This window comes from Giesbergeria giesbergeri, assembly GCF_054779375.1.
Window position 1 is genome coordinate 115,344 of record NZ_BAAGYJ010000004.1, and the last position, 56,980, is coordinate 172,323.

Sequence of the window (56,980 nt, forward strand, 5' to 3'; positions counted from 1 at the left end):
TGGCCTGTAGGGCGGCCACCTTGTCACTGACCATCGCGGTGGACACATCGGGGTGCTTGAGCGAGAAGGTACCACCAAAACCACAACATTCAGACTCGTGGTCGTGGTGGGCCAAGGTCACATTGCCCAGCCGTGCCAACAGTTCACGGCCAGCCAGATGGGTGCCCATCTCACGGCGGGCAGAGCACGAGGTATGCAGGGTGACGGTGGTGGCCGGGCCTTGATCGGGACGATTGAACCCCACCACATGGAGCAGGAACTCGGCCAGCTCATAAGTGCGTGCGGCAATGGCCTGCGCCTTGGCTTGGAGGACTGGATCATCGGCCACCACCTTTTCCCAGTGCCAGCGGATCATGCCCCCGCAAGAGCCTGATGGCACCACGATGGGATAGTCATCTGGAAACAAATCCAACTGCGATGCCACTACCTGCCGCGCCTCGCCCGGAAAGCCACTGGTAAACGCCGGTTGGCCGCAGCAGGTCTGATTCTCCGGAAAAATCACCCGGATGCCCTCCTGCTCCAGCAGGGCAATGGCGTCCAGCCCAGCCTCGGGCACAAACATGTCGACCAGACAGGTGCCATAAAAATACACCGCCTGCGGGCGGGATGGATAACTGCGCGCAGACGCGCCGGTTGCGGGATGACTCATCTGTGCTCCTGTCCGGGTGGCCCCCCGGTGTGTATCGCGTCACGCAGATACTGTGTCTCTTGCTTGGTAAATTGGCAAGACCAATTGACTGTGTGCAGCAAAATTTACCTAGGAACGCTAGCGAAGTCAATCCATTGCGCCTGCAATCCCTGTAATTTATGGAAAAAATAAGGGTAAACCTGTAGTGAAAGCCAGTTTTTTGCTACATACTCCCGAAAGAGAACATTAAAATTTTGGTCAGACCAATTTCTTCATACTCTTTATGGCTACTGGCAAGCTTGTCGTGCAGCGACTCTCGGACACCATCGTTCACGAACTAGAACGCCGCATCTTGGACGGTGCCTTGAAGCCCGGTGACCGCCTTCCACCAGAGCGTGAGTTGGCGGTGGAGTTGGGCGTCTCCCGCCCCTCATTGCGCGAGGCGATTCAAAAACTGGTGTCTAAAGGGATGCTGTTCAGCCGCCAAGGCGGTGGCACCTATGTCACCGACCAACCCGAGGCTGGTTTTACCGACCCTTGGCACAACATGCTGGCCCAGCACCCCAAGCTCCAAGACGATTTGCTGGAGTTTCGAGGTATGTTGGAAAAAGAAGCTGCACGTTTGGCCGCACGTCGGGCTACCGATGCCGACCGGCAACGCATTGGCGAAGCCTATGCCCGCGTCGATGCCCTGTTTGCCCAAGGCACCTCTACCGCCGTGTTGGCACAACAGGTCAAGGCCGACCTGGCCTTCCACCAAGCTGTGGCCGAAGCGGCCCACAATGTGATGATTGGTCACCTCACGGCCAGCCTGCTCAAAGTGATTAACGACCACATTGACCGCAACCTGCGCCACCTGCGCCGCAATGAAGAAGACTGGTGCCGCCTGCGTGAACAGCACCGTGCTGTGTGGGAAGCCATCCGCGATGCCGACCCCACTGCTGCCGTGCAAGCGGTAGAAGGCCATATCGCCTTTGTCCATGAAAGCATGAAAGCCCGTGCGCTGCATGAAGAGCGCGAACACCGGGCGCGGGTGCGTGGGTTAGGCGGAGATACCGAAGGGTAAAAGCACACCCACCCAGCCCCCTGCCATCAGCTAACCTCGCGCCCCTTACCACCTTGTTTATCTTTGGCCTTGGAGCACCTTTTGAGCCTTACCTTTGACGCCATCATCCTTGGGGCCGGTGCCGCCGGTCTGTTTTGTGCGGCCCAAGCAGGCCAGCGCGGCCTCAAGGTGCTGCTGATTGACCACGCCGAGCGCGTGGGCGAGAAAATCCGCATCTCTGGCGGTGGGCGCTGCAACTTTACCAACCGCGATTTGGATGTGCGTGCGCCGCACAAGCATTTTGTCGGGCAAAACCCACAGTTTTGCCGCTCGGCGCTGTCACGCTATACGCCGCAAGACTTTATCGCGCTGCTGCAAAAACACGGCATTCCCTTCCATGAGAAGCACAAAGGCCAATTGTTTTGCGACCGCTCGGCGGAAGACATCATCCAGATGCTGCTGGCCGAGTGCGCTGCTGGGCAGGTGCAACGCTGGCAACCCTGCAAGGTGCAAAAAATCGGTTTTGTCGCGACAGAATCTGGCGGCAGCTACCAGCTCGACACCAGCCAAGGCGTGGTGCAAGCCCCCAGCTTGGTGGTGGCTACGGGCGGACTGTCCATTCCCAAAATTGGCGCGACCGATCTGGGCTACCGGCTGGCACAGCAATTCAACATTCCGCTGGTCGAGCGCCACCCCGGCTTGGTGCCGCTGACCTTTGATGGCACGGATTGGGCACCCTACGCCCAATTGTCTGGGTTGGCCTTGCCGGTGAGCATCAGCACCGGCAGCAAAAAGAACCTGATGGCATTTGACGAAGATTTGCTCTTTACCCACCGGGGCTTGTCTGGCCCGGCGGTGTTGCAAATTTCCAGCTATTGGCAACAGGGCACGCCGCTATCACTCAATTTAGCCCCCACGGTCGATTTGCCCACTGCATTGGCACAGGCCAAGCTGCGCTCTCGCAAGCTGATTGCCAATGAGTTGGCGACGCTGGTGCCCAGCCGTTTGGCCGATGCTTGGGCCAGCCAAGAGGCCGATTGGCAGCGCCCCATCGCCGAAGCCTCTGATAAGGCCTTGGCCCGGCTGGCCGAGCGCCTGAGCCGCTGGCAACTCACCCCCACCGGCACCGAAGGCTACAAGAAGGCCGAAGTCACGCTGGGTGGCATCGACACCAAAGCCCTATCGCAACAAACCATGGAGGCCAAAGCGCAACCGGGGCTGTATTTTGTGGGCGAGGTGGTGGACATTACCGGCTGGTTGGGGGGCTACAACTTTCAATGGGCTTGGGCCAGCGCCTTTGCTTGCGCGCAAGGGCTGGCCGAGCGGGCGCAAGCCTTGGCCGCTACAGCCTGAGTTACACCCCAGAGCGTGCCAACACCGGGGCCAGTGCCTTCCCGGTGTGCGTACCGGCCCGCACCAGTGCTTCTGGCGTACCGGCTGCCACAATGCAGCCCCCCGCAGCGCCACCTTCTGGCCCCAAGTCCAGCACCCAATCGGCCTCGGCAATCACATCCAAGTCGTGTTCAATCACCAACACGCTGTGGCCACCGTCCACCAGCCGATGCAACACCCGAATCAGCCGATCCACATCGGCCATGTGCAGGCCCACGGTAGGTTCATCCAACACATACAAGGTGTGCGCGGCTTTTTGCCCGCGGCGTGTGATGTCATCGCGCACCTTGGTCAGCTCAGTCACCAGTTTGATGCGCTGGGCCTCACCACCGCTCAGGGTGGGGCTGGGCTGGCCCAAGGTCAGGTAGCCTAAGCCCACGTCTTGCAACAGTTGCAACGGGTGGGCAATCACTGGCATGGAGGCAAAAAAGCCCACGGCTTCGTCCACTTCCATGTTCAGCACCTCGCCGATGTGTTTGCCGCGCCAAGTCACTGCCAAGGTTTCGGGGTTGAAGCGCGCGCCGTGGCAAACCTCGCAGGGCACTTTCACATCGGGCAGAAAGCTCATGGCAATAGTACGGATGCCCGCCCCTTCGCAATGCGGGCAGCGGCCCGCGCCGGTATTAAAGCTAAAGCGCCCTGCACTGTAGCCACGCGCTTGGGCCTCTAGCGTTTGGGCAAACAGTTGCCGGATGTTGTCCCAAAAACCGATATAGGTGGCTGGACAGGAACGCGGGGTTTTGCCAATCGGGGTTTGATCGACTTCTAACACCCGCGCAATGCTCTCAAAGCCTTGCAGGCCGGTGCAACCGTGCAAGGGCGGGGCTTGGCCTGCGTCCATCGCTTGCCGTCCGGCCTGCGTGCTGCGCTGTTGCACCCATGCAGCCACATTGGTCAACAAGACATCACGCGCCAAGGTGGATTTGCCCGAGCCACTCACCCCCGTGACGGCCACCAGCCGGTGCAAGGGTACACGGGCCGTGACTTGCTGCAAGTTGTGCAACTGTGCCCCCTGCACCGTGAGCCAAGCCGTGTCTGCCGCATCGGTGGCCCGCCGGGCTTGCAAGGGGTGCTGCATGGCGTGCAACAGATAGCGGCCAGTTTGCGAATGGGGGGCTGCCGTCAGGTCGGCCACACTGCCTTGGGCTACCAACTGCCCACCACGCTGGCCCGCACCGGGGCCAATGTCGATCAGGTGTTCGGCCCGGCGGATGGTGTCTTCATCGTGTTCTACGACGACCAAGGTGTTGCCTTGGTCGCCCAATTTTTGCAGGGCGTTGAGCAGGATATGGTTGTCGCGTGGGTGCAAGCCAATGGTGGGCTCGTCCAACACATAGCACACCCCTTGCAGGTTGCTGCCCAATTGCGCTGCCAGCCGAATGCGTTGCGCCTCGCCGCCCGACAGCGTGGGCGCGCCCCGGTCGAGCGTCAGGTAGCCCAAGCCCACTTCTTGCAGAAATTGCAAACGGCTGCGGATTTCGGGAATCAAATCGCGTGCAATGCCTGCTTCGCGCTCACTCAAAGCCAGCTGGTTGAGCCAGTGCTGGATTTGCCCTATCGGCCAGCGAGCCACTTCGGTGATGCTGTGGCCGCCAAAGCGCACTGCGCGGGCCGTGGCGTTCAAGCGCGTGCCCTCGCAATGCGGGCAGGGGGTATCGGCGACTTCGTCGATGTCTGGCTCGGCAAAGGTTTGCTCGCGGCCTTTGTCTTTGTCGTCGCGCACCGAGTCGTCCAAGGCCTTGCGCTGCGCGGCAGTCAAGGCCACGCCCGTGCCGACGCAATGCGGACACCAACCATGCTTGCTGTTGTAGCTGAACAATGCGGGCTGCAATTCGGCATAGCTGGTGGCACAGACCGGGCAAGCCCGCAGGGTCGAATAGACCTGCAAGCGCCCAATGCCCGCGGTGCTACTGCCGGTTTGCATGGCCTCGCGCAATCCGTGTAAATTGCTCAAAACCTGCACCACGCCTTTGCCATGCTCTAGCGCCTTCGCCAAACCGGCGCGTAACAGGGCTTCTTGTTCTGGCAACACCTCCAAACTGAGGATAGGCAATTCAATCGAGTGCTCTTTGAAGCGGTCCAAACGTGGAAAGCCCGTGGTGGGCAAGAACTCGCCATCCACGCGCAGATGGGTGTGGCCGCGCTGGCGTGCCCAGTCGGCCAGTTCGGTATAAACGCCCTTGCGGTTCACCACCAGCGGGGCCAAGAGGCCAATCTGCTGGCCGCGAAACTCCGTCAGCCACTGGGCGGCAATGCGGTCAATGCTTTGTGGTTGCACTGGCGCATCGTCGTGGATGCAATGCTGCACCCCCAGCTTCACATACAGCAGGCGCAGAAAATGCCACACTTCGGTGGCCGTGCCCACGGTGGATTTGCGCCCGCCGCGTGACAGGCGCTGCTCAATCGCTACCGTGGGGGCAATGCCATACACCGCATCCACTTCGGGCCGCCCTGCCGGTTGCACCATGCTGCGGGCGTAGGCATTGAGCGATTCCAAATAACGGCGCTGGCCCTCGTTGAACAAAATATCAAACGCCAATGTGGATTTGCCCGAGCCGCTCACGCCCGTAATCACATTGAAGCGCCCGCGTGGAATCTCCACCGACAAGCCTTTCAAATTGTGTTCTTTGGCATTGACGATTTGGATGCACTCGGACATGGCGGGCGCATTGCTGGCGCTGGCCGGTGTGTCCCAATGGGCCCGTGGCTCTTGCACATTCAAAGGCGACACGCCCAACGCCTGCGCGTAGTCGCGCAAGGCTGCGCCGGTGTGGGACGTGGGGTGTTGGCGCAAGTCGTGCGGAGTGCCTTCTGCCACCATGCAGCCGCCACCCTCGCCGCCTTCGGGGCCAAGGTCTATCAGCCAGTCGCTGGCGCGAATCACATCCAAATTGTGTTCAATCACCACCAGCGAATGCCCCGCATCGACCAACTGGCGCAGCGCGCGCATCAGCTTGGCAATATCGTCAAAATGCAGGCCGGTGGTCGGTTCATCCAATAAGAACAAAGTGCCCTTGCGCGCCAGCGGTTGGCGCGACTTGCTGGCCGTGCGCCCCGCTTCGGCCAAATGGCCTGCCAGTTTGAGTCGTTGCGCCTCCCCACCCGATAGCGTAGGCACGGGCTGGCCCAAACGGATGTATTCCAGCCCCACATCCAACAGCGGGCGCAGGCCAGCCATTACGGCATGGTCTTGGGCAAACAGCACGGCGGCTTCGCTCACGGTCAGTTCCAACACCTGCGCTACGTTCAGGGTGCGCGTTTCCCACGCGTCAGCATCCGAGTCGGAAGTTTGCGGCTGGGTGCGTTCGATACACACTTCCAGAATTTCGGGCCGATAACGCTGGCCGTGGCAATCCGGGCAGCGCAAATAGACATCGCTCAAGAACTGCATTTCCACATGCTCAAAGCCCGAGCCACCACAGGTAGGGCAGCGCCCATCGCCACTGTTAAAACTGAACTTGGCGGCGGTGTAGCCACGCTGGCGTGCTACCGGCGTGCAGGCAAACAATTCACGGATGGCATCCCAAGCACCCACATAGCTGACCGGATTGGAGCGTGCCGTTTTGCCAATGGGTGATTGATCGACAAACACCACGGCGCTCAGATGTTCGGCCCCCAACAGCCGGTCGTGGATTCCGGGGGCTTCGGTGGCGAGCCCAAAATGGCGCATCAAGGCTGGGGCCAGCACATTTTGAATCAAGGTGGATTTGCCGGAGCCACTCACCCCCGTGACCGTGACCAAGCGTTGCAGTGGAAAGCCCACCGTCAAATTTTGCAAATTGTGCGCGCGCACCCCTTCCAGCAGCAGGCGCGGTGTGGCCTCGCTTACGGGGCGCTGAAAGCCCATGCCAATGTGCTTGCGCCCGCCCAAATAGTGGCCGGTCAGGGTATCGGCATGGCGCAGGGCATCGGTGCTGCCATCAAACACAATCTGGCCGCCCCGTTCACCTGGGCCTGGCCCCATATCGATGATGCGGTCGGCAGCCAGCATGGCGGCGGGGTCATGCTCTACCACCACCAGCGTGTTGCCCGCATCGCGCAGCCGCAACATGGCTTGGGTGATGCGGTGCATATCACGCGGGTGCAGGCCAATGCTAGGCTCATCCAACACAAACAAGGTGTTCACCAAGGACGTGCCCAGCGCCGTGGTCAGGTTGATGCGTTGTACTTCGCCGCCGCTCAAGGTGCGGCTTTGCCGGTCTAGTGTCAGGTAGCCAATGCCAACATCGCATAGGTATTGGAGCCGGGTGCTAATCTCGGTGTGCAATAAGCGCAAGGCTTGGGCATCGCTGCCTTGGCCGCTGCTGTCTAACCCGGCAAAAAATTGGCGCAAGCGGGCAATGGGCAGCCGCATCAAATCGTGCAGGCACAGGCCGGGCAGGGCTTCGAGTTGGGCGCGGCTCCACGCTACGCCCACCGGCATAAAGCGTTGCGCTGGCGGCAACACCGCATCGGCCTCTGCTTGGCTGCCGATGCGCCAGAGCAGGCTTTCGGTTTTCAGGCGCGCGCCAGCGCAGTGTGGGCATTCGGTGTAGCTGCGGTATTTGGACAGCAGCACCCGGATGTGCATTTTGTAGGCTTTGCTCTCTAAATAATCAAAAAAGCGTTGAATGCCATACCACTGCTGGTTCCATTGGCCGTTCCAACGGGGCGAGCCTTGCAGCACCCACTGCTGCTGCTCTGGCGTGAGCAAATTCCACGGTGTGTCGCGTGGGATGCCTTCGGCCTCGGCATGGCGCATCAGGTCGTCTTGGGCTTCTTTCCACGCCGGGGTTTGAATCACCTTGATACAGCCTTCGCGCAGCGTGCGCTTGCCATCGGGAATCACCAATCCCCAATCGACCCCAATCACGCGGCCAAAGCCCCGGCAGGTTTCGCACGCCCCCACCGCCGAGTTGAAGGAGAATGCCGATGGCAGTGGCTCGCTGTAGCGCAGGTCGCTGTCTGGGCAATGCAGGCCGGTAGAAAAACGCCAAGTTTCGGGGGCCGCTTCTGGCCCTTCGTGCAGCACCAACACCTGCAAGCGCCCGCTGCCGCGTTGCAAGGCCAGTTCAATCGCTTCGATGGCGCGGGCTTTTTCTACCTTGCCAATACGAAAGCGGTCGGCCACCACGTCCAGCACTTGGCGCGGCCCGCTGGGGGTATCGATGCTGCGCTGTGCCTGCACTTTGGTAAAGCCGCTGGCCAACAGCCATTGTTGGAGCTGCTCCGGGCTGGTATCGGCAGGCAGCTCTACGGCAAAGGTCAGTACCAACCGGGGGTCGGTGGTGGCACAGCGGTGCTGCAATTCGGCATAGATGCTTTCGGGGCTGTCGTGGCGCACCGGCTGCGCGGTTTGGCGGTCAAACAATCGACCACAACGCGCCAGCAGCAGCTTGAGGTGGTCGTTCAGCTCAGTCATGGTGCCCACGGTGGAGCGCGAACTGCGTACCGGATTGGTCTGGTCGATGGCAATGGCCGGTGGCACGCCCTCTATCGCATCCACAGCCGGTTTGTCCATGCGCTCCAAAAACTGGCGGGCATAGGCGCTAAAGGTTTCCACATAGCGGCGTTGGCCCTCGGCATACAGGGTATCAAACACCAAACTGGACTTGCCCGAACCGCTGGGGCCAGTGACCACGGTCAGCTCCCCGGTACGAATATCCAAATCAAGGTTTTGCAGATTGTGCTGACGGGCGCCACGAATGCGAATCAGGCCATCGCTCATCGAGAATCTTTCGGAAAAAGGAAAAGCCAAAAAATCCTAGGATGGTGCCCTAAGCCAGCAAAAGCAGCAGCCAAAGGTGTGTTGACAGGGTAGAACCTAGGGTAATTACCAACGGGTTTTCCCCAAGCAAATCAAATACTTAAATGACAGTTTTGAGCGATTTTCGTAAGGAGTTGGTCAGACGGCATTTGCAGAATGGGCCGATGCCTTAAAGCCCCTAGGGTTTTATTGCTTTCATCCATTTCTGAGGAGACGACGCAATGAGCGATTCGGTGGTAGACAAGATACAGCGCCATCCCAAATACTTAGAGTTGCAAGCCAAGCGCAACGGCCTAGGTGTCACCCTGACCATTATGATGATGATCGTGTACTACGGCTTCATCGCTTTGGTCGCCTTCAACAAGCCCTTCTTGGCCCAACCTATCGGTGCGGGTGTTACCTCGATTGGTATTCCTATCGGCATGGGCGTGATCGTTTTCACTATTGCCATCACTGGCTACTATGTCAATCGCGCCAACGGTGAGTTTGACCGCCTGACCCAAGAAATCCTGAAGGACGCTGCCAAATGAAGTCTCGTGTGCAATTGTTGGGCGCTCTGATGGCGCTATTGGCTGCCGGGGGCGCTTACGCCGCTGGCGGTGATGTGGGCCAAGCGGCCAAACAGGCCACCAACTGGACGGCCATCATCATGTTCGGCATCTTTGTGGCCGGCACCTTGTATATCACCAAATGGGCTGCTGCCAAGACCAAATCGGCGGCTGACTTCTATACCGGCGGTGGTGGCATCACGGGCTTCCAAAACGGTTTGGCCATTGCGGGCGACTACACGTCTGCCGCTTCCTTCTTGGGTATTTCGGCTGCGGTGATGGCTTCGGGCTTTGACGGCCTGATTTACTCGCTGGGCTTCTTGGTGGGCTGGCCCATCATCACCTTCCTGATGGCCGAGCGCCTGCGTAACTTGGGCAAGTTCACCTTTGCCGACGTGGCCGGTTATCGCTTCCAACAAACCCCCATCCGCGCCTTTGCTGCTTCTGGCACGCTGGTGGTGGTGGCCTTCTACCTGATCGCCCAAATGGTGGGTGCAGGTCAGCTGATCAAACTGCTGTTCGGTCTGGAATACTGGATGGCTGTGGTCATCGTGGGTGTGCTGATGATGGTGTACGTGCTGTTTGGCGGCATGACAGCCACCACTTGGGTGCAGATCATCAAGGCCGTGCTGCTGCTGTCGGGCGTGACCTTCATGGCCTTCATGGTGCTGGCCCAGTTTGGTTTCAGCCCCGAAGCACTGTTTGCCAAGGGTGTGGAAGTGCGTGCTGGTATTGCTGCCAACTCAGGCAAAACCCCTGAAGAGGCTGCCAAGGCTGGTTTGGCCATCATGGGCCCCGGTGGCTTCATCAAAGACCCCATCTCTGCCATTTCCTTCGGTATGGCCCTGATGTTCGGTACCGCTGGTCTGCCCCACATCCTGATGCGCTTCTTTACCGTGCCTGATGCCAAAGAAGCCCGTAAATCCGTGCTGTGGGCCACCACTTGGATTGGCTACTTCTACGTCCTGATCTTCATCATCGGTTTCGGCGCTATCACTTTGGTGCTGACCAACCCCGAGTACGCCGATACCGCCAAGGGCGTGATCCACGGCGGTGCAGGTACGGCCAACATGGCTGCGGTGCTGGTGGCCAAGTCGGTCGGTGGCAACGTGTTCTTCGGCTTTATCTCGGCTGTGGCCTTCGCTACCATTCTGGCTGTGGTGGCTGGCTTGACCTTGTCGGGCGCTTCTGCTGTGTCGCACGACCTGTACGCTACCGTCATCAAGAAGGGCAATGCCGACAGCGCATCCGAGCTGAAGGTTTCCCGCATGACCACCTTGGCTCTGGGCGTGATTGCTGTGGTGCTGGGTATTGCGTTTGAAAAGCAAAACATCGCCTTCATGGTGTCGCTGGCTTTCGCGATTGCTGCTTCGGCCAACTTCCCCGTGTTGTTCATGTCGGTGCTGTGGAAAGACTGCACCACCAAGGGTGCTGTGATCGGTGGCTTCTTGGGCCTGATCTCCTCTGTGGCCCTGACTGTGGTGTCGCCCTCGGTGTGGGAAGCCACGCTGGGCAATCCTAAGGGTTCGGCTCTGTTCCCCTACAGCTCGCCTGCTCTGTTCTCCATGACCATCGGCTTCTTGGGTGTTTGGTTGTTCTCTGTCATGGACAAGAGCGCCAATGCCGCCCGTGAACGTGCTGCCTTCCCCGCACAAAAAGTGCGTTCGGAAACCGGCCTGGGTGCCTCGGGTGCTTCTGGCCACTGAGCGTTGGGCCTGATAAGGGCGCTGTTGTTCTACAGTGGCGCCTTCCCCTGACAAAAACCGGGCCATCAGGCCCGGTTTTTTTATTGTCCCGCGGCACACTGCCCCCTGCATCAAGGAGACTCGATTGAAAGTGCTTGCGTGTATTCCTGCCGCTTTGCTTTGCACGGCTTGGTTGGTCACTATTCCGTCCAGCCAAGCTGGCACAACAGCCACCACTGTGCCGTATGCAGGCACCTGGAAAGGGAGCATTGGCCCACACAACGTCATGGTGTGCCTGTCTCCCCAAACGGCCCAGTATTACTCCCTTCAACAGCGGCGCGGTCTATGGCTAGAAGCCAAGGCCACCGGCCAAAGCAGCGAAGATGCGCTGGCCCAAGCCTTGCAAACAGGGCAACTGACCCTGACAGAACAAGTACGTGATGCAGGCAGCATTGAACTACGGCCCTTGGCCCATTGGCAACTGGAGCCCAATGCCCAAGGGGGGCTGCATGGCATCTGGCGTGACCTGACAGGACAGAAAAAACCGCCCATCCAGCTCACGCGCCTGCCCGCAGTGGCGGGGCGCCAGCAGGAAGACAGCGCCGCCTGTGGTGCCCAGTTTTATGCCCCCATTCAGGCCGCCCACACAGTGCAATCACACCCCCGGCAATACCAAGGGCGCAGCTATCAAGAATTGCGCACGCCCATTGCCCGTGCCTTGCAACTCCCCGGCAACAGCTCTGGCGTTGCGGCTTTCAATGCCTATGCGCGCCAATGGCTGGGTGAACAAGCCATACAAGATTACGAATGCACACGCATGGGCGGCAGCACTTGGGAGAGCACCCTAGAGCTGGTGTTCTGGACAGATACCACTTTGGTGTTGCGTGACTTTACGCCAGAGCTGTATTGCGGTGGTGCCCACGGCTTTTCCTCCGTCTCTCATCTGACATGGAATTTAGAGACCGGCCTGCCCACGGTGGTTTGGGATTGGCTCCAAGGGGGTGCCAAGGCGGCAGCTCCCCAACACACCCCCTCAGGAGAAGCCATACGCACCCCTCTGCGGGCGCTGCTGGAAAAGCATGACCCCCGCAACACCCCCGGAGACGATTGTGCCGAAGACTCCGAACACATGGAGATTGCCCAGCCCTATCCAACCCCGCAAGGACTGGTGTTTGAGACCCTGCATCCACATGCCATGCGGGCTTGCAACGACAGCATCACCCTGGCTTGGCGCCAATTGCAGCCCCTGCTAACACCCACAGGCAAGACGGCCATGCAACATTGGCGCAAAACCAACCGCTAGCACAGCGGGCCAGCACCAAGCCCATTTATGCGCTGGCCCCTAACTGGCGCAACTTGATAAAAGCCAGCGCAGCCATCACAGCATCATTGAGCGCATCGTGCGCATCGCGCCGGGGCAGCTGCAAATCGGTCATCAGGGTATCAAAGCGCAAATCAATATCGGCGTTCTCTTGCTGCCGATAGGGTGGAAGCTGGCGGAACTTGTAGTCGTAGTAAAGCGCAGACACCTCTACCTGGGGTTGTGGCAGACCTGTCCCCAACAACGGCCGCACCGCCCGATTGAGCATGGCTACATCAAACTCCAAAAAATAACCCACCAACGGACGACTGCCAATAAAGTGCAACAGCTCATGCATGGCTTGGGCCAAGGGCAGTCCTTGGGCCACATCGCGTTCACGCAGGCGGTGAATACGCACACTCTCCGCAGACACCCCTTTATCGGGGCGCACCAACAACTCTAGGCGCTGGCTGCTCAAGATGCGCTGGCCTGCAATGCGCACCGCCCCAATAGAGATGATCTCATCGCTGCGCACGTTCAGTCCGGTGGTTTCACAGTCGAGCGAGACCCACTCATCGGCAGGAGGGGCGTCCCAAAGAAAACGGTACTGTGGATCGCTGAGTTGGCGCAACTGCCATTGGCGTTGCCATTGCTGCAACCAGCGCCGGGGAGCCGGGGCCATGCTCATAGGGCATCCAATCGAAAACGCTGGTGCAACAGTGCCTTGAAGCGTTTGACCACCGACAGGGTGTCTTTGAGCAAATCGCGCTCCAGGCTGCTCAAATGCTCGGGCGTCACATCGCCACTGACGCAATGGCCGGTGTCCAACTCGGCCAACCCCGCCTTGAGGCGCAACCCCATCAAAAAGAACAGACTTTCGCTCAACTCGGCCCCTTGACTGGCACTGAGCGTGCCATCGGCCACCAAGGCCGAGATGCGCTCAGCGGTACTGGTGTGGACAATGCGCCGGGCCAAGGCCAAGCTGCGTACCCCATGCACAATAGGAAAGATGCCTTCCTTTTTCAGGTTCAGGCCACGCGCGCTGTGGCCGTTGCCCAACAGACGCGCCCACCAACTGGCATGGTGACCAAAAGACTCCACCACTGCGGCAAAACGGCCCAGCAGGGCATCGTTGTCAATGGCCAACTCCATCAGCCGAGCACGCACCTCGTCCAACAAACGGGCGTCACCAGCCACGGCATGGGCATCCATGAAGATAGCCAAATGCATCGGGCTATCGGCATCGGGCAACAAGAGCCATTGGCGCACCTTTTGCGCCCACATACTCACCGAATCACGCCAAGCAGAATTGCTCACCATGATGTAGCCTGGGCATTCTGGATAACCAAAACGAATCAATGCCTGAGAAAACCGCTGGCAAATGGCGTCTAACTCTGCTGGCGGGGTGTAGCCATCGCGCAAGATCAAGCCGTTGTCTTGGTCGGTCTTGAGCAGTTGTTCGCCCCGGCCCTCACTGCCCATCACAAACAGACAACTGTTGCTCACCAAATCTGGCGGTGCGAGCATCTGCCATGCACGCTCAAACAGCCGGGCATTGAGTTGCTGCACCAAGGTAGCCATTAAACGAATACGGGTGCCCCCCCGGTAGAGCAAGGCCACCAACCGTGTGATCTGTGCAGCAGCCTGCTCCAGTGCTGCCAAATCGGGGGCTTGTTCAATCTGCACCGTAATCAGGTGCGAGTGGTTAGCCAAGAAGCTGAACATGTCCAGCGCCTCGAGAATGCCATGGATTTTTCCCTGTTCATCCACCACCACCAGTCTATGGACACGGCTGCGCAACAACAAGGCCATGGCATCGCCCAACTGATCGCCAGGGCGTATCGTGACGACTGGACTGCTAGCAAACTCACCCACAGTCAGTTCGTGGAGCGGGCGGCCATCCAACACGGCCCGCTGCAAGGTGGTGTTGCTGAAAATGCCCAACTGCCCACCGGGCAAGTCTGTGACCAACACACTGTTGGTGCGCTGTGCCTGAAACAAATGCACCACAGAGATGATGTCGGTCTGCGCATCTACCGTGTGGGCTGGGCGCAGATAGGTCGCATCCACCCGTGCCAAGGTGAGCGACTGCAACTCGTGCTCATCGCCCCGTTGTGCCAAGGTGTTGAGCTTGTGCCCAATATCGGAAAACAACAAGGCACCAAAGGTGGCGTTGCGGGCAATCAGTTCATTCACGGCCTCATGGGTGAGCTGGTAAGCCACCACCTCTTCGGCAGCCACAAACCGGCTGCTAACACGCCCAGCCACCAAGCCCCGACCATCAAAAGTATCATCGGGGCCGTAAGTTGCCAACACCTCCTCGCTTTCACTCTGCGTGACATAGCCCTTGATGATGATGAACAGGTGCGTGGGTACGGCCCCCACATCCAGCACCACTGCACCCTCCGGGAAATAGGCAATATCCACACTCTTGCGTACCAGCCCCTGCTCTTCGGGGTTCAGGCAGTCAAACGGTGAAGCGGAAAAATTGAAGGCATTGGGCATAGAGCCCATTCAACCCGGTGGGCCTTGCAAAAGGCTTGCACCTGGCATCAGGGTTTTCCAGTGCGCTCGCCCATTGCATCAACCACCTGTGCCTGCCTTGGCACTGGGGCTGTGCTGCCTTGCGGCCCCCATGTCCGACCCGTAGACCATACGCTGTCTGATGCTCCCGTGTACACACGCTGCGCCGTGCTTTTTGCCATACTGCCCAATACGACAGCACCGACCAAGGCCGTGATATCCACACCAAGGCTGGCAATGGAGTGGTGCGCCCAAAGCCCTGAAGCGGGCATGCACCATGCCAACAGGGTCGTCAGGGGGATAGCCAGTGTCAGTAGCGAGGCCAGCCAAAGCAAATGCACAGCGGCCCGGCCTGCGCCCTGCCAACATGCCCAAGCAATGCAGCCCCCAAAGGCGGTGTAATACATGCCAGCCAGCCACGGATTGGCATCTCCTAGCAGCACATGCAGCCATTTGCTGCCCACCATTGCCAATGAAACACCACTGACACACCCCAAAGACACCCCGACCGTCACGGCAGCCATCAGTCGCGTATCGAGCCGCTGCATGGGCACACTGGGGCTCTGGCGTCCTTGCCTCTTGCGTCGGCTTTCCACCCACAGAAGGTTGCCACTGTAAAAAAGCCAAGCCCCTGCCAACCCCAGTAAAAAATACAACCACTGCACTGCTACGCCACCAAATGCGGCCATGTGCAGCGCAAAGAAGCTGCTGATAAAAAGGTTGGCTGTATTTTGGGCACCCGGCAGAAAATCGGTGTTCAGAATCTTGCCACTGTAGGGGTCTATCGCCAAAAACCCCCCTCGGGCTCGGGGTGACACAGCCGAAGGATCTTTGCCCCAAACACGCACCACGGCCCGTGCCCCCGTTACCTGCTGGTATTGCAGCAAAGATGGCTCAAACCCTGGGGCCGATTGGCGTGCGGTATAGAGCAAATCCTCGGGTGACAGCATCAGGGCTGGGTTTTTGCCTGGCACAGGATGCGGCGGTGCCGTGGAAGGTCGCTGAAATGCTGTAGCCCATCGGCCATCGTGCAACAGCTTGTCTTGAACAAAGTAAATACCGTCGTGGTAGGCAAACACGATGGCCGTCAGCACCATGACCAAATGAAAGGGCAAACTCACAATGCCCACCACATTGTGGGCATCAAGCCACATGCGTTTGAGGTTCTTGCCTATCCGCAAAGCAAAGAAATCCTTGACCAAGGATGGCATCAAAACCACCACCCCAGACACCAGCGCCAGCGCATACAGAACAGCCACCCCACCCATCAACCAACGGTTGGGATCACTATCCACGGGCAATCCCACAACCCGGTGGAGCACATCTATCAAAGAGGCCAATTGCGAAGGCTGCGAGGCCGCCACCTGCACCTGGCCCTGCGCATCCAGCGTGGCAACATAGTGCCGCGCTTGGGTGTCATCATGGTCGTCTGCCTGCGGATCGCGCACCTGCCAGCCCATGCGTGCCGGGACATGCTCGGCATCTTGGAGGTAAATACTAAAGTCCTTGGCCACTTCAGGGTGGGCCTCCAAGGTCTGGAGGATCAATGACTGGGTTTGGGCCAACGGCACCCAGCGCACCTGCTGGGGTGGAGTCGCCCAGCGGGTCAAGGGCTCTTTGAAAATGGTGAGGGCACCGGCATAGAAGGCAATGAACAAAGCCAACCCAGACAGAATGCCTGTCCAAGTATGAACCGATTTGTAAATGCGGACAAAATCGCTTCTCATGGTGATGGGATACAGAGCTTCAAAACAGACGCCATAGAGCTAACGTGCCCGATGCCAGCAATGCCACACTGCCCAGCCAACACCAAGCGCGGATGCCGCTAGAAAAGAAATACACGCCAGCCAATACCCCCAAGGCAATCGGCGCAAACATCCACATCGCCAACTGCCCACGGACAGCCAACGGCATGTCTGGATGGAGGTAAGAAAACCAGCCGCTGCCAGCCAATCCCAGCACCACGCCCCACACGATGCCCGCCAATGTTTTGGACAGCCAGTCCCGCTGAATGGGGAGATCTTTCTGCTTGTGCGTCATGTCATCACTTACGGCCAAGGTGGGCCAATGCACCCACATACGGCAGTGCAACAAAGACCCACATCAAGGTGGTACACAGCACAAAAAAGGCCGTTAACCCGTGCATGGCTTGCAGCAAACTACTCCAACCTAACAACAGCAAAAAAACACCCACACTGTGGGCTGGAAGCCTAGGCCATGACACCGCACACCAACTCTGGTGGGGAGATGCCAGATAAATGCCAACGCAACCGGATGCAATGGCCAGCAAGCCTATGACAATAAAAAAGGTCATGGTGTGGCTGCTACCGAGTGGGACGGAGCTTGCTCCATGAAAAACTGCATGCCACGCGTCATGGCGGGCAACCATGCGGGGCCGTGGTTTTCGCCAGCCAATTCGTAATAGACCGTGTTGGCATCACTCCAGCCCGGCAACTCGCGCAATTGGTGCGCCAAATGGCGCGCTGGCATCACCATAGGCCGTTGGGCCCACAAGGCCCGCACCTCTGGTGGATAGTTTCCTTTGGGTGGATCGTCCTCCAAGGTACCCACACTGATCTGCACCCGTGGCCTTGCGGCGCTGCGCACCAGATTCGGCCACCCAGCCAAAACCCGTTTGTCTTGCCACCAAATAGATGGGCTAGACAACAAATAGGTGCTGAAACTGGTGGGGCGGGTCAACAACGCGTGCAATGCCAACAATCCCCCAAAAGAATGACCAAACAATGCCTGCCGCTGGCTGTCGATGGGGTAGCGGGCGGCCACCATAGGTTTGACTTCTCGGTCGATGAAATCCAGAAAATGGTCAGCTCCCCCTTCGGTGGCTGGGGGGTGTGGGCTCTGGGCACCGGGGGTGTAGTCTCGTTGGCGTGCAGCCACATCAAAATCACGATCGCCAGGGTAGCCAATGCCCACCACCAAAGGGGGCTGGTGGCCAGTCACATCACGGCGGCTAGCCACACTGCGTGCCAAAAAGGCTGCCACCGGAAAGGCGGCATTGCCATCCAACACATAGAGCACCGGATAGCCTTGCTTGGGTGCTGGCGCATCTGGCACCGACATCAAAATACGGTAGGGGTATCCGGTAGTGCGCGCCCGAATGTCCAGCTGCTGTGCCGCAGTCAATGCCACCGTGGCCCAACCACTGTCCACGGCTTGCGCATGGGCAGGCAAAGACATCAGGATGCCCCACACCAGGCTGCTGCACAGCAGCCCTAAATTGTGCAATCGGCGCATCGGCGTCAGAAATCAACCGTGGCAGACACCGACACCGTGCGAGGTGCCCCCAAAGTAGCCATAGCGTAACTGTCGCTAAAGCTGCCAGACCAATAGCGCCGATCCAACAGGTTGTTGACGTTCAGACGCAGCACCGTTTTGCGTCCCTGCCAATCCATAGCGTAGCGCACCCCGGCATCCAATGTGGCCCAGCCAGGAATGCGCTGTTGGTTGGCCGCATCCAAATATTGGCCACTGGTGGCCGTCATGCGGCCACTGAGGGTCAGGCCTGGCACCGCAGATGCATCCCACTCTAGCCCCAGATTGGCCTGCCAGCGTGGTACGCCAATAGCGGTGTTGCCATCGTAGCGACCATAGGCCGTTTTTGTCTGCACACCTTGGTTATAGGATGCTCCCCCCAACAAACGCACATTGCGCACCAACGCACCCCAGGTGTTCCACTCTAGGCCACGCACCTGTTTTTCTCCATCATCGGTATAGGTGGGATGGTCACTGCTACCCAGGGCCACCATCGTGGGCTTGGTGATTTGAAACAAACCCAAGGTGTGGGCAAAACGGCCCGCATCCCATTTAACCCCAATTTCTTTTTGCTGGGTTTGGTAGGGTTCAAAGACAAAGTTTCTATTGGTGGCCTGTGCATCGCTGACGGTATCGCCCTTGCTTAAACCCTCGGTGTAGTTGGCGTACAGGGCGACCGTTGGCCCCCAAGGCTTGACCACCAGAGCCAAGGCTGGTGACACCGTACTTTTGTCGTATTGCGCCGTCACAGCCCCCGTGCTGGCATGGTAATTGTTAGTTTGGATGCGCTGGTGGCGCAGACCCCATGTCATGCGGATGCGGTCTTCCATGAACGAGAGCGTATCGATCAGCGCCAAACTCGACAGCGAGGTGTCACTGGTCTTGGGCGCTACACCGGGCGGCGCTGGCATGACCAGATTTTTTTCTGGCTGATAGATATTGGAAGTGGCCGTGGCCGAAACCGTGGCCGAGCCGCTTTTCTGCTCCAGACGGGTGGCGTGCAGGGTCAACTCATGGTCTACCGATGCAGTGCTAAAGCGCGCACGCAGGCCAGCTTCTAATGCCACGTTGTCTGTGAATGAGCGCGTGCCGTTGGTGGCCGCAGTGAAGTTGCCATTGGCTGCAATGTTGCGGGCATGGGTGCCGTTGATAAATCCGGTCTGCTCAAACCCCATCACCCCCACCCCAGCAAAAGCCGATAGGTGCCGGTTGAACGCATACTCTGCCCGGCCCATCACTGCTTTGCTTTCCAACGCACCACTGGCCCCAGGAAAGACCGTCTTGTGCGGATCTACCGCAGCAGGTATGGGGGTGGTGCTCTGAAACCAATACATAGCGGGTATGCCACCTGCAAAGGATTCATGGCTGTAATAGGCATCCAATGAGGCCGTCAATGCCTGACCACGGTAATCCCAAGCCCCAGACAGGAACTCGCGCTTTTTAGACTGACCATCGAGCTCCGTGTCTCCATCGCCCAAAGCGCCATTGATCCGGACACCCCATTCCTTGTTTTCGCCAAAGCGGCGCCCCAAGTCCAGCCCAGTCGTCCACTGCCCTGCCGATTGGTAGCCCAACGCAACCTGCGACAACGGATCATCGCCTGCCCGCTTGGGCACCAGATTGATCACTCCACCCACCCCACCCCCCGGAGGCATACCACTGAACAAGGCAGAGGGGCCCTTGAGCACTTCGACCCGTTCTATCGATTCCAGTGGTGCATGGCCCATAGGGGCCAAGCCAAACATGCCGTGGATAGCCAATTCTGACGAACTGACATCAAAGCCCCGAATACGATAGTTTTCGTAGGCATGCCCACTGGACGTGGTAAAGCGTACAGAAGCATCATTGACCATCACGTCCGCCAAATTGCGGGCCTGTTGATTGACAATCAACTCAGAGGTATAGCTGCTGATGCTGAAGGGCGTATCCCACACGCTCTGATTACCCAAAGCCCCCAGGCGCGCCCCTTGGGCCACTTGACCACCGGCATACGGTGCAGGGGTATCGGATGGGCGCTCAGCACTGGCTGAAACACGAACGGCAGGCAAGGTCAAGGCGTCTGCGGCTGCGCTGTGGGGGGCAGATTGAGACCAGCTCCATGAAGGAGCACTGAGGATGCTGACCGCAAGGGCAACAGGGGTCATTCGCAGCATGGTGTATTCCTATTCAGAGATGCACTGGCTGGCAAACGCTGGCTGTTGTGCTTGAGTTATGGGGTTGGCACGGGGGCATCTTGGGCACTCAGCGTGCCCCAAACTAAATTGTAATCAATAATCATTATCAATAAAAGATACCACAACCCAGCATGCAAGGCGCTGCACGCGGTCATCACCGCCAAATTAGCAAATGACAATTTGAACACAAACACCAATAGTATTAAACTAATTACAAATAAGAACTATTCTCAAATAGAATTGGGCTGCAATCACTGAATGACCTTCTTCCTACATACAGGAGCGATGCGATGGACTCACACCCCGCAGATCAAGAGTACGAGCTGTCTGGCGCAGAGGCCGTATTGGCTGCCACTTTGGCACTGATGACTGGCCACGCACAGAGTGCCTGTGCCAGCCAACAAACATGGATGGCACACAAGATTCGTACCCATCTGGATTTGCTGTGTCGGCATCCAGGACTGTCGCTGGAGTTGCGCCGCATGATCCATAGCCTGTACCACCATTGGCAAGTGCTGGCTGGGCCGAGCCATTCCTGCCCATCCAGCATCACGTGGTCACACACGCCATACCGTTACCCGATGGCTTCATGGATTCAATAAACCACATGGCTGATCCACTGCATTCCTCGGTTCATCCCCCGGTTGAAGATGTGGCCCTGATCGGCCCAGCAGGGCGCTTACAGCCACGGGTGGGCCCGTGGGCTAGCACCACCTACGGCAAGGTGGTGGCCCAAGAAACCGACATACTCCGATTGCGTGTTCAGTTGCTGCTGGCACGAACGGCTTCTTTATGGGGCGCATTGCCAAGTCTGACACGCAATACCTGAACCCTTGTTGGTTGGGATTGCCCCTGTCACTTGGCTGGTGCAGAAGGCAGGCCATTGGGCACCTGGGCCACTTGTTGCCAGTGGCTATCAAACCAAGTGTCGCCCTCTAGGTAGGCGCGCAGCATAGGCAGGCTGTCCAGCCCCCAAAAAATCTTGCCATCCACTTCAAAGGCCGGCACGCCAAACACCCCTCGATCGGCAGCCGCTTCGGTATTGGCCCAAAGCAAGTTCTTGGGATCATCACCGCCGGGTTGGTGCTGCTCGACCAAGGCCGGGCTGAGGGCTTCGAGTCGGGCGGGGTCTAAAGCATCGTGACCGCCTTGCCACACATGGCGCAACAACGTGCCCGCCGTAAAGCGGTTAATGCTGCCATCCATGCTGCAAGCCAGTGCCAAGCGCAACAATGGCAGGGGCGGGAAAGGATGGCGGGCGGGCATCTGCACTGGGATGCCCAAGCTGTGGCCCAACCAAGTGACGTGGCGATAAGTCCAATCGCGCTTGGACGGAATGCCCGCCGGGCCAGGATTGCCCTGTGCTTGCAAGAGTGCCCCCAGCAAGATGGGGCGGTACTCGACACTGTAGCTCAGCCCCTCCAGCACCTGTGGCAATTTTTCAAAGGCCAGCCAAGCATAGGGCGAGACGAAATCCAAGTAAAAAGTAATGTGCTTCATGGTTGCGCTGGCTGTGTAGTGGCAGTAGGGGGAAAGGCAAAGCCCGCACGCTGTGCCAGCCGGCTCCAGATACCTAGGCGTTCGGCGCTGTCGGCCCCAGCCCAAGCGCGGATTTCTGGGATCGTGCGGAAACAGCCTTCGCAATGGCTCTGATCAGCACTCATGCGGCACACGGCAATGCAGGGCGAGGGCACGCCCTCGTCACTGTCGGGAGCAAAATAACCCGCCTCGGCTAGCAATTGGGCACGGGCGGCAATAGGTGGGGAAGAGGTGGCTTCCATATTCTTTCTGGAAAAATGGCTGCCATCATCCCACTATTTGGTAGCTTTTTGCGCTCTATCCCGCTCGGCGATTCAGCAGCGCCACCGCCACGCGCGAATGCGACTTGCGCCCCAAAAATTCGCTGATATAGCTGCCAGCGTCAATCAGCTTGTCCAAGTCAATACCTGTGTCGATGCCCATGCCGTGCAGCATATAAACCACATCTTCGGTCGCCACGTTGCCCGTAGCCCCCTTGGCGTAAGGGCAGCCACCCAAACCAGCCACCGAGGATTGGAAGTTCCACACCCCCATTTCGAGCGCCGCCAGCGTATTGGACAGGGCTTGGCCGTAGGTGTCGTGGAAATGGCCCGAGATGTTGTCGATGCTGTAGTGGCGCAGGGTGGCCTCGATGGCCGCTTGCACCTTGCGCGGTGTCCCAGCACCAATGGTGTCGGCCACATCGACCCGTTGCACGCCGATTTGCTTGAGCAAGCCCGCCAGATAGCCCACGCGCTCGGGGGCAATCTCGCCCTCGTAGGGGCAACCCACGGTGCAACTCATGGCAGCGCGCACACCAATGCCCGCCGCCAAAGCGGCTTGCACGACCGGCGCAAAGCGTTCGATGCTTTCAGCAATGCTGCAATTGATGTTTTTCTGGCTAAAGGCTTCGCTGGCCGCGCCAAACACGACGATTTCGTTCGACTGCGAGGCCAGCGCCGCCTCGTAACCCTGCATATTGGGCGTGAGGACGGAATAACGCACCCCCGGTTGGCGCTGGATGCCCGCCATGACCTGCGCGTTGTCGGCCATTTGCGGCACCCATTTGGGGCTGACAAAGCTGGTGACTTCAATCTCTTGCAGGCCCGCGTCTTGCAGACGTTGCACCAAGCCGATTTTGACGTCGGCGGGCACGGGGGTTTTTTCGTTTTGCAGGCCATCGCGTGGCCCGACATCGATCAGCCGCACGCGGCTGGGGAGTTGGTTCAGGCTCATGCGGCGGCCTCGGCAACTTGCAGTTGCAACAGTTCTGCGCCTTCGCTCACTTGGTCGCCGGGTGCATAGAGCAGTTCTAGCACCACGCCATCGGCGGGGGCGGCAATGGTGTGTTCCATTTTCATGGCTTCCATCACGGCCAGAGGTTGGCCCTTGCTCACCTTGTCACCTGCTTGCACAGCAAACGAGACCACCTTGCCCGGCATCGGGGCCGTGAGGCGGCCACCTTCAGCCTGGGTTTCGCCCGCGTGCGCCAGCAGGTCGATTTCGACAATCTGTGTGGCCCCGCGTGCGGCAAACACTTGCAGGGTTTCGCCTTGGGCATACACGTTGACCAAGGCACGTTCTTCGGCAAATTGCAATTCAATCTGGCCGTTGCCCAGAGCTTGGAAGCTCAAAGCACCGCTGGCGGCACTGGCGCTGCTGCCTTGGCCGGGTTGCACCGCCAATTGCAGCGCCCCCCCCCCCAAATAGGTGAGTTGGGCGCTGGCTGGTGCGCCGCCAAACTCAAAAGCAAAGCTGCGCTGGGTGCGGCCATGCGAGCGCCAACCATCGCGGCGGCTAAACGGGTCTACGCCTTCCAAGGTTTGCTCGGCCAGCAGGGTTTGGGCCACGGCAGCGGCAGCGGCGAGCGGCAGGCCGACGGTTTCTTGACCAAACAGCACCGCGGCTTCGCGCGGGATCAAAGCCGTATCGAGTTGCGCTTGGGCAAAGGACGGGCTGCGGGCCACTAAGCGCAAAAACTGCACGTTGTTCGCCAGCCCAACGATATGGGTTTGGGCCAAGGCTTCATCCAGACGGGCCAAGGCTTGCTCGCGTGTGTCGCCATGCACGATGAGTTTGGCAATCATCGGGTCATAGAACGGGCTGATGGTGTCGCCTTCGCGCACGCCATCGTCAAAGCGCACCTCGCCCCGGCTAAAGCTGGTGCAAGCTGGCTTGCGGTACACGGCCAGCGTGCCGGTGGCGGGCAAGAATTGGTTTTCGGGGTTTTCGGCGCAAATACGCGCCTCAATGGCATGGCCGGTGATTTGCAATTGCTCTTGGCGCAGTGGCAGCGGCTCGCCGGCGGCCACGCGCAATTGCCATTCCACCAAATCTTGGCCGGTGATAGCTTCGGTCACGGGGTGCTCTACCTGCAAGCGGGTGTTCATCTCCATGAAGAAGAAGGCCATGCTGCCATCGGGGCGTTGCTCGACGATGAACTCGACCGTGCCAGCACCGACATAGTTCACTGCACGGGCTGCCGACACCGCAGCCAGCCCCATTTGGGCACGCATTTCGGCGCTCATGCCGGGGGCCGGGGCTTCTTCCAGCACCTTTTGGTGGCGGCGCTGCACCGAGCAATCGCGCTCAAACAGATAGACGTAGTTGCCCTGCGTGTCGCCAAACACTTGGATTTCAATGTGGCGGGGGCGCTGCACGTATTTTTCAATCAGCACGGCATCATCGCCAAAGCTGTTGATGGCTTCGCGCTGGCACGAGGCCAGGGCTGCGGCAAAGTCTTCGCTTTTCTCCACCACGCGCATCCCTTTGCCACCACCACCGGCACTGGCTTTGATCAGCGCCGGGTAGCCAATGCGGTCGGCTTCGGCTTGCAGCAGGACTGGGTCTTGGTTAGCACCGTGGTAGCCGGGCACCAAAGGCACGCCCGCTTTTTCCATCAGTTGCTTGGATTCGGCCTTCAGGCCCATCGCTTGGATGGCCGAGGCGGGCGGGCCAATGAAGACCAAACCGGCATTAGCGCAGGCTTGGGCAAATTCTTCGTTCTCGCTCAAGAAGCCGTAACCGGGGTGGATGGCCTGTGCGCCCGTGGCTTTGGCCGCTTCGATGATGCGTTCCCAGCGCAGGTAGCTTTCTTTGGGGGCGCTGCCACCAATATGCACGGCTTCGTCGCAAGCGGCGACATGCTTGGCATGGGCATCGGCATCGGAATACACGGCCACGGTTTTCACGCCCAAACGGTGGGCAGTGGCAGCCACGCGGCAGGCGATTTCACCGCGGTTGGCAATCAGGATTTTTTAAACATGGTAGTTCTTTCCAATGTTCTTTGAAGGGGTCAGGCCAACCAGCGGGGTTTGCGTTTTTGCAAGAAGGATTGCACGCCCTCTTTGCCTTCGCTGCTGGCGCGGATGTCGGCAATGCTTTCTACGGTGGCGGCAATCAGTTCAGTGTTGATGTCACGCTCGGCCACGTCTTGCAGCAGTTTTTTGCAGGCCCGCACGGCATTGGGGCTGGCTACGGTGATGGCCTTGGCCAATTCATCCACTTTGGCATCCAGTGCTTCTGCGGCTACCACAGCATGGACAAAACCGATACGCAGCGCCTCGGCCGCATCAAAACGCTCGGCGGTCAGGAAGTAGCGGTGCGCCGCGCGTGGCCCCATAGAGCGAATCACATAGGGGCTGATAGTGGCTGGAATCAGGCCGAGCTTGACTTCGCTCAGGCAAAAACCGGCACTGTCTACGCTCACCGCCATATCGCAGGCGGCTACCAAGCCCATGCCACCGGCATAGACATCGCCCTGCACGCGCGCAATGGTCGGTTTGGGGCATTCGTAAATCACACGCAGCATCTCGGCCAGCTTGCCTGCGTCTTGCAGGTTCTCGCCGCGTGTGTAGTCGGCCATACGGCGCATCCAATTGAGGTTGGCCCCGGCACAAAAGGCCGGGCCTTGCGCGGCCAACACCACCACGCGTACCTCGTCGCGGCTACCCACCTCGGCAAAGGCGGCGGTGATGTCGGCAATCACCTCATCGCTGAAGGCGTTGCGCACTTCGGGCTGGGTCAGGGTGATGGTGGCACGGGGGCCGTCGTAGGTGATAGAGAGGGCGCTCATATTCAATCCCCTCTATCACATACGGAAGATGCCAAACTTGGTGTCTTCTATCGGCGCGTTGCGCGTGGCCGATAGGCCCAGCGCCAGCACGCGGCGGGTGTCGGCGGGGTCAATCACGCCATCGTCCCACAGGCGGGCGCTGGCATAGTAGGGGTGGCCTTGGTCTTCGTATTGGCGGCGAATCGGGGCTTTGAAGGCTTCTTCTTCTTCCATGCTCCACGTGCCGCCCTTGGCTTCGATGCCATCGCGCTTAACGGTCGCCAGCACGCCTGCGGCCTGTTCGCCCCCCATGACGGAAATACGCGCATTGGGCCACATCCACAAAAAGCGTGGGCTGTAAGCGCGGCCACACATGCCGTAGTTGCCCGCACCAAAGCTGCCACCGATGATGATGGTGAACTTGGGCACGCTGGCCGTGGCTACCGCCGTCACCATCTTGGCACCATTGCGCGCGATGCCCTCGTTTTCGTACTTGCGCCCCACCATAAAGCCGGTGATGTTTTGCAAGAACACTAGCGGAATTTTGCGCTGACAGCACAGCTCGATAAAGTGCGCCCCCTTGAGGGCCGACTCAGAAAACAAGATGCCATTGTTGGCAATGATGCCCACTTGCATACCTTCAATGCGGGCAAAGCCCGTGACCAAGGTAGTGCCGTAGCGGGCTTTGAACTCGTCAAACTCGCTGCCATCGACAATGCGGGCGATGATTTCGCGCACATCAAACGGCTTGCGCGTATCGGCAGGAATCACGCCATACAACTCTTCAGCCTGAAACAAAGGCGGCACCGGGGCGGTATCGGCTGGGTTGGGGGTTTTGCTACGGTTGAGGTTGCGTACCGCATTGCGGGCCAAGGCCAGTGCGTGCATATCGTTTTGTGCCAGATGGTCGGCCACCCCCGATAGGCGGGTATGCACATCGCCACCGCCCAAGTCTTCGGCACTGACCACTTCGCCCGTGGCTGCTTTCACCAACGGTGGGCCACCCAAAAAGATGGTGCCTTGGTTTTTCACGATGATGGATTCATCGCTCATGGCGGGCACATAAGCACCACCGGCGGTACAACTGCCCATGACCACGGCAATCTGCGCGATGCCATCGGCACTCATGGTGGCTTGGTTGTAGAAGATGCGGCCAAAGTGGTCGCGGTCGGGGAACACCTCGTCTTGGTTGGGCAAATTAGCACCACCCGAATCGACCAGATAAATACAGGGCAGGCGGTTTTGTGCGGCCACTTCTTGCGCCCGCAGGTGCTTTTTCACGGTGATGGGGTAGTAGGTGCCGCCCTTCACGGTGGCATCGTTGCAGACAATCATGCAATCAATGCCGCTGACGCGCCCAATACCGGCAATCACGCCAGCGCCAGGGGCATCGTTGTTGTACATGTTCAGCGCGGCCAACGGAGCCAGCTCTAAGAAGGGTGTGCCGGGGTCGAGCAGCATTTGCACGCGCTCACGCGGCAGCAGCTTGCCACGGGCGGTGTGTTTGGCGCGGGCCGCTTCGCCGCCACCGGCAAAAATTTTGGTGATTTGCGCGTTCAGGTCGGCCACCAGCGCACGCATGGCGTTGGCATTGGTCTGGAAGTCGGCCGAGCGGGCGTTGAGTTGACTCTGCAAAACGGGCATGGAGGTCTTTCCGGGGGCAAAAAGGGAACGATGTAGCGGTCAAGAATACGTCTTCTGGCGGTGTAGCGGGTGCCAGCAGGGTTGCAAATTGCGCCATACTGGGCCACACTGGTATCCGTGAATACCCTGATCTGTACTGCTTCTGCTGTGGCCTCGCCACTGTCTTTATCCAGCGGGCCGGCTGCTACGCCCATAGCCTTTGTCCAGGCCATTGTGCATGCCCTGGAACGCGCCCAAATCGACCCAACGCCCTTGTTGCAACAGGCACAAATTGCGCCAGCCCAACTGGAAAACCCTCAGTCCCGCATTACCGCTTGGCAGTTTGAACGCCTCTCAGATTTGGCTATGCGCACGCTCGATGATGAAGCCTTGGGCTGGTTTGAGCGCCGCCTGCCTTGGGGCAGCTATGGCATGTTGGTGCGTGCCTCCATCAGTTCGCCCACCTTGGGGGTAGCCTTGCGGCGTTGGTGTCGCCACCATAACTTACTGACCGAGGCCATCGCGCTCCAGCTAGAGACCCGTGATGGCATGGCAACATTGTCCTTAACCGAACGGCAGCACTTGGGCCTGCTGCGCGAGTTCTGTTTAGTTTCGGTGCTGCGCAATGCCCACGGCGTGGCCTGTTGGTTGATTGATTCGCGCATTCCGTTGCAGGGAGCGCAGTTTCCGTTTGCCGCTCCACCACACCAAGATGTTTACCCGCTGCTGTTTCCGGGGCCAGTGCAATGGGGCAGCAACCCGGCTTTACTGCGCTTTGATGCCCGTTACCTGAACTTGCCTTTAGCCCGCGACGAAGCCGCCTTGCGCCAAATGCTGCAACGCGCCCTACCACTGACGGTGCTGCAATACCGCCGCGACCGGCTGTTGGTGCAACGGGTGCGCCAAGTGCTAGCGGCAGACCCCGGTGCCAGCCACAGCGCCGAGGCACTGGCGTTGCGCTTGCACCTGTCACCGCGCACCTTGCACCGCCAACTCAAGGAAGAGGGTGCCTCCTTGCAGGCGTTGAAAGACGAGGTGCGCCGCGAGCGGGCCATCAGCCTGTTGCACCGCACCGAGCGCCCCATCAAGCAAGTAGCGCACGATACCGGCTTTACCAACGATAAGAGTTTTATCCGGGCTTTTCGGGGCTGGACGGGGCAATCCCCCGCCGAGTTTCGGCGCAATGCGCGCCAAGGGGCATAAAGGGAATCAGGCGTGGGCTGCGCTCATCGCCTCGTCCAAATGGCTTTCGAGCACATCCAAAATCTGCCCCTCTATACGACCTTCGGTTTGCAGGGTACGCATAAAGACCATCGCTTCTGGCCCCGTCAGTCCAGCCCGATAAGGGCGGTCTTGCACCATCGCTTGGAAAATATCGGCCACACGCAAAATACGGGCTTCTAAGGGCAGCACCTGGGCATCGACGTGGAACGGGTAGCCACTGCCCCCAGGCTCTTCGTGGTGATAAGCCGCCCACAACGCCACCTCTTCAAAGCCCAGAATGCTGCGCAAAATCTGGAAGGTCTCAAAGCTGTGGGTGTGAATAACTTGGCGTTCGTAGGCATCTAAAGCGCCTGGCTTTTCTAGGATTTCGTCAGGCACCCGCAGTTTTCCCAAATCATGCAACAGACCAGCCACTTCGATCTTGTCACATTGCTCTGCACTCACCCCCATGCACTGCGCCAACAAGCGCGATAGCCGGGCCACACCGTGGGAATGGCGCGCAGTAAAGGGACTTTTGGCATCCACAATACGGGCAAACAAATCTGCCACCTGGCGAATCTCGGGGCCATGCGCTGGAATGGGCTGGGCATGGGCCAATTGCTGTTGCAAGCATTGGTCTACTGCTCTGGGTTCAAGCCGCAACCAAAAAGCCTCTGTGTGCGAAATCTCCATAAAGGCCCGCACCAACTCCGGCGCAAAATGGCTGTCTACCCGCCGGGCAATTTCAGCACGAATGCCATCGGCATGGAACAACACCGCATGGCTGGCATAGTAAGGAGCCGCCAGAGTATCTACCCGATCCGTCAGGTACACCAGGTTGGCTTGCAGTGCAATCTCTGGTGCCAGCGCCAAGGTCTGCAACTTGGCCCACAGCGTGTGGTGGTAGCGGATGGGCAAGGCCATCTTGGCCAGTGGCACAAAATCTACCAACAGATCATGCCCCAAAATAGCATGTTCTTGGGAGCCTACCCAGTCAAACTCGGCCACCAAATGCTGGTGTGTACGGGTAGAGGAGACGCCAATATCGTGCAACATGCCCAACTCGAACATAAAGTCGCATACTGCAGGCTCCCAGCCCAGCACTTCAGCACAGGCCGAAGCCATAACACCCACCCGCTTACCGTGGGCAACGTCATCGACACCCACCAAGTCCAGCGCATCAGACAGGGCGTAGATGATATGGTGTAACTCAGCTTCCAAGGGCAGACTCGCTCAAGGCTCAATCACCCAACAGGGCAGGCAAATCAGCCAGTTTGGTCAGCACATCTACAGCACCAGCAGCCCGCAAGGCCACGGCACTGCTATGACCCTGTGTAGAGGGGGGGCTGTAACCAATCACGGTGGCACCTGCCGCCACGCCTGCCGTGACCCCAGTCACGGTGTCTTCAACCACCAGACAGCGTGAGGCTGGCACCTGTAGCGCAGCAGCGGCGGCCAGATAGACGTCAGGAGCCGGTTTGGTGGCAGTCATTTCGTGGCCGCTGAAGATACGCCCCTCAAAATACTGCGTCAACCCCACCTGGGCCAATTGCATCTCTACCTTGAAGCGGTCGGCCCCCGAGGCACAGGCAATGCGCCCTTGCAGCAAGGCGTGTACCGCCTGCACAGCAGCCACAGCCCCAGCCATCGGCTTGAGCTGTGCCTTGAGCTTGACGTTACGGCGCTCATAAAAAGCCGCCATCCATTCATCGGTGAGCGGGCGACCCGTGTGGGCCTGGATGCGCGCAGCCTCGCTGCGCACTGTCTTGCCCAGAAAGATGCGCATGCACTCCTGCGGACTCAGCACCCAGCCAGCTTCATTGAGCATCTGGCATAGCACGCTGTTGGTGATAGGTTCGCTGTCTACCAGCACCCCATCGCAATCAAACAAAACGGCCTCAAATGTCATGGCACCCAATTCAAGATTCAAAGACAGGATTCAGTACTGATCGCCATCCACGTAATACCAACGCCCCGCTTCACGCACAAAACGGCTGCGCTCATGCAAACGCACGGCCCGCCCAGCCACGCGATAGCGGGCCACAAACTCCACCTCGGCATGATTGGCATCCACACCGTGGTGCCCACGCACCTCCAACCCCAACCAACGGGCCTGTGGTTCCAACTCCAGGGTGCTTGGGCGTTGGCTGCTGTGCCAAGTGGCGAGCAAGTAATCCACGCGCCCCAGCACAAAAGCACTGTAGCGCGAACGCATCAACGCTTCGGCGTCTGGAGCGGGTACGGTATCTGCGTACTCAATGTAACGGCCACAGCAGTCGGCATAAGCCAGTGGCCGCTTTCCTGCGGACTGTCGTCCGCAAGGGCATGGCCGCACCACCGTAGCACCCAGACGTTCACGGGTCACAACAACGAGCCAGGCTGCTCACCACGCTCATAGACAACGTGGGCGCGGCCCACAATCAGTGGGTCGAGCTTGCCAATGGTGTCTAGGTCTTTGTTGGCGTAAGGCAACTTGTGCAATACGTAGCGCATCGCGTTGAGGCGAGCGCGCTTTTTGCAATCGCTCTTGACCACTGTCCAAGGCGAATCGGCGGTATCTGTGCCAAAGAACATCGCCTCTTTGGCGCGGGTGTAATCATCCCATTTGTCCAGACTGGCCAAGTCGATAGGGCTGAGCTTCCATTGTTTGAGTGGATGCACTTCGCGCTCCTTGAAGCGGCGGCGCTGCTCAGCTTGGCTGACAGAAAACCAAAATTTGACCAGATGGATGCCACTGCGCACCAAGGTGCGCTCAAACTCGGGCACTTGGCGCATAAATTCTTGGTACTCTGCCTCTGAGCAAAAGCCCATGACATGCTCGACGCCAGCACGGTTGTACCAGCTGCGGTCAAACAGCACGATCTCTCCGGCAGTAGGCAGGTGCTGAATGTATCGCTGAAAATACCACTGGCCGCGCTCAACCTCGCTGGGCTTTTCTAGGGCCACCACATGGGCACCACGCGGGTTCAGGTGCTCCATAAACCGCTTGATGGCACCGCCCTTGCCCGCAGCATCACGGCCTTCAAACAAAATGACCACCCGCTGGCCGGTTTCTTTCACCCAAGCCTGCAATTTCAGCAGCTCTACCTGCAATTGGTATTTTTGCGCCTCGTAGGTAGAACGGCGCATCAGGTTTTTGTAAGGGTAACCACCCTCACGCCAGTCAGAGGCTAATTGCTCATCGGGGTGCCCCTTGACAATACCCGTGGCGCTGGTGCCCAGCAACATCTGGCGCAGTACGGCCAAATCGTCTGCCGAGGCTCCCTCCAGCGTGGCACGCAAGGCGGCTGCACGCTGTTTGCTGGGCAGCTCATCGTTGTGCAGCAGGCCAGAAAGAACGGCCATTTGTTTATCCTGCGCCGCCAACGTAGCCTCTTGTGGCACATGGTGCGCTACGGCAACAGCATTCAGAACGGGCGCAGTGTCGCCACTGCTGGCCCGACGAGAACGGGTGCTGGCAGCCACTTTGGCAACAGGTTTGCGGGAAGGGGCATCCACGCCAGCAGCGGCGGGATGATCGGCAGAAGGCTGGGGGGTGGTTTTTTGGCTCATGGCTGCATTTTGGCACCAGAAAATGGCCAATCGTTATACCGTGATGCCAACCACATCACGGTGAGGTCATTCCTTGCCGAGGCCGCCAATGAAAAGCGGCGTAACGTGCCGATGTCCGCTGCACATGGGTGAGTTGTGGCCCCAGCCGTTCACGCTCGCGCAAGGCCATATCACCACTCCAACCACCATCACTGGCCAAGCAGTACCAAAAATAGGCTTCCGCCTCGTCTTTGCTCACCCCCTGACCACGTTCATACATCTGGCCCAATCGCAACTGGGCATCACGAAAGCCACTTTCTGCCGCTTGGCGAGTCCAATAAGCAGCCCAGCGTTCACTGCGAGCTACACCCTCGCCTTTGGCGTGCAACTGCGCCAGTGCCAATTGCGAGCGTGGCTCCCCAGCATCTGCCGCCCGTTGAAACCATAACGCGGCCAACGACACATCACGCACCACACCATCACCCACGTAATAACGTTGGGCCAATTGGTATTGCGCCAAGATGTGGCCCATTTCTGCATAGGCCCGCAACGTGGAAAGTGCCGATGGCCCCTCGGCAGCAACAGAGGCGGCCAAAGTTTCGGCTGGTATAGGCTCTGTGACCGGGGCCAAGGGCTGCGCATGGGCGATGCCTCCAGCCATGAAGGCCAGCAGCAGCCAGCAGGCGTGGAATTTTTGGTGCATTGCGCGTCTCCCGTCATTCAATGGTGGCAAACTGCCGCAAGGTTGGAGGGCAGTCTGATGTACCCATGCAACCTTAACGCAAGTCAATGTTGTGAATGGCTGGGTATTGCGGGCAATGGCCGGGCTTTTTAGCCGATTGCTTTGTCCATCGGCTGAAAAAATAAAAAACCCGCTTTGCAATGCAAAGCGGGTTTTTTTGATAGGTGGATTTGAATTTCCCAATGGGAAACTACCTAAAAGTGCGATTTGTTCCCCCATTTGTTCCCCCATTTGTTCCCCCGTTTCATTTTATTCCCCCTGTTTGGATTTGAATATCACCAGCACCACATGGGCTAAAGTTTCAGCCGATCTATGCGGCTGGTGGCTCTACAAAAGTTTTGTAAGGGTGGGCCGTAGCCTAAGGGTGATGGCTCAAAACTGAGCCACCTTGGGCACTGCCAGCGCCAGCGCCTACCCAATGTTGTTGGGCTGGTTGCAGCCAGCATACCGGCTAATTTCCGGCTACCCCCTTGGGCACACAGCACGTTTACAGGCCACGGTTTACAGCCCCAAAACGTGTAAACCAGTTTGTAAACCAAGCCAATCCCAAAAGAAAAGCCCGCACGGTGGCGGGCCTCCCCGGTACATGACCGACGCGCTCCAATCTTACCGCCTTGGGCTGTTGCGTTTAGGCAAGACCACCGCTTGGCGGCCAGAGTTAACGCACCTTGGTTAATGCCCCAAATCGCGTTAACCACGGCGTTAACCTGAGCGGTGCAAGTGCTTAATCCGAAGTGAAACAACTCATGCCACACAGTTCTGAAGACCTCAAGATCATTGGCAAAGTTCTTGGCAAAAAGGTAGATTTGCCCGTTGCGCGTCCCGCCGGTTGGCACAATCCCCGGTGGCGTGAAAAGACCAGCATCGGTAGGATTCCTGAACACCTGCGCCCTGGCTTCCGCACCTATCCTCAGATCATCAAGGATGCGGTCAGCAATTTCCTGAGTGCGCTGTATAGAAACACCTTGGGCAGGCTTCGCTGCAACAGTTGAGAAGACCATGTTGCCTGCGTCACCTACCGACTATGGGGCGAGTGGTTGGATATGCAGCCAGCACCAAAAGCAAAACCCGGCACGAGGCCGGGCTGCCGCAGCTTCATGGGCATCAATTGGGACGGGAGCGAACCCACGTCTGCCGTCTCTGGACAACGGCCCGCATTCGCAACTGCAGCTAGTGCCTCTCCTGAAGTAGCGTCCAGTCAGGGCAGTTCCAACGCTTGCGGCCAATTTCTAACTGTAGCCGCAAACCAAGCCATGTGCTACTGAACTGCGGTTGCGGCTGGGCTGTCGCATTTTGTTGCGTCGTTTCGCACTAACCGGCACCACGCTAACCCGGAAAGTACGCACCCAGAAATAGCAGATTGCGTGCGTACCAAGCTGCGTACCGTTGTTTTGCGTACCCACTTCGGGTAGCCCTTGTAGTTGGCACCCACTCCCAGAAATAGCGGTTTCGCTGAGCACCACACTTTGCGCACCGGCTCCAAAATGCGTGTTTCCTTGGAAACCTGCTTGGAAACCACTACCTTGGAAACATTGCTTTTCTTGTTTACGGCCTTGTTTCCCCCGCCTTTGTTCACCATCCACAAATGCGCCTTTGGTTGGGAACTGGCTTGGTAACCTGCACTTTGGTAACCACGGGTTTTGCTGTCAACCAGCCTGCAAAGTGCTTCTGAGCCGTAACCATCGCTGTAACCTTGCTCGCCCGTAACCATCCATGTGCGGATTAACAGGGCGCATCAGGGGCTTGCGTGGGCGGCCTGCCCTTGGGAGCCACCGATGCCAGCAAGTCGGCCATGCGCTTGATTAACTCATCGTTGCGGTGAACGCTTGCCGCCAGTGCGGACACCTTTGCTGAGTTGTTGCTCTCGGCGGCCAGCATGGCGGTTTCGCTGGCGATGCCCCCGACCACTCGGACTAGAGTCCGGTACTCCAGTGGCCCAAGGGACAGCAGTTCGTCGCCCACCTCCAGCTTGGCGCTGCCGTCATGCAGCATGGTCAGACTGACGGCGCGGGGCGGGGCGTGTTGCACTACGGGCGCGTACATGCCACGACCAACAGTGAAGACCTCTCCACGCTCGCGGAATGCCTTCAGGATTTCATTCGTGGTCTCTGCGGTGAAACCAGTTTCGGCCTGTAGCTCCAGTGGTGAAATTGGGCGCTGACGCTGGTGGTAGAGAAAGGCCAACGCATCCAGTAGCTGGGCGCGCTTGCTGGCGGCACGGTCGAATCTGATGGGGGTGGCTGTGCTGGTCATGGGCACGATGTTCTGACGTACAGCCCCCGGTGTCGAACCCCAATGCTGGTAGCTCTTGCAGCGCCAGCAGGCCGGGGGTGGGTGATCAACGTGGGTTGCGCAGCAGTTCTTGGTAACGCTGTTCGGCTTGGGTCTCTGCCTCTTTGCGGCCCGGACTGCCTTGTGCCTTGCCGCCGTACCAGTTGGTGTTAGCACTCTTGGCCGCCTGCCAGTCGTCGTAGGACTTCTGCAACTCCTGTCGGTAGGTCAACCCACTGGGCATGGGCGCAGGTGCGACTTGGGCTTGTGCCTTGGGGGCTACGGGCGCTGCGGCGGGTTGGCTGGCGGTAAGGGCCGGTGCGGCGACTGGGGCCGCCATAGCTGGGCGGGATGCTGGCGTCGGTGTAGGCAGTGCAGCTACTGGAGCGGGGGCCGTGGCCTTGGGGGCTGCAGTCGGCGTGCTGGTGTTGGCCGGTGCAGGTGCCTTGCGCCCTGATGCTGCTTCCTCCTTGGTTTGGGTGGTGTACTGCTTGCCATGCCACTCAAAAGCGGACAGACCGGATCGGCGTGCTTGTGCAAACGCATGACCGAAACTCTTGGGCTGAGTGGCGGTTTCTCCACGCTCGGTACCACCAGTCTCGAAGCTGCGGCCATTCCATGTAAACGCGGCCTTGCCGTCTGCCTTGGCCTTGGCTTGGGCGTCCACGAAAGACAGTTCGCCAGTCTGAGCCAGCGGCTCTAGTGCCTTGGCTGCGGTGCTGCTTGGTACCGATACCGGGGTGGTGCCGGCTGGTTCAGGTGGCAGTGGGTCTATGGCCTTGGTTTCGATCTGGCTGGTCTGGGCGGATGACGAGGTGCTGTTGCCGGTTTCGTCTTCAAGGTCAGCCCAACCCCGGCTGTACTTTTCATCTTGGGCCGCCTTGAGGCGATCAACTTCGGCGCTTTGGCCGTCTGCGGGTGGCGGTGGGAAGTCCTTTTCCCATTCCTTGGCGTAGGTTTCGGCCTCGGTGGCCAAGTCGGTGTAGGTGGTAGCCATGGTGTTTCCTTTCAGTGGTGGGGTAAGTGGCCTGTCAGCGGGCCGGGGGGGTTGAAAGCTGTGCCAGAACTTGGGCGCGAAAATGCCCATACCAGGCAGCAGGAAGGGAGGAAAGCAAGAGGCACTATTAATGTGCAAGCGAATCACGCAAACCCGCATGGTTATTGGGCTGGCGGGCCATTTCAAAAAGAATTCTGTTCTTCAAAAAGTGGGCGTCTGGGTCAACCCGAATCCGGTCTTCTTCCAACTCCAGCCGGTAGCCCGTGGCCTGAAAAACCGCCTCGGTAATGACGCCCACATTCAGCTTGGATGTGGATGCAAAGCCATCGTGTTGGAGTAGAACAATCTTGTTGGGATAGAGGTCGATGGCGGTTTGTAGGGCCTTGGCCTCAACACCCTGCACCAAATGGGCCATCTGCTCCACAGCACGGGCCTTGCCGTCGATAGCCTTGCCGAAAGCATTAGTCAGGCGTCCAGCGGCTGTGCGCGGCCATCCCTTCAAGATAGCCCGCCTTGCTGCCGCAACATCATCTGCAATGGCTTTGAACTGCGCCACCTTAAAAAGCCGGGCTGCTGCCTCTTGGCCGATAGCTTCAGGGATAGCGTTCTCATGCCATTCCGATAGCCGTGCTCCGTACATCACGGCCAGCAGGCACACTTTGGCTTGGTTGTCGCTGATACCAGCCTGTGCCGCAATCACCCGCCGGGTAGCCTTCTTGTCGGCCAAATAGCGGGCAATGGCTTTGCATTGGTAGCCGTGCTGCTGGGCCATTTGGGCGATGATGGCGAAGTGGCAATTGCTGAAGTCGTACTCCCACAAGCCAGCAAGGGCGGCCTGCTTGATGAGGCTGGGGGCGTTTTGCAAGTTGACGCCTTTGGCATATAGGCGGCCTGTTGTCGCTTGGACATAACGATGGGCGATATACCCATTGCCAGCAACATCGGTCTTGGCCAGCCGAATAATCTGGCCGGTGGCGTGGGCCAAACGCTCGACATCCTCTCTGGCTGGGAACTCCGTGGCTAGGTCGTGGGGCACGCGGCCATCGTCGTAGTCCGCTAAAACCTGTGCAAGCCAGCGCCGCAAACGCTCCAATGATGCAAGGTCAACTCTGACCACGTTCAACTCTTTAGCGTTTGTCCATGCCGTGGTGTTGACACCCAACATATCCTTGCCTGCCACCGCTGCCGGGATGGTTTTCATCACCGTGCCATCAGCCTTGAGTAGCCGCGTCACCTTGCGCCAGCGCCTTGCAAGGTAGGTGTCCCGGCTCTCCTTCACCCGGTCAGTGAACCAATAGCCTTTTGTCTCGCCGCTATCGCGGAACCATTGACCGGTGCTGATGAAAAACTCCAGTCGCTTGTTGATCTCTTTGAACCCGCCACGGCCAAAGGCATCCTCCAGTTCCCGGCAGTAAAAGCTCATGGCCCCCTCCAAGCTCTCATGTTGGCGGCGCTTGCTGGAGCCAGTCCATACCATGCTGGCTAGGGCCAATTGGTGGTGCATGGCCTCCTTCCTGAAGCCGGGGATGGTCTTTTGCAGGTGAGCCACCAAGTCCTCGGGCACTACTTCATCGCGTTTCACGGCCATGATTACCCCTTCCGTTGCAGGCGCACCCGCATGAGCAACTGCCGCACGGCCAACAGGCCCGCACGCTGGTGCAAGTCGTTGGCGTCTTCCCCCTCCACCGGACTCATGCACCACGGCAGTCCGGTAGCTTCTGCCGCCTTCTGGCCGGTGCCGCTCTGGTCGTGGTCGGCAAAGATGTACGCCTTCCCCCCCACGGCTTGGGCCACTTGGGTGAGGTTGTGGGCGCTGAACGTGACCAGCACCACAGCATGGATGCCGATACCACGCAGTGCCTCCAGTACGGTCAAGCCGGTGGCATAGCCCTCCACCAGTACCGTCTCAACGGCCTTGGGTGGCCCCATGCGCAACACAGCGCCAGCAGCCTTCATGCCATAGGGCTGCATCTTTTTCTCGTGGCGGCGCTCGTCCTCTAACCAGCGGATGACCTGCACGCCTTGCAGCGCGTTGGTTTGGTGGTGGCGCATGGGTACCAGCAAGGCACCGTCCTGGGCCACCAGCCCTTGGGCCAGTGGAAAGCCCTTGCTGTGCAGGTAGCTGTGTTCGCCGGGTGTTGCACTGCGTAGCATCTCGGCGGCCTGCTGGGCAGCGCGTTGGTAGCCCTGCTCCTGCTGGGCGCGCTGGGCTTGGCGCTTGGCCTTCCATGCGTCTTTCTCCGCCTGCGTCCACGGCTGGGCGTTCGGGTCGTTGTACCAATTGACCTTGGCTTCACCACTCCAATCAAACACCCAGCCGCGCTCTCCGTCCCAGAAGTAGGCACCGTTGCCGGAGCGGGGCTTCTCAGTCGTGCCGCAGCGGCGGATTTTCTGGCTGGGGTACAGCTTGGCCGGGTCAATCTCCACCCCGTGGGCACGAGCAAACTGCACGAAGCTCATGCTGCCCTCCGGTTGACGTTGCGAATCGTCAGGCTTTTGATCTTGCTGGCGACTGCGGCAGACAGCGGAACTTCGGGGGTGGTGCTGATGTGCCATGCCTTGGGCGGTAGCTGGCCCCCCATGATGTCGCGGTACAAAAAGCGGGCACGCCACTCCTGCTTGTCTGGGGCACTGTGGGTGCGGGCGTAGGTGCAGACTTGGCCCCAGAGGTGCGCGGGGTTATCAGCCAGCACCTTCTTGTTTTTTCCCTTGCCGATCGTGATTTCCACCATCTGGCCTGACCCAGCAACCTCTACTGCCGGGGCTGGTTTCTCATAGCCACAGGCCATGCAATGCTTACGGAACGGCTTGTGGCCACAATGGGGGCAGCCTTTGGCCTCATATTCGTCCTGCTGCTCCTCCTTGCGCACTGTCTTATCCAGCTTCTGGCCCATGTCCAAGGACTCAACGCCATTGAAATAGACCTGCTCGAAGTCTTCGGCGAAGCGCAAGATGTTTCCAGAGTGGTCAAGCAAGATGCAATCGGTCTTGCCGGTGGCAGGGCTGGAGCGCAAGCCCCTGTCAATCATCTGCATGAAGGTGGACAAGCTCTTGCGCAGTGGTCGGCAATCAACCACACAGCCCACGTCTGGCACGTCAAAACCTTTTGCCAAAGCCTCAACGGATATGAGCACGCGCAAGGTGGCGTCTGGCTTAGAGAACTCGCGTACCAGCACTTCACGCTCGGCGGCGGTGGTCTCTGAGGTGAAAACGGCAGCCATGACACCGGCATCGACAAACTGGCGGCACAGTTCCTTGCAGTGCACAATGCTGGCCCCGAACACGATGGTTTTGCGGTTCTCGCCATGCCCAAGCCACTCGGAAACCACGTCACCGATGATGGCCATACCCCGTTCTTCGGCGGCCTTATCGCTCCACTCCCCCGACTTGCTCACGGCAGCGCCAGCCATATCGGGTTTGGTGCAGGACAACACCCGCAGCGGTACCAGCACCCCGGATTCGGTCAGGTCGTGGGTGGTGGTGGCATTGATGAGCTGGCCGAACACCTGCCCCAGCCCCTTGGTGAAGGGCGTAGCCGATAGGCCAATCACCGCAGCCTTGGTGGTCTTGGCAAACTCTACCCAACTGCTGTGCATCGTGTGGGCCTCGTCCACAATCAACACATCTAGCTTGGGCCAGAAACCGCGCTTGGCTAAAGTCTGGACGCTGGCAATTTGGTAGGGCAACTCGCTGTCACGGCGTAGGTGGCCCGCCTGAATGATGCCGTGTTGGGTCAGCCCATAGGCATCAGCCCCAGCGCTGGTCTGGTTAATGAGGGTGTTGCGGTCACACAGGAACACCACGCGGCGGCCCTTGAGCAAGGCTTCATGGGCAATGCGGTGCCCTAGGTAGCTCTTCCCAGCCCCGGTGGGGGCCATGATGAGTTGGCAGCGGTGGCCTTCCCGAAAGCCCTGACGCAGTGCCTCATGGGCGCTTTGTTGGAAGGGGCGTGGCGGCGGAAAGCTGGTGTTGCTGTAGTCGGGGGCCGCGTCCTGAAACAGGCGGCTGGAGATAGGGGCGTTCATTGGGCACCACCTTTGCCACGCAGTGCGTCCAACTCTTTGCGCAGACGAAGGTTCTCGCGGTCGCGCTTCTTGGCAATCTGCTCGATGGCATGGGCCTTGTTCATCAGCTCGTCGCGGTAGCGTTCCAGCCGGGCCACCTGTGCCTTGAGCATCTTGGCTTCCTCGAACAACGTAGCCATCTGGTTGTCCGACTCGATCATCTTTTCCAGCAGCTCACGCTTGGCTTTTTCTGCTGCCTCGTGCGCCAGTGCTTCGGCGATTTCCTCCGGGCTGGGGCCGAAGTCTTCCTCGGTCATGCCTTCGGGCGGGGTGTAGTCGCCTTCCTCCAAGTTGGCCAACTCGTCGGGCTGGCTGCTCTTGGGCGGGGGCACCACCGACACGGTGTGCCGCAGGGGCTGGGCCTGCTGCTCGAGCGGTGCGGCCTGTGGTCCCTCTGGCTTCTTGCCGATATTGCTGGTGTTCATCACGGCGGTGGTGCCGTGTTTGGTGGTGTAGGTGCGCTCTTGATGCGTCACTGCGGAATTTCCGCAGTTAGCTTGGCGAACAGAAGCGACCGTCTTGCCGGATACCCCGCAGTGTTTGGCAATTTGCCGGTCACTCCACTGGCATGAAACCGGGTGTTGCAGCGCCCCAGTAACCGCCTTGCGCTTGTCCGCATTGGTGCGGCGTAGGCCGTGGCTTGCGTTCACGCCAAAGCTAAACAGTTGTGCGTCCTGCTGGGTGCCGCTGCGTACTTCGGCAACCATCTGTACCAATCCGGCCTTACGGGCACCAAAGTAGCGGTGAAAGCCATCCCCTAGCCAGCGATGCGCGCCGTCAAAGAACACGATCAGCGGCGGAAACTGCGCACCTTCGGCCATAGCTTCGGCGTACTCGGCCACCACGGCCTGATCCAGCTCAACCCGCGATTGGGTATTGCCGTCAATGCGGATGGATTCCAGCGCCAGCATGATGGCGTTGGGGCCAGATACCTGCTCTACGCTGCTTGCCTTGCGTCCAATGCTTTGCGCGTCAAGGTAATCCTGCGGGGTAACGTGGGCGGGCAGTTCTTGCACTTGGTAGGGCACGGCCAACTCGGTGCAGGCGCGGTAGATGTCCCAACCGTGCAACACCATGCCATTGGCAATCACAACCGGACTCATGGGGCCGAAATTCTCGATTGAGTCCTTCAGCTCCTGAAATTCCTCGGCGGTCATGGCCGGGAAAGCGGCGCTCAAAGGGTGCTGGGCGTAGGTTTTAGGCAATGCAGCGGCTTGACCCGACTGCTCGGGCTTCTGAAATTGGGTCATGTTTCCCTCTACTCGGTGAGGTTTGCGGGGGTGTTGGGGGTCTGGCTGGCGATGAACTCGCGTAGCATGGTTTTGGCTACCATCAGGTCGGTCAGGCGTTCAGCGGCATCGGCCAAGCCGGGGCCAGCCTGTTGGCGTAGGTCGTTGGCGGTGGCGTCCAGTTCGGCATCTAGCCAGTGCAGATAGGCGGTGGTGGCAGTCATTACTTGGCCCCCTTCGCGCGGTCTGCCGCATCGCGCAGCACTGCTGCCGTCATCAGTGCTGCCCCAAACTCGCGGGCCGACTTGGTGCAGAGCTTCACATGGAAGGCCTCGCCATCTATCGCCACGCCCAAGTTGATTTCACCTGGCTGGGTAGCCGACACGAACGATGGGCCTCCCACCTTGGCTGAAGCCGCAACCTTGCCGTTCCTGCCGTACAAGGTGAGTCCAGCCACGAAGCAGATGTCGGGGTTGAATTTTGGATAGCTCATGCTGCCCCCCCCGCCGTGTTGCGCGCTTGCATGGCATCCGCTTGGGCCACCAGTGCAGCGGCCAATTGACGGGCGGTGTCTGGGGTCAGTTCGATACCGAAGTTGCTCCATGCTCCACGGTCAAAGACGTTCATGGCGATACGGTGGTCAGGGAATACCAGCGATGGCGACACGATGGCTACGGTATTGGCTGCAAGCTCAATGGTGGTGGTGTGGTCAAGCATGGCTTGCCTCCACACGTTCAAAAGCAGCCAGCTTGCGCAGTGCAGACAGGGCTTGAGCCGACTTGCGGGCAGCGGCTGCATGGTTGTGCCGGGCGGCATACCAACGGGCCATAGCGCAGGCGTTGACAGCTTCACCATGCAGGGCTACCAAGTCAACAGGGTGGGAGTGCTTGCCCGTGCTGGGCAAAGAGGCGGGCGCAATATGGCCCTTGGGGATGGTGTTAGCCACGAGTGGCTCCTTATCAACAGGTTTGAAACCTGCCGTCCTCATCGCCAAATGAGGGTGGCAGACCGTGCGGGGTTGGCGAACCGGGATAAGGAACCGGCACACCCTCGCGGGTGTCCCCACACGGCCCACCAAAATGGATAGCCGTGCGTGCCGTGTGCAGCCCACGGGCATGAAAAAAGCCGCTGTCCGAGAGGGGCGCGGCTGCTGCGCCTTATCTAATACCGGGTCGCCAAACCCGTGATGCTGTTTGGCATCGGGTGCAACTGTAGCATGGCCAGCGCCAGCCAAGCAAGTGCGGGGCAGGGCCAACATAATGCTGGTCATCATTACAGCCCCCCGTCAATCACGCTTTGGATTGTCTGGACAGCCAGCACAGCATAGGCGTGTGTTTGGGCTGCCTGTGTGTAGGCCGCGCCGGTCATCGTAGCCATGTTGCGGTAGGCAGCGGCTTGGATGGCACCGAGGCGCTTGAGCAGCTCGGCCAAGGTCATGTTGCTGAAACTGGCGGGCTGGTCGGGCACTTCCGTATTGACCTGGGTGGTGGTGGCAGAATAGTGGCCTGTTGTAGGGGCGCTCGATACTGCTTTGGTGGTGTCGGGCGTTTTCACTTTGAAGCCCTCCATTTGCGCAGGCGCAGCACCAAATAGAAGATGGCGGCCACCATTAACGTGCCCCCGCCATTTGCACCACGTTGGTATTGGCAGGACTGGTATTCATGGCCGTGGCCGAATTCAGCAAAGCCTTGAAACGCTCCATGCGTTGGGCGTGAAGCTGGTTGACCAACTCGCGGATTTGTTCCTTCGTTTGGCCTGCCACTTGGGCCGCCACGATGGTTTCCACTTCATAATCGGGCCAGCCTGTGATTTGTGCGCCGATTTTCACGGGCTTGGTGAATAGACCCTCTCGTGCCGCGCAGTAGATGGCGGACTTGGATCGCTGCCCCGTCTTACCCAAAACCCCGTCAATTCGCAAGATAGCCATGCTTGGCCGTCCTTGTCTGTAGTTGCAATGACAGCAATTTGGCCGGGTTTGGGGACTGGCGAATAGGGCGGGTTCATCCGGGTAACTGGGGCAGAGTTACCCCGGACAACCCCGCAAACCCGCATGGATGCTGGGTTTAATGGGGCGGGACAACTATTTGCGCGGGCCGGTTGGCAGGCCATCCAAGCGCAGGATAGATGCCATAACGTCGCTGTTCGTTTTTGACACCCCACGCGCTTGCAGCCAGTTGGATACAACCTCGTTCTTGGGTGCGGTTCTTGGCTTGGTATGGTCGTAGGCTGACCAAAATTCCCGTGCAGCAGCTTCCAAGTGCCCTAAGGCTTCAGTGTGATGGTTGCCCCAAGGCCAGTAGCTTTCAGGTTCTGTCGAGTCATTTAATGCTGGCACAGTCGGTGCTTGTGTCGCAGCCGTGGGAGTGGTGGATTCTGATGTTTCTACTGCCACGTATCCCAGATTAAGTCCGTGCCGATTGAGAAAATTGAAAATTTCTGCACGTTCAAATACAAAGTTGAAGTAGTTTTTATCAATTGAAGCATCAGAAGATGCGCTGTGATAATTGCCATGCAAAGCGACATACTCCAGCAAATCTAGAAACTCTATTTCATCGTCATTGCCCATATCAATGGTGTTTTCACCCAAGCGAACCAACCATGAAAATGATCCTGATTTTGGATCATCTGTAAATTTTTGGTCAACAAACTGTGCTGCCAACCTCAATGTGCAGCCGTCATGCTGGACGATTGTTTCCAATAGCTCGTGCAAACTAATGAATTCGGCCCGTTTCTCTTGAAGCAATTTAGCGACAATGCTCATGCACCCCCCTTTGCATTGCCCCCTGAAACAAGAAAGCGCCCCAAACCGGACAGGGGGAATCCGGTGTGGCATCGGGTAATTAGGCCGATGCTTGGGGCGCTGGTGGCGATTGTGGCACAGGGGCACGGCACCAGTGGGAAGGGCACCAACGCCAGCGAACAATGGCACAGGCTGGTGGTGTCGGTACCCCCGGTACCCCCGTTAAAAATTGCCGGGGTACCGCTCTTTTTTGGATAGCTTCTCTCTGTAAATGTATTGTGGTACCCCCAGTACCCCCGGTACCCCCAACAAATACAAGTCGCGCGCGTTTGTTTTTTTCCCCCGTATTCTGTTTTTAAGTATGGTGCTGTGCCCCCAGAAAGCACAAACCCGGCGCGGTGGCCGGGCTGGTGGTGTGGGCGGTGACGAGTGAGGGCTGAGGTTACAACTGATTTTTCAGAATCATCTTGTACTCTCGCGGGATGCGGGGAGATTTGAGAGCACCTTCGATGATGCGCCGGATCAGGTCTGGAGAACAGGATTCTTTGACATCAAACACACCCTCGGCAACTCTGGCCTCCACATGTTCTGCCTGCTCCAAGCGAGTGAAGCGGTAGTCGATGAAGCTGTCGTGCCGTATGAAAGGATGATCTCCGGGCTTGAGTAAGCAACTGTCGTCAACAAACATCCCCGGCTTGATACTCAGAACCGAAGCCAGCAGAACATGTGGTTTTGAACCACGCCCTTCAACCCGACAGGGATCAAGCAAGATAGCAAACAAATGCCTCTTTTCGCTTGGCCCTGATGGAATCAGCAGTGACTCCCCTTTGCTGCAACGCCAATCTTGCACGTTCAGGCAAAAGCTTGGTTGATGTAGCGTTGCTCGTGCAATCGGCGGGACAGTGCCTCAACTTGCTCTGGGCTATGGCCCACAGCCTTGAGTAGACGCGCATAGGGTATGTCGTGACTACCGTCCAAGGGATCAATCCACTCTGGGCACGCATCGGTATGGGTGTAGTCACGAAGCTTGTATTTATCCCAATGACCAAATTGCTTCCATGTCTCTGCTAGGCAATCAAGGTCGCTATCACTCAAAGCCAGCAAATCTTCTTCTGGCGAACGGATCATGCTGGCATCCTTGAGCGCCACATCGTAGCCAGCGCGGTCGCCAATCCATGTATCCCAACCGCCCGCCTTGGAAGACTCACATCCTCCGCTGAGGTCATACGTCCTAGACAGCACCGGGCCATGCGGCATCGAGACCAAACGGTCTCCAGTGATGGAGTCGCCGTAGCGTTTGAACGACTCGCGTTCGGCCAGATACAAAAGCTTCATCAACTTGAGGATGGGCAACTGACCACCGGCCCGAAACAACAGGTACGCAGCCGCCTGCGCTGCTTTGCGCTCATCGAACAGGCTGTATTGATTCATGGCATCTCTCTATAGGATCAATTGAGGCATCTCAGGCAGACATTTGCACATGTAAAGCTGTTGCGCTTGTTCATTGAAGGGGATTCCCCTGTCGCTCGGATACCTTGCGGATGTCATTACCTACGCGCTGCACATTCCCAGACAGCTTGTGGCGGTCACGAGCAAAGCCCCCACTTGGCAAAGTGTATGGCCTATCCTGTAGCCCCCAATTGGCAGCCAACGTAAAGCCAGCCATCAGGTTTTGTAGGTGCTTATATGCCAAAGATCGTACCATTTTCAGGCAACCCGTGAAGTGCAAGGAAGGCCAGTGCAGTCCAGTGAAGTGCATTTACGCCACCTTGCCATGCAGTGGAATCACGTTCACCCCCGTGCGCAGCTTGTCCAGGTAATCAGCCCATGTCTGCATCATGGCGCGGCGCTGCTCTACATAGCTGGTGCGGTTGTAAGCCCGGCCATTGGCATCTTTCACGGCATGGGCCAACTGGGCTTCCACAATCAGCGGGTCAAACTCCAAGCGTTCGGCCAAGATGGTGCGGGCCGTGGCCCGAAAGCCGTGGACGGTCTGGGTGTCGCTGGCATAGCCCAAGGTTTGCAGGGCCGTGCGCAAGGTGTTGTCACTGATAGGCCGGGTGGTGCCTCTCTCCCCCGGAAACACCAAGCCCGTGTGGCCGGTCAGGAGCTGCAAGTCGCGCAGCAACTCCACGGCTTGGCGTGGCAGTGGCACCAAGTGGGGAGCGCCGTTTTCCTTGCCATCCTTGGTGCGCTTCATCCGGGCCGGGGCAATGCTCCACAAGCCAGCCTCTAAATCCAGTTCTGCCCACGCCATGCCGCGCAGCTCGTTGGGGCGTTGAAACAGCATGGGCGCCAGCGCCAGCGCCGTGCGTACCACCGGCCCACCCTGATAGCCCCGAATGGCGCGCAGTAGTTCTCCCAGCTTGCCTGGGTCGGTGATAGCGGCAAAGTGCTTTTTGCGGTGGGGGGTGAGTGCCCCTGCCAAGTCCAGCGCCACATTGCGGCTGGCCCTGCCAGTGGCCACGGCGTAGGCCAGTGCGCCACGGGCGGTACTCAATACCCGGTGTGCCACGTCCAAGGCACCACGATCTTCTACCCGGCGCACGGCGGCCAACAACTCCACGGCCTCCATATCGCCCACCTTGCGCGCTCCTAGCCACGGTATCAAGTCTTTCTCTAGGTTGCGTAGTTCACGCACTTGGTGGTGGCTACTCCAGCCGGGGGCACGCTTATCAAACCACTCACGGGCCACCAGCTCAAAGGTTTCTCCCAGATTTGCGGCGGCCTTGAGCTGGCCCACCTTGCGTTCTTGCACCGGGTCAACCCCCCCCGCCTTGACGTTCTTGGCGGTATCACGGGCAGTACGGGCCGCAGCCAAGCCCACGTCAGGGTAGCTGCCCAAAGCCATACGGCCTTCCTTGCCCTGCTTACGGTATTTCCAGAACCAACGCTTAGAGCCGTTGGGGCTGACCTCCAAATACAGGCCACCAGAGTCGGCAAAGCGTTCGCGCTTCTTGTCTGGTGGGCAGGTGGCTTTCTTGCAGGCGGTATCGGTCAACATGGGGCAGTTCCTCCGGGCGGTGGGGGAACAGTGGAAATTGACCTGCTACAGAGGGGGATGGGGGAACAAAAACCCCATTTCCCCGAATCCGTGCCAATCGTTCCCCCGTTTGTTCCCCCGTTTTGTGCTGGCTTGCAGTGTACCGGCTTGGCCTAGCTTGCACAGTGCCCTAGTGGATCGCCCAATTAAAAAGCCGCCCACCTGTACTAGGTTGGACGGCTTTGTTCTGGTAGGTGGTGGTGATAGGTGGATTTGAACCACCGACATCAGCATTATGAATGCTGCGCTCTAACCAACTGAGCTATATCACCGAACGAGCGAAATTATAGCCCAAAAATCACTGGTGTGTAAACACAGCCTTGCGTTTGTTCACAAAGGCATCCATACCTTCTTTTTGGTCAGCAGTAGCAAACAGCGAATGGAACAGGCGACGCTCAAACATCAGGCCATCCGACAGAGTGCCTTCAAACGCACGGTTGACGGCTTCTTTGGCAGCCATCACGGTAATTTGCGAGTAGTCGCTGATCACCAAAGCAGCCCCCAACGCCTCTTCTTGCAGTTTGTCCAGTGCCACAACGCGGCTGACCAAACCAGCACGTTCTGCTTCTTCGGCATTCATCATGCGGCCAGTCAGGGCCATGTCCATCGCTTTGGACTTGCCCACCGCACGGGGCAGACGCTGAGTGCCACCGGCACCAGGAATCGTGCCCAGCTTGATTTCGGGTTGACCAAACTTGGCATTGTCGGCGGCAATGATGAAATCACACATCATGGCTAACTCACAGCCTCCACCCAAGGCAAAGCCACTCACGGCAGCAATCACGGGCTTGCGAATGTTGCGAATGGTTTCCCAGTTGCGGGTGATGAAATCGCCCTTGTAGGCATCGGCAAAGGTGAACTTGGCCATGACAGTGATGTCGGCACCGGCAGCAAAAGCCTTTTCACTGCCAGTCAGGATGATGCAGCCAATTTTTTCATCGGCATCAAAAGCCTTGAGGGCTGCGCCCAACTCGTCCATGAGTTGGTCATTCAGGGCATTGAGCTGCTTGGGACGATTGAGGGTAATGACGCCGACTTTCTCGGCTTCAACACGAACTTCAATCATTTCATAGGTCATGGTATCTCCTGGGTTTATGTGGGATGAAGCCTGTCAATATAACCAAGACGTAAGACAGACCCGTTTCAGTGGCCGGATAACCAGCGGGTGGCTGCTGCACTATCGCTGACTTGCCATTGGCTCGCCACAGTGCGGGCCTCTGCACCAGGCAACTCCAGCGGCAGGCGCAATAGGCGTTCGCCCCTGACCACCAATGCTGTCACCCGTGTGGCATGGCCCGCATACAACGCCACATCGGCCAGTTTGCGCAAACGCCAGCCTTGGCCTTGCACTTCTAGGCCCAGCCACTCATCGTTGGCCGCCATGCCTGCACGCTCGGCCAAGCTGCCACGCAGCACCGTTTGCAGGCGAATGCCACCGTTTTCTGTAACACGCAGGCCCAAAATTTGGGCGGCAGGGGCGTCTTCGGTCTGCTGCGCAATGCCGTGGGCAGCCAGCAAAGCGGGCACTGGCAGTTCTGCAGTGCTATGCACCCACGCATCCAACTCCGCATCAAAAGAGCGCCCCGCCCAATCGCGCAGCACAGCGCGCAAATCAGCTTCAGTCATGGGGCCACCAGCGCAGCGCCGCCACAAGGCTTGCATCACCACATCCAGGGTGGTTTGGCCTTCGTGGCGCAGCGTTAAATCCAAGCACAGCGCCACCAATGCGCCCTTGGTGTAGTAACTGACGGTGGCGTTGGGGGTGTTTTCATCTTGGCGGTAGTACTTGATCCAAGCATCCATGCTGGCCTGGGCCACCGTTTGGACTAACCGACCAGGGGTTTGCTGCACTTGGGCAATGGTTTTACCCAGCAGCTTGAGGTAGGTGGCATCGTCGATCAGCCCCGCACGGCGCAGCAACAGATCGTCGTAGTAGCTGGTAAAGCCTTCAAAAAACCACAGCAGTTCTGTGTAGTTTTCTTGGCTGTAGTCGTAGCGGGTAAATTCTGCCGGGCGCAACCGCTTGACGTTCCACGTATGAAAATACTCGTGGCTGATCAACCCCAGCAGCGTGGTGTAGCCCTCACTGGGCTGGGTTTGGCCTTGGCGAGGCAAATCGCTGCGGGCACAGATCAGGGCGGTAGAGTGGCGGTGTTCCAACCCACCATAGCCATCGGCGGTGGCATGCAGCAAGAAAACATAGTGCTGAAATGGTGGTGGCTCTGTACCATGCCAGAAACGGATCGCAGCTTCGCAAATGCGCTGGGTATCTGCCAGCAAGCGGCTGGCATCCAACGATGGTGCTGCACCAGCCACCACCAACCGATGCGGTACGCCTGCAGCGACAAACTCGGTACTCCAAAAATTGCCCATCTCGACGGGGCTGTCGGTCAGCTCGTCATAGTCTGCGGCCCGGTAGAAACCAAAGCCAGCGGGGTCAGTTTGTATGGCCGCCAGACCCGTCGCACATTGCCAACCGGGCTGATTTGCAGGCAGTTCAGGCGGAACCACTTCGAGCACACAAGAGTGCTCGGTTAAGCCTTCGGGGCGCAGACACAGGCTGGTGCCATTGAAGAACCCGCGCAGCGCATCCAAACTGGCCGTGCGTACGGAGGGGTCGTTGGCATAGACCTCGTACTCCAGTACCAACGGCTGACCGGGTTGGCTGGCCGTTTGCCAACGCTGTTTGTTGAGTTGCACGCAGGCCACAGGCTGGCCTTGTTGGCTTGCCCGCAGGTTTTGCAGATTTTTGGCAAATTCACGTACCAAGTAACTGCCCGGAATCCATACCGGCAGCGATAGCTCTTGCATCGCCAGCGGCTCAGTAATGGTGAGCGTGACGTGAAACAAATGGGCGTGCAAATCAGCCACTGCAACACGGTAGTGCAGGGCGGCAGGTTCGATGGAAATAGACATGGCAACGCCTCAGGCAGCAAACACAGACCCCCAGCGTGTGCAAGCACCGGGGTGATACAAGGGATAGGACAGCTTACTGAGCGGCGCTGACCTTAGCTCCAGCCTCGATGTCGGCAAGGCGTTTTTCAATATCTTGTGTACCGATGGCACCGGGAATGCGACTACCGTTGGCAAACAACAACGTGGGCGTGCCAGTGATTTTGTGCTTTTTGCCAAACACCAGATTGCGTTGCAAAGCGGCTGTGTCACAACTGGCAGCGGGGGGTGTTTTGTCGCGCAGCATCCAATCATTCCAAGTGGCAACGCGGTCTTTGGCACACCAGATATTGCGTGATTTCTCTGCCGATTCTGGGCTCAGGATGGGGTACAAAAAAGTATGTACCGTAATGTTGTCCACCTGCTGTAGATCACGCTCAAAGCGTTTGCAATAGCCGCAATTGGGATCGGCAAACACGACCAGTTTGCGCTTGCCATTGCCACGCACCGTGACAAACGCATCTTGCAGTGGCAACGCGTTGAAGTCCACTGCCGTGAGTTGCTTGATCCGGTCTTCGGTCAGGTTGCGCCGCGCCTGGGTATCGATCAGCTCACCTTGAATCAGAAAGTTGCCTTTGGTGTCGGTATAGAACAGGTCGGTGCCCACGCGCACTTCATACAGACCTTTCATGGGGGTGGCGCGCACCTCGTCAATTTTTTCCAGTTGTGGAATACGCTCAATCAAAGTCTTGCGAATGGTGGGCTCTTGGGCAGTTGCGGCCAAAGCCACACCCAAACTGGCAGCAACCAGCAGCGTACGAATCAGGGTCATGGAGGAGATCAGAGAAGTAGATAGACGATGAGAGGGAGCGTCAACGGGTGCCCATGGCACGGCGGGCCATCCAATCCTTGAGGGCGCCACTGCGCTCAAAGCTGTTCATGCCCCAGTTACGCAGCGCCTGCAATGGGGCTTCGGTGCGCGAGAACAATTGCTGCAAACCATCCATGAGCAACCCAACGGGCAAAAGAGCCGCCTTGCGTTCACGCTCGTAGCGGCGCAACAGCCGCAAATCGGCCACACTGCGCCAGTCCTCGCGCTGGCTCAAGATCTGGGCCAATGCTTGCACATCCCCCAACCCCAAGTTCAAGCCTTGGCCTGCCAACGGGTGTACGTTGTGGGCCGCATCACCAGCGAGCACCCAACTCTCGACGGCACTGGGTTGGCCGTGGTGCAACACGGGGCCACACCAGCGGCTGGCTTGGGCCTGTTGCAAGGGCCATGCAGCCCGTGCCGAGCACAATTCCAGTGCCCCCAGTTCTCCGTGGCTGGCCACATACAAGGCTTGGGCAAAACCGTCGTCGTCCAAGGTCAGCAACTCGCTGACCTGTTCTGCTGGCACCGACCAAACTACCGCCACCTTGTTGCCCGTTTCGCCCTCTAAGGGCAAAAAGGCCAAGATACTGCCCTGATGAAACCATTGCCGTGCCGTTTGACCGTGGGGCAGCTCACAAACCAGCCGGGTAGCAATGGCATGTTGTGCGTATGGCATGACCTCAAAATCCACGCCCAACTCGGTGCGCGTCTGGCTGGCACGGCCTTCACACACCACGGTCAGGGCGGCTGGCACTGGGGCTGATACCCGCTCTACTTGGGGTTGATAGCGCACTGCCTCCGCCAGACGGGTCTCTAACGCTGGCACATCCACAATCCATGTCAAGGCTTCTGTGCCTTGGGCTGCGGCATCAAACACCACCTCGCCGCCTTGGTCGCCCTGCACCTGCATTCGCAGCACTGGGCTGGCATGAATAGCATCGGGCCAGGTGCGCAAAGACTCAAGGAGCTGGCGCGAAGCCGTGTTGAGCGCATAGGCCCGCACGTCCGGGCCGGGGGTGGGGGCACTGCTGACCAGTGCCACGCGCAGCCTCTCGCGCGCCAATAAAAGCGCCAGGGTGTGACCAACCACACCGGCGCCGCGAATACAGACATCAAAGGTTTGCGGCATGGGGCGATTGTAGGAGGCACACCCACCTTTGTGGCGGGACTCTAAAATCGCCACTTCTGTTTCCCCTGATTACCTGAAAGCCCTGCCATGAGCCTGAAATGCGGCATCGTGGGTTTGCCCAATGTGGGCAAGTCCACCCTTTTTAACGCACTGACCAAGGCCGGCATTGCCGCCGAGAACTACCCCTTCTGCACCATTGAGCCGAATACTGGCGTGGTCGAGGTGCCCGATCCGCGTCTGCAACAGCTAGCCCACATCATCGAACCCGAGCGCATCGTGCCAGCCATTGTCGGGTTTGTAGACATTGCTGGTCTGGTCGCTGGCGCTTCCAAGGGTGAGGGGCTGGGCAACCAGTTCCTGGCCCACATCCGCGAGACCGACGCCATCGTCAATGTGGTGCGCTGCTTTGAAGACGACAACGTGATTCACGTAGCCAACCGGGTCGATCCAATTGCCGATATTGAGGTCATCCAGACCGAACTGTGCCTGGCCGATCTGGGCACCGTCGAAAAAGCCCTGAACCGCTACAGCAAAGCAGCCAAATCGGGCAACGACAAAGAAGCGGCCAAGCTGGTGGCGCTGCTAACACGCATCCAAGCGGCACTGAACGAAGGCAAACCAGCGCGCAGCGTCGAGGTCAGCAAAGAAGACCAGCCTCTGCTCAAGTCCTTTTGCCTGATCACCGCCAAACCGGCAATGTTTGTTGGCAATGTCAGTGAAGATGGGTTCGAGAACAACCCATACCTGCAGCGTCTACAAGAGTATGCGGCCAGCCAAAATGCCCCCGTGGTGGCTATTTGCGCCAAGATGGAAGCCGAAATGGCTGAGATGAGCGATGAAGACCGCGACATGTTCTTGGCAGAAATGGGGCAGACCGAGCCCGGCCTGAACCGCCTGATCCGCGCTGGCTTCAAACTATTGGGCCTGCAAACCTACTTCACCGCTGGCGTGAAAGAGGTACGCGCCTGGACTATCCGTGTAGGCGATACGGCACCGCAGGCCGCAGGGGTGATTCACGGCGACTTCGAGCGGGGCTTTATCCGTGCCCAAACCATCGCTTTTGATGACTTCATTGCCCACAAGGGCGAACAGGGCGCCAAAGACGCAGGCAAGATGCGCGCCGAAGGCAAAGAATACATCGTCAAAGATGGCGATGTGATGAACTTCCTGTTCAACGTCTGACCAGCCCTCCCACATTTGGCATCTGTGCCAACCATGCCATGACGGTTTAACAGATCATTTCAAATGAAACTTTACGGCGCTTCGTGTTGCACCACGCAGCGCCGTTTTTCATTGGCTGGCTGCATTGGGCCAATGCTGTCACCCGGTGCGCGGGAAGCCCCGGAGTTCAGTCCGGGGTTGAGAGCGCGCGCGCCGTAGGCGTGCTAATAGGGATTTGCAATCCATAATCTACGTCATGGACTGCACCAAAACCCTGCGCCTGCGCATTAAAGACAAGCACGCCACAGTGCTGGCTGCGATGGCGCGTGAGGTCAATCAGGTCTGGAATTTTTGTAACGAAACCAGCCACCGCGCCATCCGCGAGCGCCACCAGTTTCTGACTGGTTACGACCTGCAAAAGCTGACCAATGGGTTCAGCAAGTGCGACGGTGTGCAGATTGGTTCGCCCACCGTGCAACAGGTGTGTGAGGACTACGCCAAAGCGCGCAAGCAATTCAAAAAGGCCCAACTGCGCTGGCGCGTCTCCAACCCCCAGTCCAGCCAATACAGCTTGGGCTGGATTCCGTTCAAAGCGCGGGCCTTGCAATACAAAGCGGGGCAAATCGCCTTTGCGGGTCAGAAATTGAGCCTCTGGGACAGCTACGGTCTGGCGGACTACGAATTGCGTGCGGGCCGTTTTAGCCAAGACAGCCGGGGTCGTTGGTATTTGAATGTGGTGGTCAAGGTGCAGGCCCAGGCCAGTGCGGGCGCAGCCAGTGTCGGTATCGACTTGGGTTTGAAAGAGGCGGCGGTCACTTCTACTGGCGAACGCATTGAAGGGCATTTTTACCGCAAGCTCGAATGCAAACTCGGTATTGCACAGCGGGCGCACCAAAAGCACCGGTTCAAATCCATCCACGCAAAAATTGCCAACCAGCGCAAAGATGTGCTGCATAAGTTCAGCACGCAACTGGTGAAACAAAACGCCGCTATTTTTGTCGGTGATGTGAGCAGCGCCAAGCTGGTCAAAACCAAGATGGCCAAGTCCACGCTGGATGCGGGCTGGTCATCGCTCAAGACGATGTTGGAATACAAGAGCCATCAGGCCGGTATCGTCTTTGAAGTAGTGAATGAAAGCTACACCACCCAGACTTGCTCGTGCTGTGGGGCCATTCCCACCAGCAGTCCGAAAGGTAGGGCAGGTTTGCGAATAAGGGAATGGACGTGCAGCGATTGCGGGGAGGCACATGACCGTGATGTGAATGCAGCACGCAACATTCTCGCGGCGGGGCATCGCCGTCTAGCAGTAGGAATTCCCGTCCTTTAGGGCGGGGAGGATGTCAAATACTGTATTGTCCCCAGCCATACAATCGACCGCCTCACCACTTTCAGGGAACAATAGGTTCCCTTCGTATGGAAATAGCAATACTTTTCGCCCTCATCCTGCTTAATGGCCTGTTTGCCATGTCGGAGATTGCGCTGGTCACGGCCCGCAAAACGCGCCTGCAAAAGCTGATTGATGAGGGCGACCACGGTGCGTTAGCCGCTGCCCAGTTGGGCGAAGATCCCACCCGCTTTCTCTCTACCATCCAGATTGGGATTACTTCGATTGGAGTGCTCAACGGTATTGTGGGGGAGGCAGCATTGGCTGCACCTTTGGCTGTTTGGCTCGAGCGTATGGGCGTGCCCCAACCCTATGGTGGCTATGCAGCCACGGGTTTGGTGGTGGTGCTTATCACCTATTTTTCTATCGTGATTGGTGAGCTGGTGCCCAAGCGCATTGGTCAATCGCACCCCGAAACCTTTGCCCGGCTGGTGGCTCGCCCCATTCATTTGTTGGCCGTGGCAACCAAGCCCTTTGTGCTGCTGCTATCGGGTTCCACCCGTACTTTGCTGCGCATACTCGGTGTCAAGGAGACCAGTGGCAGTCCAGTCACTGAAGAAGAAATTCATGCCATGTTGGTCGAAGGCACTACGGCAGGTGTGATCGAATCGCATGAGCACACGATGGTGCGCAACGTGTTCCGTTTGGACGATCGCCAGATTGGCTCACTGATGGTGCCGCGTGGCGATGTGGTCTGTTTGGATTTGGACGCATCGTTCGAAGAAAACCTGCGCCGGATTGAAGACTCTGACCATGCCCGCTTTCCGGTGGTGCAAGGTGGCATGGACAACATTCGGGGGGTGATCAATGCCCGTCAATGGTTGGCCCGCACTTTGCGTGATGGCGACCATGCCTTGTCGGGTCAGCACTTGCAGGCCGCACTGTATGTGCCCGAAACCATCACGGGCATGGAGTTGCTGGACAACTTCCGCCTGTCCGATGTCCACATGGCGTTTGTGATTGATGAGTACGGCGAAGTGCAAGGCATCGTCACTCTACAAGACCTGATCGAAGCCATTACGGGCGAATTCCAACCGCGCGACCCCGAAACCTCTTGGGCCTTGCAGCGCGAAGATGGCAGTTGGCTGCTCGATGGCCATATCCCTGTGCCTGAACTCAAAGACCGGCTGGGTTTATCGACGGTGCCCGAAGAAGAGCGGGGCCGTTACCACACCTTGAGTGGCATGATCATGTTGCTCACGGGCCGTTTGCCCAAGGTGACGGACACCGTGCAATGGGAAGGCTGGAAACTGGAAGTGGTGGACATGGATGGCAAGACCATCGACAAGATTCTGGCTTGTCGCCTGCCCCAAAATCTGCCAGAAGCCATAGAGAGCACTACAGAGGCACTGTCTCAGCGGCCATAAATCATGGCATCCAGGCGCATAGAGCGCAATTTGGCAGCCGCACGATCAGCCTCTGCACGGCTGCCAAAGGGGCCCACACGCACCCGTATCAAGTCTTTATCAGCGTTGGTGAAGTTTTGCAATGTGGCAGGCAAGCCCGCCATTTCTATGCGGGCATGCACTTTTTCTGCATTGCTTGCCAACGAAAACGTGCCTGCATGGATAAAAAACCGGCCAGTCGTCTTGTCGGCAGGCGAAGTGGCTCCTGCATCTGGCTTGGCTTGTACGGCTACTTTGGCAGGTACTTTGCCAGGAGGGGAAGGAGAGCGGGGCACCTCGGGCACAGGGACAACTGGCGTAGGCGCCACGGGTTGGCTGGCATCGCGGCTGCTATACACCTTGGCTTGGGCCTTGACCGGGGGGGCAGACGGTGTCTCGACCGGTTTGACCGCTACCTTGGCAGGGCGTCGTGTGGCGGGCTCGGCAGCCGCCATGCCATCAACTGTGGCACTGGTGCGCTCTGGTGGGGGTGCTGGGGGAGCAGCCGTTGCTTTACTTGCTGGGGCCGCCTGAACGGGAGTGGCCGCTGGTGTCACTGGTGCGGGAGGCTGCTGCACAGTGGCTATCGGTGTTGCAGGCGGTAGCGGCAAAGCAGGGGGCGCTGACCCAATAGCGGCTGTAGTGGGTGGAGCATTCAGCGGCAAAATCGGGGCAGGTGGCGATGGCATGGGTGTTGCCATCGTCGGCTCAGGTACTTTGCTGGTGAGCTGTGGCTGCTGTGTGGGTGCCATGCCCACTATTGCTGCCACGCCTCCCATGACCAGCAGCAGCATATGGCCCAGTGCTTGCCATCCTATGCGCCGTG

The 56,980-nt window shown here is 58.7% G+C and carries 53 protein-coding genes and 1 tRNA gene (2 of these 54 only partly in view); 12 read left to right on the forward strand and 42 right to left on the reverse strand.

From position 1 onward, the window contains the following. Window positions 1–649: the 5' portion of a (Fe-S)-binding protein gene (locus ACYVB2_RS09465; protein ID WP_382432609.1), read on the reverse strand. It extends 173 nt beyond the left edge of the window; the window shows 649 of its 822 coding nt (coding positions 1–649); its start codon is at window positions 647–649; the stop codon falls past the left edge of the window. A 262-nt stretch (window positions 650–911) separates the two neighbouring features. On the opposite strand from ACYVB2_RS09465, the gene ACYVB2_RS09470 reads away from it, so the two are divergent. Both ACYVB2_RS09470 and ACYVB2_RS09475 read left to right on the forward strand, forming a co-directional pair. After that, a complete protein-coding gene (locus tag ACYVB2_RS09470; protein ID WP_460536317.1) occupies window positions 912–1,694 on the forward strand; it encodes a GntR family transcriptional regulator in 783 nt (260 codons plus the stop codon). An 81-nt stretch (window positions 1,695–1,775) separates the two neighbouring features. Further along, window positions 1,776–3,026 carry a BaiN/RdsA family NAD(P)/FAD-dependent oxidoreductase gene (locus ACYVB2_RS09475; RefSeq protein ID WP_382432605.1) on the forward strand — a complete coding sequence of 417 codons (1,251 nt, stop codon included), beginning with the start codon at window positions 1,776–1,778 and terminating at the stop codon, window positions 3,024–3,026. Between the two features lies 1 nt (window position 3,027). Here the strand turns inward: ACYVB2_RS09475 and uvrA are convergent, their stop codons facing one another. Further along, complete coding sequence (gene uvrA / locus ACYVB2_RS09480) at window positions 3,028–8,772, reverse strand: excinuclease ABC subunit UvrA (RefSeq protein ID WP_382432603.1); 5,745 nt, start codon at window positions 8,770–8,772, stop codon at window positions 3,028–3,030. 260 nt (window positions 8,773–9,032) lie between these two features. Here uvrA and ACYVB2_RS09485 point away from each other — a divergent pair, with 260 nt between their 5' ends. From ACYVB2_RS09485 to ACYVB2_RS09495, 3 genes are all read left to right on the forward strand, one after another. Continuing rightward, window positions 9,033–9,341, forward strand: a complete 309-nt coding sequence (locus tag ACYVB2_RS09485) for a DUF485 domain-containing protein (RefSeq protein ID WP_382432601.1) — start codon at window positions 9,033–9,035, stop codon at window positions 9,339–9,341. Next, complete coding sequence (locus ACYVB2_RS09490) at window positions 9,338–11,065, forward strand: cation acetate symporter (protein WP_460536322.1); 1,728 nt, start codon at window positions 9,338–9,340, stop codon at window positions 11,063–11,065. The genes ACYVB2_RS09485 and ACYVB2_RS09490 overlap by 4 nt, the downstream gene beginning before the upstream one ends. A 124-nt stretch (window positions 11,066–11,189) precedes the next feature. After that, window positions 11,190–12,347, forward strand: a complete 1,158-nt coding sequence (locus ACYVB2_RS09495) for a hypothetical protein (protein WP_460536325.1) — start codon at window positions 11,190–11,192, stop codon at window positions 12,345–12,347. A 25-nt stretch (window positions 12,348–12,372) separates the two neighbouring features. Here the strand turns inward: ACYVB2_RS09495 and ACYVB2_RS09500 are convergent, their stop codons facing one another. Genes ACYVB2_RS09500 through ACYVB2_RS09530 form a run of 7 tightly spaced genes read right to left on the reverse strand, consistent with a single transcriptional unit; the run spans window position 12,373 to window position 20,293 of the window. Next, window positions 12,373–13,032: a 3'-5' exonuclease gene (locus tag ACYVB2_RS09500; protein WP_382432595.1), complete on the reverse strand. Its 660-nt coding sequence runs from the start codon at window positions 13,030–13,032 to the stop codon at window positions 12,373–12,375. Next, the gene (locus ACYVB2_RS09505) at window positions 13,029–14,849 is read right to left on the reverse strand and encodes a DUF294 nucleotidyltransferase-like domain-containing protein (RefSeq protein ID WP_382432593.1); all 1,821 of its coding nucleotides are present in this window, start codon (window positions 14,847–14,849) and stop codon (window positions 13,029–13,031) included. Before ACYVB2_RS09505 ends, ACYVB2_RS09500 begins: the two co-directional genes overlap by 4 nt. 47 nt (window positions 14,850–14,896) lie before the next feature. Continuing rightward, on the reverse strand, window positions 14,897–16,594 hold the full coding sequence (locus ACYVB2_RS09510; protein WP_382432591.1) for a PepSY-associated TM helix domain-containing protein: 1,698 nt from the start codon (window positions 16,592–16,594) through the stop codon (window positions 14,897–14,899). Between the two features lie 19 nt (window positions 16,595–16,613). Continuing rightward, window positions 16,614–16,907, reverse strand: a complete 294-nt coding sequence (locus tag ACYVB2_RS09515) for a hypothetical protein (RefSeq protein ID WP_382432589.1) — start codon at window positions 16,905–16,907, stop codon at window positions 16,614–16,616. A 4-nt stretch (window positions 16,908–16,911) separates the two neighbouring features. Further along, window positions 16,912–17,181 (reverse strand): hypothetical protein, encoded by a 270-nt coding sequence (locus ACYVB2_RS09520; protein ID WP_382432587.1) that lies wholly within the window; start codon window positions 17,179–17,181, stop codon window positions 16,912–16,914. Next, entirely contained in the window at window positions 17,178–18,122 is a 945-nt protein-coding gene (locus ACYVB2_RS09525; RefSeq protein ID WP_382432585.1) for an alpha/beta hydrolase, read from the reverse strand. The genes ACYVB2_RS09520 and ACYVB2_RS09525 overlap by 4 nt, the downstream gene beginning before the upstream one ends. A gap of 5 nt (window positions 18,123–18,127) precedes the next feature. Next, a complete protein-coding gene (locus ACYVB2_RS09530; RefSeq protein WP_382432583.1) occupies window positions 18,128–20,293 on the reverse strand; it encodes a TonB-dependent receptor in 2,166 nt (721 codons plus the stop codon). A gap of 311 nt (window positions 20,294–20,604) precedes the next feature. Here ACYVB2_RS09530 and ACYVB2_RS09535 point away from each other — a divergent pair, with 311 nt between their 5' ends. After that, window positions 20,605–20,916, forward strand: a complete 312-nt coding sequence (locus tag ACYVB2_RS09535; protein ID WP_382432581.1) for a hypothetical protein — start codon at window positions 20,605–20,607, stop codon at window positions 20,914–20,916. A gap of 5 nt (window positions 20,917–20,921) precedes the next feature. Then, window positions 20,922–21,143, forward strand: coding sequence for a hypothetical protein (locus ACYVB2_RS09540; RefSeq protein WP_382432579.1), 222 nt, complete (start codon window positions 20,922–20,924; stop codon window positions 21,141–21,143). Between the two features lie 26 nt (window positions 21,144–21,169). Here ACYVB2_RS09540 and ACYVB2_RS09545 read toward each other — a convergent pair whose 3' ends face one another. The 6 genes from ACYVB2_RS09545 to ACYVB2_RS09570 are packed head-to-tail and all read right to left on the reverse strand — an operon-like array spanning window position 21,170 to window position 27,530. Next, window positions 21,170–21,814, reverse strand: coding sequence for a DsbA family protein (locus tag ACYVB2_RS09545; protein WP_382432577.1), 645 nt, complete (start codon window positions 21,812–21,814; stop codon window positions 21,170–21,172). After that, on the reverse strand, window positions 21,811–22,095 hold the full coding sequence (locus ACYVB2_RS09550; protein WP_382432575.1) for a DUF1289 domain-containing protein: 285 nt from the start codon (window positions 22,093–22,095) through the stop codon (window positions 21,811–21,813). The genes ACYVB2_RS09545 and ACYVB2_RS09550 overlap by 4 nt, the downstream gene beginning before the upstream one ends. 55 nt (window positions 22,096–22,150) lie before the next feature. After that, window positions 22,151–23,068: a hydroxymethylglutaryl-CoA lyase gene (locus ACYVB2_RS09555; RefSeq protein ID WP_382432573.1), complete on the reverse strand. Its 918-nt coding sequence runs from the start codon at window positions 23,066–23,068 to the stop codon at window positions 22,151–22,153. Then, a complete protein-coding gene (locus tag ACYVB2_RS09560; protein ID WP_460536398.1) occupies window positions 23,065–25,086 on the reverse strand; it encodes an acetyl/propionyl/methylcrotonyl-CoA carboxylase subunit alpha in 2,022 nt (673 codons plus the stop codon). The genes ACYVB2_RS09555 and ACYVB2_RS09560 overlap by 4 nt, the downstream gene beginning before the upstream one ends. A gap of 41 nt (window positions 25,087–25,127) precedes the next feature. After that, window positions 25,128–25,907 (reverse strand): enoyl-CoA hydratase/isomerase family protein, encoded by a 780-nt coding sequence (locus ACYVB2_RS09565; protein WP_382432569.1) that lies wholly within the window; start codon window positions 25,905–25,907, stop codon window positions 25,128–25,130. Between the two features lie 15 nt (window positions 25,908–25,922). Further along, window positions 25,923–27,530: a carboxyl transferase domain-containing protein gene (locus ACYVB2_RS09570; RefSeq protein ID WP_382432567.1), complete on the reverse strand. Its 1,608-nt coding sequence runs from the start codon at window positions 27,528–27,530 to the stop codon at window positions 25,923–25,925. A gap of 117 nt (window positions 27,531–27,647) precedes the next feature. On the opposite strand from ACYVB2_RS09570, the gene ACYVB2_RS09575 reads away from it, so the two are divergent. Then, complete coding sequence (locus ACYVB2_RS09575) at window positions 27,648–28,712, forward strand: AraC family transcriptional regulator (RefSeq protein WP_382432565.1); 1,065 nt, start codon at window positions 27,648–27,650, stop codon at window positions 28,710–28,712. Between the two features lie 6 nt (window positions 28,713–28,718). Here the strand turns inward: ACYVB2_RS09575 and ACYVB2_RS09580 are convergent, their stop codons facing one another. Genes ACYVB2_RS09580 through ACYVB2_RS09600 form a run of 5 tightly spaced genes read right to left on the reverse strand, consistent with a single transcriptional unit; the run spans window position 28,719 to window position 32,946 of the window. Beyond that, window positions 28,719–29,933 (reverse strand): HD-GYP domain-containing protein, encoded by a 1,215-nt coding sequence (locus ACYVB2_RS09580; RefSeq protein ID WP_382432563.1) that lies wholly within the window; start codon window positions 29,931–29,933, stop codon window positions 28,719–28,721. A 19-nt stretch (window positions 29,934–29,952) separates the two neighbouring features. After that, complete coding sequence (locus tag ACYVB2_RS09585) at window positions 29,953–30,621, reverse strand: HAD family hydrolase (RefSeq protein ID WP_382432796.1); 669 nt, start codon at window positions 30,619–30,621, stop codon at window positions 29,953–29,955. A 30-nt stretch (window positions 30,622–30,651) separates the two neighbouring features. After that, window positions 30,652–31,062: a YchJ family protein gene (locus ACYVB2_RS09590; RefSeq protein WP_382432795.1), complete on the reverse strand. Its 411-nt coding sequence runs from the start codon at window positions 31,060–31,062 to the stop codon at window positions 30,652–30,654. Between the two features lie 11 nt (window positions 31,063–31,073). Next, complete coding sequence (gene ppk2 / locus ACYVB2_RS09595; protein ID WP_382432561.1) at window positions 31,074–32,264, reverse strand: polyphosphate kinase 2; 1,191 nt, start codon at window positions 32,262–32,264, stop codon at window positions 31,074–31,076. A gap of 55 nt (window positions 32,265–32,319) precedes the next feature. After that, complete coding sequence (locus ACYVB2_RS09600; protein WP_382432559.1) at window positions 32,320–32,946, reverse strand: tetratricopeptide repeat protein; 627 nt, start codon at window positions 32,944–32,946, stop codon at window positions 32,320–32,322. Window positions 32,947–33,731: 785 nt separating this feature from the next. Between ACYVB2_RS09600 and ACYVB2_RS09605 the strand changes: the two genes are divergently transcribed. Continuing rightward, window positions 33,732–33,977, forward strand: a complete 246-nt coding sequence (locus ACYVB2_RS09605; protein WP_460536340.1) for a hypothetical protein — start codon at window positions 33,732–33,734, stop codon at window positions 33,975–33,977. A gap of 730 nt (window positions 33,978–34,707) precedes the next feature. Here ACYVB2_RS09605 and ACYVB2_RS09610 read toward each other — a convergent pair. The 21 genes from ACYVB2_RS09610 to ACYVB2_RS09710 all read right to left on the reverse strand — a co-directional run bounded on the left by ACYVB2_RS09610 (window position 34,708) and on the right by ACYVB2_RS09710 (window position 52,224). After that, on the reverse strand, window positions 34,708–35,238 hold the full coding sequence (locus tag ACYVB2_RS09610) for a hypothetical protein (RefSeq protein WP_382432555.1): 531 nt from the start codon (window positions 35,236–35,238) through the stop codon (window positions 34,708–34,710). 85 nt (window positions 35,239–35,323) lie between these two features. Beyond that, the gene (locus ACYVB2_RS09615) at window positions 35,324–36,253 is read right to left on the reverse strand and encodes a hypothetical protein (protein WP_382432553.1); all 930 of its coding nucleotides are present in this window, start codon (window positions 36,251–36,253) and stop codon (window positions 35,324–35,326) included. A 127-nt stretch (window positions 36,254–36,380) separates the two neighbouring features. Further along, window positions 36,381–37,841: a hypothetical protein gene (locus tag ACYVB2_RS09620; protein ID WP_382432551.1), complete on the reverse strand. Its 1,461-nt coding sequence runs from the start codon at window positions 37,839–37,841 to the stop codon at window positions 36,381–36,383. A 2-nt stretch (window positions 37,842–37,843) separates the two neighbouring features. After that, on the reverse strand, window positions 37,844–38,713 hold the full coding sequence (locus ACYVB2_RS09625; RefSeq protein WP_382432549.1) for a hypothetical protein: 870 nt from the start codon (window positions 38,711–38,713) through the stop codon (window positions 37,844–37,846). Beyond that, entirely contained in the window at window positions 38,710–40,278 is a 1,569-nt protein-coding gene (locus ACYVB2_RS09630; protein WP_382432547.1) for a DEAD/DEAH box helicase, read from the reverse strand. The genes ACYVB2_RS09625 and ACYVB2_RS09630 overlap by 4 nt, the downstream gene beginning before the upstream one ends. Further along, complete coding sequence (locus ACYVB2_RS09635; protein WP_382432545.1) at window positions 40,275–41,567, reverse strand: ParB N-terminal domain-containing protein; 1,293 nt, start codon at window positions 41,565–41,567, stop codon at window positions 40,275–40,277. The genes ACYVB2_RS09630 and ACYVB2_RS09635 overlap by 4 nt, the downstream gene beginning before the upstream one ends. 8 nt (window positions 41,568–41,575) lie before the next feature. Beyond that, window positions 41,576–41,770 (reverse strand): hypothetical protein, encoded by a 195-nt coding sequence (locus ACYVB2_RS09640; RefSeq protein ID WP_382432543.1) that lies wholly within the window; start codon window positions 41,768–41,770, stop codon window positions 41,576–41,578. After that, window positions 41,770–42,039 (reverse strand): hypothetical protein, encoded by a 270-nt coding sequence (locus ACYVB2_RS09645; RefSeq protein WP_382432541.1) that lies wholly within the window; start codon window positions 42,037–42,039, stop codon window positions 41,770–41,772. The genes ACYVB2_RS09640 and ACYVB2_RS09645 overlap by 1 nt, the downstream gene beginning before the upstream one ends. Beyond that, window positions 42,036–42,263 carry a hypothetical protein gene (locus tag ACYVB2_RS09650; RefSeq protein ID WP_382432539.1) on the reverse strand — a complete coding sequence of 76 codons (228 nt, stop codon included), beginning with the start codon at window positions 42,261–42,263 and terminating at the stop codon, window positions 42,036–42,038. Before ACYVB2_RS09650 ends, ACYVB2_RS09645 begins: the two co-directional genes overlap by 4 nt. After that, complete coding sequence (locus tag ACYVB2_RS09655) at window positions 42,256–42,492, reverse strand: hypothetical protein (protein ID WP_382432537.1); 237 nt, start codon at window positions 42,490–42,492, stop codon at window positions 42,256–42,258. Before ACYVB2_RS09655 ends, ACYVB2_RS09650 begins: the two co-directional genes overlap by 8 nt. A gap of 326 nt (window positions 42,493–42,818) precedes the next feature. After that, window positions 42,819–43,100, reverse strand: a complete 282-nt coding sequence (locus ACYVB2_RS09660; RefSeq protein ID WP_382432535.1) for a hypothetical protein — start codon at window positions 43,098–43,100, stop codon at window positions 42,819–42,821. Window positions 43,101–43,155: 55 nt separating this feature from the next. After that, the gene (locus ACYVB2_RS09665) at window positions 43,156–43,473 is read right to left on the reverse strand and encodes a helix-turn-helix transcriptional regulator (RefSeq protein WP_382432533.1); all 318 of its coding nucleotides are present in this window, start codon (window positions 43,471–43,473) and stop codon (window positions 43,156–43,158) included. A gap of 153 nt (window positions 43,474–43,626) precedes the next feature. Then, window positions 43,627–44,307 carry a hypothetical protein gene (locus ACYVB2_RS09670; protein ID WP_382432531.1) on the reverse strand — a complete coding sequence of 227 codons (681 nt, stop codon included), beginning with the start codon at window positions 44,305–44,307 and terminating at the stop codon, window positions 43,627–43,629. A gap of 421 nt (window positions 44,308–44,728) precedes the next feature. Continuing rightward, on the reverse strand, window positions 44,729–45,136 hold the full coding sequence (locus ACYVB2_RS09675) for a hypothetical protein (protein ID WP_382432529.1): 408 nt from the start codon (window positions 45,134–45,136) through the stop codon (window positions 44,729–44,731). A 2-nt stretch (window positions 45,137–45,138) separates the two neighbouring features. Continuing rightward, window positions 45,139–45,717, reverse strand: a complete 579-nt coding sequence (locus ACYVB2_RS09680; RefSeq protein WP_382432527.1) for a Panacea domain-containing protein — start codon at window positions 45,715–45,717, stop codon at window positions 45,139–45,141. Between the two features lie 328 nt (window positions 45,718–46,045). After that, on the reverse strand, window positions 46,046–47,290 hold the full coding sequence (locus tag ACYVB2_RS09685; RefSeq protein WP_382432525.1) for a tyrosine-type recombinase/integrase: 1,245 nt from the start codon (window positions 47,288–47,290) through the stop codon (window positions 46,046–46,048). A gap of 234 nt (window positions 47,291–47,524) precedes the next feature. Next, window positions 47,525–47,601 (reverse strand) — tRNA-Met (locus tag ACYVB2_RS09690). Window positions 47,602–47,627: 26 nt separating this feature from the next. Then, window positions 47,628–48,407 carry an enoyl-CoA hydratase gene (locus ACYVB2_RS09695; RefSeq protein WP_382432523.1) on the reverse strand — a complete coding sequence of 260 codons (780 nt, stop codon included), beginning with the start codon at window positions 48,405–48,407 and terminating at the stop codon, window positions 47,628–47,630. Between the two features lie 65 nt (window positions 48,408–48,472). Then, a complete protein-coding gene (locus tag ACYVB2_RS09700) occupies window positions 48,473–50,245 on the reverse strand; it encodes a M61 family metallopeptidase (protein ID WP_382432521.1) in 1,773 nt (590 codons plus the stop codon). Window positions 50,246–50,318: 73 nt separating this feature from the next. Beyond that, complete coding sequence (locus ACYVB2_RS09705; RefSeq protein WP_382432519.1) at window positions 50,319–51,053, reverse strand: DsbC family protein; 735 nt, start codon at window positions 51,051–51,053, stop codon at window positions 50,319–50,321. A gap of 40 nt (window positions 51,054–51,093) precedes the next feature. Continuing rightward, entirely contained in the window at window positions 51,094–52,224 is a 1,131-nt protein-coding gene (locus ACYVB2_RS09710; protein WP_382432517.1) for an FAD-dependent monooxygenase, read from the reverse strand. Window positions 52,225–52,311: 87 nt separating this feature from the next. Here ACYVB2_RS09710 and ychF point away from each other — a divergent pair, with 87 nt between their 5' ends. The 3 genes from ychF to ACYVB2_RS09725 all read left to right on the forward strand — a co-directional run bounded on the left by ychF (window position 52,312) and on the right by ACYVB2_RS09725 (window position 56,136). Continuing rightward, a complete protein-coding gene (gene ychF, locus ACYVB2_RS09715) occupies window positions 52,312–53,406 on the forward strand; it encodes a redox-regulated ATPase YchF (RefSeq protein WP_460536356.1) in 1,095 nt (364 codons plus the stop codon). A gap of 235 nt (window positions 53,407–53,641) precedes the next feature. Continuing rightward, entirely contained in the window at window positions 53,642–54,712 is a 1,071-nt protein-coding gene (locus tag ACYVB2_RS09720) for an RNA-guided endonuclease InsQ/TnpB family protein (protein WP_460536359.1), read from the forward strand. 86 nt (window positions 54,713–54,798) lie between these two features. Next, window positions 54,799–56,136 carry a hemolysin family protein gene (locus ACYVB2_RS09725; RefSeq protein WP_382434818.1) on the forward strand — a complete coding sequence of 446 codons (1,338 nt, stop codon included), beginning with the start codon at window positions 54,799–54,801 and terminating at the stop codon, window positions 56,134–56,136. Here ACYVB2_RS09725 and ACYVB2_RS09730 read toward each other — a convergent pair. Next, window positions 56,124–56,980, reverse strand: partial view of an SPOR domain-containing protein gene (locus ACYVB2_RS09730; protein WP_382434816.1) — the 3' portion only. The gene runs 475 nt beyond the window's last position; only the last 857 of its 1,332 coding nucleotides appear in the window; the start codon falls outside the window, past its right edge; its stop codon occupies window positions 56,124–56,126. The two genes, ACYVB2_RS09725 and ACYVB2_RS09730, sit on opposite strands and share 13 nt — an antisense overlap.

What these genes read in the sequence shown, in the direction of transcription:
- ACYVB2_RS09470 (WP_460536317.1), top strand. Translation starts at nt 912, where the DNA reads ATGGCTACTGGCAAGCTTGTCGTGCAGCGACTCTCGGACACCATCGTT.
- uvrA (WP_382432603.1), bottom strand. Translation starts at nt 8,772, where the DNA reads ATGAGCGATGGCCTGATTCGCATTCGTGGCGCCCGTCAGCACAATCTG.
- ACYVB2_RS09485 (WP_382432601.1), top strand. Translation starts at nt 9,033, where the DNA reads ATGAGCGATTCGGTGGTAGACAAGATACAGCGCCATCCCAAATACTTA.
- ACYVB2_RS09490 (WP_460536322.1), top strand. Translation starts at nt 9,338, where the DNA reads ATGAAGTCTCGTGTGCAATTGTTGGGCGCTCTGATGGCGCTATTGGCT.
- ACYVB2_RS09500 (WP_382432595.1), bottom strand. Translation starts at nt 13,032, where the DNA reads ATGAGCATGGCCCCGGCTCCCCGGCGCTGGTTGCAGCAATGGCAACGC.
- ACYVB2_RS09505 (WP_382432593.1), bottom strand. Translation starts at nt 14,849, where the DNA reads ATGCCCAATGCCTTCAATTTTTCCGCTTCACCGTTTGACTGCCTGAAC.
- ACYVB2_RS09510 (WP_382432591.1), bottom strand. Translation starts at nt 16,594, where the DNA reads ATGAGAAGCGATTTTGTCCGCATTTACAAATCGGTTCATACTTGGACA.
- ACYVB2_RS09515 (WP_382432589.1), bottom strand. Translation starts at nt 16,907, where the DNA reads ATGACGCACAAGCAGAAAGATCTCCCCATTCAGCGGGACTGGCTGTCC.
- ACYVB2_RS09520 (WP_382432587.1), bottom strand. Translation starts at nt 17,181, where the DNA reads ATGACCTTTTTTATTGTCATAGGCTTGCTGGCCATTGCATCCGGTTGC.
- ACYVB2_RS09525 (WP_382432585.1), bottom strand. Translation starts at nt 18,122, where the DNA reads ATGCGCCGATTGCACAATTTAGGGCTGCTGTGCAGCAGCCTGGTGTGG.
- ACYVB2_RS09530 (WP_382432583.1), bottom strand. Translation starts at nt 20,293, where the DNA reads ATGCTGCGAATGACCCCTGTTGCCCTTGCGGTCAGCATCCTCAGTGCT.
- ACYVB2_RS09535 (WP_382432581.1), top strand. Translation starts at nt 20,605, where the DNA reads ATGGACTCACACCCCGCAGATCAAGAGTACGAGCTGTCTGGCGCAGAG.
- ACYVB2_RS09540 (WP_382432579.1), top strand. Translation starts at nt 20,922, where the DNA reads ATGGCTGATCCACTGCATTCCTCGGTTCATCCCCCGGTTGAAGATGTG.
- ACYVB2_RS09545 (WP_382432577.1), bottom strand. Translation starts at nt 21,814, where the DNA reads ATGAAGCACATTACTTTTTACTTGGATTTCGTCTCGCCCTATGCTTGG.
- ACYVB2_RS09550 (WP_382432575.1), bottom strand. Translation starts at nt 22,095, where the DNA reads ATGGAAGCCACCTCTTCCCCACCTATTGCCGCCCGTGCCCAATTGCTA.
- ACYVB2_RS09555 (WP_382432573.1), bottom strand. Translation starts at nt 23,068, where the DNA reads ATGAGCCTGAACCAACTCCCCAGCCGCGTGCGGCTGATCGATGTCGGG.
- ACYVB2_RS09565 (WP_382432569.1), bottom strand. Translation starts at nt 25,907, where the DNA reads ATGAGCGCCCTCTCTATCACCTACGACGGCCCCCGTGCCACCATCACC.
- ACYVB2_RS09570 (WP_382432567.1), bottom strand. Translation starts at nt 27,530, where the DNA reads ATGCCCGTTTTGCAGAGTCAACTCAACGCCCGCTCGGCCGACTTCCAG.
- ACYVB2_RS09585 (WP_382432796.1), bottom strand. Translation starts at nt 30,621, where the DNA reads ATGACATTTGAGGCCGTTTTGTTTGATTGCGATGGGGTGCTGGTAGAC.
- ppk2 (WP_382432561.1), bottom strand. Translation starts at nt 32,264, where the DNA reads ATGAGCCAAAAAACCACCCCCCAGCCTTCTGCCGATCATCCCGCCGCT.
- ACYVB2_RS09600 (WP_382432559.1), bottom strand. Translation starts at nt 32,946, where the DNA reads ATGCACCAAAAATTCCACGCCTGCTGGCTGCTGCTGGCCTTCATGGCT.
- ACYVB2_RS09605 (WP_460536340.1), top strand. Translation starts at nt 33,732, where the DNA reads ATGCCACACAGTTCTGAAGACCTCAAGATCATTGGCAAAGTTCTTGGC.
- ACYVB2_RS09610 (WP_382432555.1), bottom strand. Translation starts at nt 35,238, where the DNA reads ATGACCAGCACAGCCACCCCCATCAGATTCGACCGTGCCGCCAGCAAG.
- ACYVB2_RS09615 (WP_382432553.1), bottom strand. Translation starts at nt 36,253, where the DNA reads ATGGCTACCACCTACACCGACTTGGCCACCGAGGCCGAAACCTACGCC.
- ACYVB2_RS09620 (WP_382432551.1), bottom strand. Translation starts at nt 37,841, where the DNA reads ATGGCCGTGAAACGCGATGAAGTAGTGCCCGAGGACTTGGTGGCTCAC.
- ACYVB2_RS09625 (WP_382432549.1), bottom strand. Translation starts at nt 38,713, where the DNA reads ATGAGCTTCGTGCAGTTTGCTCGTGCCCACGGGGTGGAGATTGACCCG.
- ACYVB2_RS09630 (WP_382432547.1), bottom strand. Translation starts at nt 40,278, where the DNA reads ATGAACGCCCCTATCTCCAGCCGCCTGTTTCAGGACGCGGCCCCCGAC.
- ACYVB2_RS09635 (WP_382432545.1), bottom strand. Translation starts at nt 41,567, where the DNA reads ATGACCCAATTTCAGAAGCCCGAGCAGTCGGGTCAAGCCGCTGCATTG.
- ACYVB2_RS09640 (WP_382432543.1), bottom strand. Translation starts at nt 41,770, where the DNA reads ATGACTGCCACCACCGCCTATCTGCACTGGCTAGATGCCGAACTGGAC.
- ACYVB2_RS09645 (WP_382432541.1), bottom strand. Translation starts at nt 42,039, where the DNA reads ATGAGCTATCCAAAATTCAACCCCGACATCTGCTTCGTGGCTGGACTC.
- ACYVB2_RS09650 (WP_382432539.1), bottom strand. Translation starts at nt 42,263, where the DNA reads ATGCTTGACCACACCACCACCATTGAGCTTGCAGCCAATACCGTAGCC.
- ACYVB2_RS09665 (WP_382432533.1), bottom strand. Translation starts at nt 43,473, where the DNA reads ATGGCTATCTTGCGAATTGACGGGGTTTTGGGTAAGACGGGGCAGCGA.
- ACYVB2_RS09670 (WP_382432531.1), bottom strand. Translation starts at nt 44,307, where the DNA reads ATGAGCATTGTCGCTAAATTGCTTCAAGAGAAACGGGCCGAATTCATT.
- ACYVB2_RS09680 (WP_382432527.1), bottom strand. Translation starts at nt 45,717, where the DNA reads ATGAATCAATACAGCCTGTTCGATGAGCGCAAAGCAGCGCAGGCGGCT.
- ACYVB2_RS09685 (WP_382432525.1), bottom strand. Translation starts at nt 47,290, where the DNA reads ATGTTGACCGATACCGCCTGCAAGAAAGCCACCTGCCCACCAGACAAG.
- ACYVB2_RS09695 (WP_382432523.1), bottom strand. Translation starts at nt 48,407, where the DNA reads ATGACCTATGAAATGATTGAAGTTCGTGTTGAAGCCGAGAAAGTCGGC.
- ACYVB2_RS09700 (WP_382432521.1), bottom strand. Translation starts at nt 50,245, where the DNA reads ATGTCTATTTCCATCGAACCTGCCGCCCTGCACTACCGTGTTGCAGTG.
- ACYVB2_RS09705 (WP_382432519.1), bottom strand. Translation starts at nt 51,053, where the DNA reads ATGACCCTGATTCGTACGCTGCTGGTTGCTGCCAGTTTGGGTGTGGCT.
- ACYVB2_RS09710 (WP_382432517.1), bottom strand. Translation starts at nt 52,224, where the DNA reads ATGCCGCAAACCTTTGATGTCTGTATTCGCGGCGCCGGTGTGGTTGGT.
- ychF (WP_460536356.1), top strand. Translation starts at nt 52,312, where the DNA reads ATGAGCCTGAAATGCGGCATCGTGGGTTTGCCCAATGTGGGCAAGTCC.
- ACYVB2_RS09720 (WP_460536359.1), top strand. Translation starts at nt 53,642, where the DNA reads ATGGACTGCACCAAAACCCTGCGCCTGCGCATTAAAGACAAGCACGCC.
- ACYVB2_RS09725 (WP_382434818.1), top strand. Translation starts at nt 54,799, where the DNA reads ATGGAAATAGCAATACTTTTCGCCCTCATCCTGCTTAATGGCCTGTTT.